This is a genomic window from Saccharothrix deserti, from assembly GCF_009769385.1.
Classification (GTDB): Bacteria; Actinomycetota; Actinomycetes; order Mycobacteriales; family Pseudonocardiaceae; genus Actinosynnema; species Actinosynnema deserti.
Map to the genome: position 1 here is coordinate 226,545 of NZ_VKAB01000002.1, position 56,801 is coordinate 283,345.

52 protein-coding genes (2 of these 52 cut by a window edge) are annotated in these 56,801 nt (G+C 71.2%); 22 read left to right on the forward strand and 30 right to left on the reverse strand.

Going from position 1 to position 56,801, the window contains the following annotated elements:
- From FM051_RS15710 to FM051_RS53680, 4 genes are all read right to left on the reverse strand, one after another.
- Nucleotides 1-56 carry the start of an ABC transporter substrate-binding protein gene (locus FM051_RS15710; RefSeq protein WP_158843694.1) on the reverse strand. The gene continues 1,165 nt to the left of window position 1, outside the view, so only the first 56 of its 1,221 coding nucleotides appear in the window; it begins with the start codon at nt 54-56; its stop codon lies beyond the left edge, outside the window.
- Nucleotides 57-303: 247 nt separating this feature from the next.
- A complete protein-coding gene (locus tag FM051_RS15715; protein ID WP_158843695.1) occupies nt 304-852 on the reverse strand; it encodes a LuxR C-terminal-related transcriptional regulator in 549 nt (182 codons plus the stop codon).
- A gap of 53 nt (nt 853-905) precedes the next feature.
- Complete coding sequence (locus FM051_RS53675; protein ID WP_338019474.1) at nt 906-1,229, reverse strand: GNAT family N-acetyltransferase; 324 nt, start codon at nt 1,227-1,229, stop codon at nt 906-908.
- Nucleotides 1,175-1,417, reverse strand: a complete 243-nt coding sequence (locus FM051_RS53680; RefSeq protein ID WP_338019475.1) for a hypothetical protein — start codon at nt 1,415-1,417, stop codon at nt 1,175-1,177. Before FM051_RS53680 ends, FM051_RS53675 begins: the two co-directional genes overlap by 55 nt.
- 76 nt (nt 1,418-1,493) lie before the next feature.
- Here FM051_RS53680 and FM051_RS15725 point away from each other — a divergent pair, with 76 nt between their 5' ends.
- The gene (locus FM051_RS15725) at nt 1,494-2,279 is read left to right on the forward strand and encodes an enoyl-CoA hydratase/isomerase family protein (RefSeq protein ID WP_238412411.1); all 786 of its coding nucleotides are present in this window, start codon (nt 1,494-1,496) and stop codon (nt 2,277-2,279) included.
- A gap of 59 nt (nt 2,280-2,338) precedes the next feature.
- Here FM051_RS15725 and FM051_RS15730 read toward each other — a convergent pair whose 3' ends face one another.
- From FM051_RS15730 to FM051_RS15740, 3 genes are all read right to left on the reverse strand, one after another.
- Nucleotides 2,339-3,847 (reverse strand): serine/threonine-protein kinase, encoded by a 1,509-nt coding sequence (locus FM051_RS15730; protein WP_158843697.1) that lies wholly within the window; start codon nt 3,845-3,847, stop codon nt 2,339-2,341.
- An 89-nt stretch (nt 3,848-3,936) separates the two neighbouring features.
- Nucleotides 3,937-5,976 carry a glycosyltransferase gene (locus tag FM051_RS15735; protein WP_158843698.1) on the reverse strand — a complete coding sequence of 680 codons (2,040 nt, stop codon included), beginning with the start codon at nt 5,974-5,976 and terminating at the stop codon, nt 3,937-3,939.
- Nucleotides 5,977-5,978: 2 nt separating this feature from the next.
- Nucleotides 5,979-6,761: a WecB/TagA/CpsF family glycosyltransferase gene (locus tag FM051_RS15740; RefSeq protein WP_158843699.1), complete on the reverse strand. Its 783-nt coding sequence runs from the start codon at nt 6,759-6,761 to the stop codon at nt 5,979-5,981.
- A gap of 86 nt (nt 6,762-6,847) precedes the next feature.
- Between FM051_RS15740 and FM051_RS15745 the strand changes: the two genes are divergently transcribed.
- Together FM051_RS15745 and FM051_RS15750 are read left to right on the forward strand one after the other, a co-directional pair.
- Entirely contained in the window at nt 6,848-8,074 is a 1,227-nt protein-coding gene (locus tag FM051_RS15745) for an MFS transporter (RefSeq protein ID WP_158844149.1), read from the forward strand.
- A gap of 225 nt (nt 8,075-8,299) precedes the next feature.
- The gene (locus FM051_RS15750) at nt 8,300-8,668 is read left to right on the forward strand and encodes a winged helix-turn-helix transcriptional regulator (protein ID WP_158843700.1); all 369 of its coding nucleotides are present in this window, start codon (nt 8,300-8,302) and stop codon (nt 8,666-8,668) included.
- Between the two features lie 64 nt (nt 8,669-8,732).
- Here FM051_RS15750 and FM051_RS15755 read toward each other — a convergent pair whose 3' ends face one another.
- Complete coding sequence (locus tag FM051_RS15755; protein WP_158843701.1) at nt 8,733-10,022, reverse strand: cytochrome D1 domain-containing protein; 1,290 nt, start codon at nt 10,020-10,022, stop codon at nt 8,733-8,735.
- A gap of 163 nt (nt 10,023-10,185) precedes the next feature.
- Here FM051_RS15755 and FM051_RS15760 point away from each other — a divergent pair, with 163 nt between their 5' ends.
- From FM051_RS15760 to FM051_RS15770, 3 genes are read left to right on the forward strand one after another with little or no spacing between them, the layout of a single operon-like run.
- Complete coding sequence (locus tag FM051_RS15760) at nt 10,186-10,467, forward strand: YbaB/EbfC family nucleoid-associated protein (RefSeq protein WP_158843702.1); 282 nt, start codon at nt 10,186-10,188, stop codon at nt 10,465-10,467.
- 21 nt (nt 10,468-10,488) lie between these two features.
- Nucleotides 10,489-11,613, forward strand: a complete 1,125-nt coding sequence (locus FM051_RS15765; RefSeq protein WP_158843703.1) for a WXG100-like domain-containing protein — start codon at nt 10,489-10,491, stop codon at nt 11,611-11,613.
- The gene (locus FM051_RS15770) at nt 11,610-11,948 is read left to right on the forward strand and encodes a hypothetical protein (RefSeq protein WP_158843704.1); all 339 of its coding nucleotides are present in this window, start codon (nt 11,610-11,612) and stop codon (nt 11,946-11,948) included. Before FM051_RS15765 ends, FM051_RS15770 begins: the two co-directional genes overlap by 4 nt.
- A 4-nt stretch (nt 11,949-11,952) precedes the next feature.
- On the opposite strand, the gene FM051_RS15775 is transcribed toward FM051_RS15770, so the two are convergent.
- Both FM051_RS15775 and FM051_RS15780 read right to left on the reverse strand, forming a co-directional pair.
- The gene (locus FM051_RS15775; RefSeq protein WP_238412413.1) at nt 11,953-13,164 is read right to left on the reverse strand and encodes a hypothetical protein; all 1,212 of its coding nucleotides are present in this window, start codon (nt 13,162-13,164) and stop codon (nt 11,953-11,955) included.
- A 73-nt stretch (nt 13,165-13,237) separates the two neighbouring features.
- A complete protein-coding gene (locus FM051_RS15780) occupies nt 13,238-14,101 on the reverse strand; it encodes a glycosyltransferase (RefSeq protein WP_158843706.1) in 864 nt (287 codons plus the stop codon).
- A gap of 81 nt (nt 14,102-14,182) precedes the next feature.
- Here FM051_RS15780 and FM051_RS15785 point away from each other — a divergent pair, with 81 nt between their 5' ends.
- The 3 genes from FM051_RS15785 to FM051_RS15795 are packed head-to-tail and all read left to right on the forward strand — an operon-like array spanning nt 14,183 to nt 17,933.
- Nucleotides 14,183-15,262 (forward strand): glycosyltransferase family 2 protein, encoded by a 1,080-nt coding sequence (locus tag FM051_RS15785; RefSeq protein ID WP_158843707.1) that lies wholly within the window; start codon nt 14,183-14,185, stop codon nt 15,260-15,262.
- Nucleotides 15,247-16,719, forward strand: a complete 1,473-nt coding sequence (locus FM051_RS15790) for a lipopolysaccharide biosynthesis protein (protein WP_238412414.1) — start codon at nt 15,247-15,249, stop codon at nt 16,717-16,719. Before FM051_RS15785 ends, FM051_RS15790 begins: the two co-directional genes overlap by 16 nt.
- Nucleotides 16,716-17,933 (forward strand): rhamnosyltransferase WsaF family glycosyltransferase, encoded by a 1,218-nt coding sequence (locus FM051_RS15795; protein WP_238412415.1) that lies wholly within the window; start codon nt 16,716-16,718, stop codon nt 17,931-17,933. The genes FM051_RS15790 and FM051_RS15795 overlap by 4 nt, the downstream gene beginning before the upstream one ends.
- Nucleotides 17,934-17,949: 16 nt before the next feature.
- Here FM051_RS15795 and FM051_RS15800 read toward each other — a convergent pair whose 3' ends face one another.
- A complete protein-coding gene (locus tag FM051_RS15800) occupies nt 17,950-18,909 on the reverse strand; it encodes a TolB family protein (RefSeq protein WP_158843708.1) in 960 nt (319 codons plus the stop codon).
- 93 nt (nt 18,910-19,002) lie between these two features.
- Between FM051_RS15800 and FM051_RS15805 the strand changes: the two genes are divergently transcribed.
- From FM051_RS15805 to FM051_RS15820, 4 genes are all read left to right on the forward strand, one after another.
- Nucleotides 19,003-19,962 (forward strand): hypothetical protein, encoded by a 960-nt coding sequence (locus FM051_RS15805; protein ID WP_158843709.1) that lies wholly within the window; start codon nt 19,003-19,005, stop codon nt 19,960-19,962.
- A 2-nt stretch (nt 19,963-19,964) separates the two neighbouring features.
- Nucleotides 19,965-21,341, forward strand: coding sequence for an O-antigen ligase family protein (locus FM051_RS15810; protein ID WP_158843710.1), 1,377 nt, complete (start codon nt 19,965-19,967; stop codon nt 21,339-21,341).
- Nucleotides 21,342-21,467: 126 nt separating this feature from the next.
- On the forward strand, nt 21,468-22,241 hold the full coding sequence (locus tag FM051_RS15815; protein ID WP_238412416.1) for a DddA-like double-stranded DNA deaminase toxin: 774 nt from the start codon (nt 21,468-21,470) through the stop codon (nt 22,239-22,241).
- Nucleotides 22,226-22,642, forward strand: a complete 417-nt coding sequence (locus FM051_RS15820) for an Imm1 family immunity protein (protein WP_158843712.1) — start codon at nt 22,226-22,228, stop codon at nt 22,640-22,642. The genes FM051_RS15815 and FM051_RS15820 overlap by 16 nt, the downstream gene beginning before the upstream one ends.
- Before the next feature lie 60 nt (nt 22,643-22,702).
- Here the strand turns inward: FM051_RS15820 and FM051_RS15825 are convergent, their stop codons facing one another.
- The 8 genes from FM051_RS15825 to FM051_RS15860 all read right to left on the reverse strand — a co-directional run bounded on the left by FM051_RS15825 (nt 22,703) and on the right by FM051_RS15860 (nt 34,907).
- Complete coding sequence (locus tag FM051_RS15825; RefSeq protein ID WP_158843713.1) at nt 22,703-23,269, reverse strand: acyltransferase; 567 nt, start codon at nt 23,267-23,269, stop codon at nt 22,703-22,705.
- Nucleotides 23,266-24,360 carry a DegT/DnrJ/EryC1/StrS family aminotransferase gene (locus tag FM051_RS15830; RefSeq protein WP_158843714.1) on the reverse strand — a complete coding sequence of 365 codons (1,095 nt, stop codon included), beginning with the start codon at nt 24,358-24,360 and terminating at the stop codon, nt 23,266-23,268. Before FM051_RS15830 ends, FM051_RS15825 begins: the two co-directional genes overlap by 4 nt.
- Nucleotides 24,357-25,013: a NeuD/PglB/VioB family sugar acetyltransferase gene (locus tag FM051_RS15835; protein WP_158843715.1), complete on the reverse strand. Its 657-nt coding sequence runs from the start codon at nt 25,011-25,013 to the stop codon at nt 24,357-24,359. Before FM051_RS15835 ends, FM051_RS15830 begins: the two co-directional genes overlap by 4 nt.
- Before the next feature lie 11 nt (nt 25,014-25,024).
- Complete coding sequence (locus tag FM051_RS15840; protein WP_158843716.1) at nt 25,025-29,869, reverse strand: DUF4082 domain-containing protein; 4,845 nt, start codon at nt 29,867-29,869, stop codon at nt 25,025-25,027.
- A gap of 297 nt (nt 29,870-30,166) precedes the next feature.
- Nucleotides 30,167-31,297: a DegT/DnrJ/EryC1/StrS family aminotransferase gene (locus tag FM051_RS15845; RefSeq protein WP_158843717.1), complete on the reverse strand. Its 1,131-nt coding sequence runs from the start codon at nt 31,295-31,297 to the stop codon at nt 30,167-30,169.
- An 8-nt stretch (nt 31,298-31,305) separates the two neighbouring features.
- Nucleotides 31,306-32,310 carry an SDR family NAD(P)-dependent oxidoreductase gene (locus FM051_RS15850; protein ID WP_158843718.1) on the reverse strand — a complete coding sequence of 335 codons (1,005 nt, stop codon included), beginning with the start codon at nt 32,308-32,310 and terminating at the stop codon, nt 31,306-31,308.
- 18 nt (nt 32,311-32,328) lie between these two features.
- Nucleotides 32,329-33,411, reverse strand: coding sequence for a Gfo/Idh/MocA family protein (locus FM051_RS15855; protein WP_202918853.1), 1,083 nt, complete (start codon nt 33,409-33,411; stop codon nt 32,329-32,331).
- Nucleotides 33,412-33,425: 14 nt separating this feature from the next.
- Entirely contained in the window at nt 33,426-34,907 is a 1,482-nt protein-coding gene (locus FM051_RS15860) for a sugar transferase (protein ID WP_158843720.1), read from the reverse strand.
- 569 nt (nt 34,908-35,476) lie between these two features.
- On the opposite strand from FM051_RS15860, the gene FM051_RS15865 reads away from it, so the two are divergent.
- On the forward strand, nt 35,477-36,004 hold the full coding sequence (locus FM051_RS15865) for a glycine zipper family protein (RefSeq protein ID WP_158843721.1): 528 nt from the start codon (nt 35,477-35,479) through the stop codon (nt 36,002-36,004).
- 22 nt (nt 36,005-36,026) lie between these two features.
- On the opposite strand, the gene FM051_RS15870 is transcribed toward FM051_RS15865, so the two are convergent.
- Complete coding sequence (locus FM051_RS15870; RefSeq protein WP_158843722.1) at nt 36,027-36,248, reverse strand: RNA-binding S4 domain-containing protein; 222 nt, start codon at nt 36,246-36,248, stop codon at nt 36,027-36,029.
- Nucleotides 36,249-36,368: 120 nt separating this feature from the next.
- Between FM051_RS15870 and FM051_RS15875 the strand changes: the two genes are divergently transcribed.
- The gene (locus FM051_RS15875) at nt 36,369-37,079 is read left to right on the forward strand and encodes a DUF742 domain-containing protein (RefSeq protein ID WP_158843723.1); all 711 of its coding nucleotides are present in this window, start codon (nt 36,369-36,371) and stop codon (nt 37,077-37,079) included.
- On the opposite strand, the gene mug is transcribed toward FM051_RS15875, so the two are convergent.
- Genes mug through FM051_RS15895 form a run of 4 tightly spaced genes read right to left on the reverse strand, consistent with a single transcriptional unit; the run spans nt 37,056 to nt 40,657 of the window.
- A complete protein-coding gene (gene mug, locus FM051_RS15880) occupies nt 37,056-37,574 on the reverse strand; it encodes a G/U mismatch-specific DNA glycosylase (RefSeq protein WP_238412417.1) in 519 nt (172 codons plus the stop codon). The genes FM051_RS15875 and mug overlap by 24 nt on opposite strands.
- The gene (locus FM051_RS15885) at nt 37,571-39,370 is read right to left on the reverse strand and encodes a bifunctional metallophosphatase/5'-nucleotidase (RefSeq protein WP_158843724.1); all 1,800 of its coding nucleotides are present in this window, start codon (nt 39,368-39,370) and stop codon (nt 37,571-37,573) included. The genes mug and FM051_RS15885 overlap by 4 nt, the downstream gene beginning before the upstream one ends.
- Before the next feature lie 28 nt (nt 39,371-39,398).
- Nucleotides 39,399-40,091, reverse strand: coding sequence for a copper resistance CopC family protein (locus FM051_RS15890; RefSeq protein WP_158843725.1), 693 nt, complete (start codon nt 40,089-40,091; stop codon nt 39,399-39,401).
- A gap of 11 nt (nt 40,092-40,102) precedes the next feature.
- Nucleotides 40,103-40,657, reverse strand: coding sequence for a DUF5666 domain-containing protein (locus FM051_RS15895; protein ID WP_158843726.1), 555 nt, complete (start codon nt 40,655-40,657; stop codon nt 40,103-40,105).
- 173 nt (nt 40,658-40,830) lie between these two features.
- Between FM051_RS15895 and FM051_RS15900 the strand changes: the two genes are divergently transcribed.
- The 5 genes from FM051_RS15900 to FM051_RS15920 all read left to right on the forward strand — a co-directional run bounded on the left by FM051_RS15900 (nt 40,831) and on the right by FM051_RS15920 (nt 48,026).
- Complete coding sequence (locus tag FM051_RS15900) at nt 40,831-41,571, forward strand: response regulator transcription factor (RefSeq protein WP_158843727.1); 741 nt, start codon at nt 40,831-40,833, stop codon at nt 41,569-41,571.
- Nucleotides 41,549-43,036 (forward strand): sensor histidine kinase, encoded by a 1,488-nt coding sequence (locus FM051_RS15905; protein ID WP_158843728.1) that lies wholly within the window; start codon nt 41,549-41,551, stop codon nt 43,034-43,036. The genes FM051_RS15900 and FM051_RS15905 overlap by 23 nt, the downstream gene beginning before the upstream one ends.
- 99 nt (nt 43,037-43,135) lie before the next feature.
- Nucleotides 43,136-44,932: an ArnT family glycosyltransferase gene (locus FM051_RS15910; RefSeq protein WP_158843729.1), complete on the forward strand. Its 1,797-nt coding sequence runs from the start codon at nt 43,136-43,138 to the stop codon at nt 44,930-44,932.
- A 38-nt stretch (nt 44,933-44,970) separates the two neighbouring features.
- Nucleotides 44,971-46,185, forward strand: coding sequence for a bifunctional glycosyltransferase family 2/GtrA family protein (locus FM051_RS15915; RefSeq protein ID WP_238412418.1), 1,215 nt, complete (start codon nt 44,971-44,973; stop codon nt 46,183-46,185).
- Nucleotides 46,186-46,217: 32 nt separating this feature from the next.
- Nucleotides 46,218-48,026, forward strand: coding sequence for a glycosyltransferase family 39 protein (locus FM051_RS15920; RefSeq protein ID WP_158843731.1), 1,809 nt, complete (start codon nt 46,218-46,220; stop codon nt 48,024-48,026).
- Between the two features lie 45 nt (nt 48,027-48,071).
- Here the strand turns inward: FM051_RS15920 and FM051_RS15925 are convergent, their stop codons facing one another.
- The 4 genes from FM051_RS15925 to aspS all read right to left on the reverse strand — a co-directional run bounded on the left by FM051_RS15925 (nt 48,072) and on the right by aspS (nt 52,980).
- Nucleotides 48,072-48,908, reverse strand: a complete 837-nt coding sequence (locus FM051_RS15925) for an SGNH/GDSL hydrolase family protein (protein ID WP_158843732.1) — start codon at nt 48,906-48,908, stop codon at nt 48,072-48,074.
- Between the two features lie 40 nt (nt 48,909-48,948).
- Complete coding sequence (locus FM051_RS15930; protein WP_158843733.1) at nt 48,949-50,148, reverse strand: hypothetical protein; 1,200 nt, start codon at nt 50,146-50,148, stop codon at nt 48,949-48,951.
- A gap of 111 nt (nt 50,149-50,259) precedes the next feature.
- Nucleotides 50,260-51,201: a DUF389 domain-containing protein gene (locus FM051_RS15935; protein ID WP_158843734.1), complete on the reverse strand. Its 942-nt coding sequence runs from the start codon at nt 51,199-51,201 to the stop codon at nt 50,260-50,262.
- A 3-nt stretch (nt 51,202-51,204) separates the two neighbouring features.
- Entirely contained in the window at nt 51,205-52,980 is a 1,776-nt protein-coding gene (gene aspS, locus FM051_RS15940) for an aspartate--tRNA ligase (RefSeq protein WP_158843735.1), read from the reverse strand.
- Between the two features lie 156 nt (nt 52,981-53,136).
- Here aspS and FM051_RS15945 point away from each other — a divergent pair, with 156 nt between their 5' ends.
- Nucleotides 53,137-53,832, forward strand: a complete 696-nt coding sequence (locus FM051_RS15945; protein WP_158843736.1) for a peptidylprolyl isomerase — start codon at nt 53,137-53,139, stop codon at nt 53,830-53,832.
- A gap of 57 nt (nt 53,833-53,889) precedes the next feature.
- Here the strand turns inward: FM051_RS15945 and FM051_RS15950 are convergent, their stop codons facing one another.
- Entirely contained in the window at nt 53,890-55,077 is a 1,188-nt protein-coding gene (locus tag FM051_RS15950) for a S8 family peptidase (protein ID WP_158843737.1), read from the reverse strand.
- A gap of 232 nt (nt 55,078-55,309) precedes the next feature.
- Here FM051_RS15950 and FM051_RS15955 point away from each other — a divergent pair, with 232 nt between their 5' ends.
- Nucleotides 55,310-55,765 (forward strand): GNAT family N-acetyltransferase, encoded by a 456-nt coding sequence (locus FM051_RS15955; RefSeq protein ID WP_158843738.1) that lies wholly within the window; start codon nt 55,310-55,312, stop codon nt 55,763-55,765.
- 1 nt (nt 55,766) lies between these two features.
- Here the strand turns inward: FM051_RS15955 and FM051_RS15960 are convergent, their stop codons facing one another.
- Nucleotides 55,767-56,801: the 3' portion of a S8 family peptidase gene (locus FM051_RS15960; RefSeq protein WP_158843739.1), read on the reverse strand. Its footprint extends 99 nt past the window's final position; 1,035 of the gene's 1,134 nt are visible here — the last part of the coding sequence; its start codon lies off the right edge, out of view; its stop codon occupies nt 55,767-55,769.

The following is a 56,801-nucleotide window of genomic DNA, read 5'->3' on the forward strand; positions in this document are numbered from 1 at the left end:
CCGCAACCGGCGGCGAGCAGACCGAGTACGGCGGACACGACGACGAGGTTGCGCACCACAGGACTCCCACCACTGACGTTACCGACGGGTAAGGAGTATTGACAGAAGTCACCCGAATCGCCTAATCGTGTGACATACCGCACGGTCGGTGAACTTTTGCCACGTCGATCCGTACCCCTTTACCGCCCCCTTAGTTGATCAACACGGACCGTTAGCAAAAATCAGCCTCACCACCCGAACAGCCGAAAGGCCGTGAAGATCGAAGGATCGATCCTCACGGCCTGTTCCCGACCCGGTACGCGCCTACAAGTAGGAGCGCTGCCCCCACGGCATCGCCGCGGCGAGCTGAGCCCGCCTGCCGATGTCGAGCTTGCGGTAGATGCGGGTGATGTGGAGTTCGACGGCCCGGGTCGACACCGAGAAGTGCTCGGCGATCTGCCGGTTCGTCATGCCCTCCAACATCATCAGGGCGATCCGGTGCTCGTGCGGCGTCAACTGCTCACGCGAACGCGCCTCGGCGCTCTGCCCGTCACGCGGCCGGACGATGCCCGGCACGCGCTCACCTTCCGGCACACCCAGCAGCACGTGCCACTGACGTATGCGCACCTCCGCGATCGATTGCGATCGCACGTACGGGTCACCGCGCACCAGGTCCCGGGCCGCGGCGTCGTCAGGTACTTGCACGATCAGCAGCACGCCGGAACCGTCGGCCCAAGGGCCGGTTCCGACGAGCACGCCCTGATCGGCGAGTGGACGCCAATATTCCCGGTGTGCGAGATGAATGGATCTGCGCACCTGGCGCGCATCACGAAATGTCAACTCAACGGCGAAAGCCACTGGACTGATCCCCATTTCATTCCGCGGCCAACTTTCGCCACATACTCAACTGGGACGGTTATTCACTGTCAAGTGAGAGACCTCACACCAGTCATTCGGGAACCGAATGACCCCGATAGCCGCTTTCCGAACCAGTGCTCCGCATAGCGGTCGTCGTTGAACGGGGGCACCTCACGGTAACCGTGCCGGGCGTACAGCGCGCGGGCTTCGACCAGGTCAGCGCGGGTGTCGAGGCGAATGGCCGAAGCGCCAAGTGAGACGGCGGCCTCCTCTGCCGCGGCGAGCAACGCCGCTCCCCCGCCCGTGCCGCGGGCCACGGGATCGACGAACATCCTCTTCAACTCGGCCGTTTCGGGATCAACCAGGCGGAACCCGACACATCCTCGCACCACACCGTTCCACCGGCCACGAAGAACCTCGCCAGGTCGTCGGTCGGGTCGTCGGCGATCGCCTGGTCCACCTCGTCGGACCTGGCCGGGCGGCCGTAGTACCGGCCGATGATGTCCGTCAAGTAGGTGCGGATCACCGCCACCGCGGTCGGGCTGTCAACCGGCTCCGGCTGAACGGTCCAGGAAGTCATGGGCGGATTTTCACCCGCACTGGTCCATTCGGACACGTGGTTTTCGGCATTCCGGACGCGTGTAAAGTCCACGGCCGTGGCAGCGCAAGAGGTCCGCCTCGAGCGGGACGCGGTCGGGCTGGCCGTGCTCACCGTCGACGCTCCTCCGTTGAACCTCTACACCGCCGAGTTGCAGGACCTGCTGGAGGCGGCGGTCGACGACTTGGAGGAACGGCCCGCGCGGGCGTTGCTGATCCGCTTCGAGGGCAAGGTCGTCAGCGGCGGTGTCGACGTGGGGCTGTTCGCCGCGCAGAAGACGTCCGCGCAGGCCAAGGCCCTGTTCGACCAGATGCTGGAGCTGCCGGAACGGGTGGCCGCACTGCCGTTCCCGACCGTGTTCGCCGCGCACGGGCTGTGCCTCACCTGGGCGTTCGAGGTCGCGGTGGCGTGCGACATCGTGCTGGCCGCCGAACGGGCGAAGTTCGGTCTGGTGGAGAAGGTCGTCGGGCTGACCCCGACCATGGGCGGCACGCAGCGGCTGGCCGCGCGGGCGGGCGTTGGCCGGGCCAAGGAGTTCGTGATGACCGGCGACCGGTACGACGCGGCCACGCTGGAACGGTGGGGCGTGGTCAACCGGGTGCTGCCGGACGAGGGGTTCGACGACGCGGCGCTGGAGTTCACGCTCGCGCTGGCGGTCGGGCCGACGTTGGCGCACGCGGCCACCAAGCAGGTGTTGGCGCACTTCGAGAGCGGCGGCGTGGCCGAGGCGAACGAGCACGTCACGGCGATCGCGGCCGAGCTGTTCGACACCGAGGACCTGCGCGGCGCGGTGCGGTCGTTCCTGGCCGAGGGACCGGGGAAGGCGACGTTCAGCGGTCGCTGATCCGCCGGAACTCCAGCCGGCGCGTGTTCAGCCGCTCCCCGATAGACAAACCCTATGGGTCAGCGGGGGTCGTAGGCGGCCGATCCGTACCAGGCCAGGGCGGAGCGCAACTCGACCACGTCGCGGTCACGGCGCTTGCGGTAGCGCTCGTGCGAGATCGGGTACACGCGCAGGCCGCCCTTGTGCTTGGTGAAGCTGCCGCGGCCCAGCGTCTCCGGGGTCTTGGCGGCGCTGACCAGCCACACCACGAGCCACGGGCGGGCGTGGTGGGCCTCGACCTTGACCCGGGCGATCGCGTACCACGGCAGGCGGCGCGACTCGGCCCCGTTGGACAGGGTGATGCCGTCCGGGCCGACGTCCAGGGTGAGCGGCGAGCGGGCCACGCCGATCAGGAGCCGGATCGCGGCCACCGCGAAGGCCAGGAACCCGATGAACGCGGCCAGCCGCACCGCGTCGGGCGCGCCCGCGGCCGGGTCGGCGATGGAGGCGGTGATGACGGCGGCCAGCGCGTTCGCAGCGGCCCAGGTCGAGCCCACCACGCGGGAGGTCTTGAACCGGACGCCGGTGGCGCGGACTTCCTTGGGTGCGGCCTCGACGCGGACGGGCGCCGGTACCGGGGTGGCGATCGTCGGCGGTTTGGGCGGCGGTTTGGGCGGCGGGTCCTCCACCATCACCCTGGTCGGCGGTTTGGCGGGCAGCTTGCTCAGCTCGGTGTGCCGCTGCTCGACCATGGTGTGGATGCGCGCGGGCAGCCAGGACGGTTCGGCGGACGGCGGGCCGATCAGCTCCAGCAGCCGGGCGGGCGTCGGGCGGTGCGCGGGGTCGCGGACCAGGCACGGCACGATCAGCGGGACCAGGCTCGGCGGCACCCGGGAGAGGTCGGGTTCCTGGTGGACCACGCGGTAGACCAGCGCGGACGTGGCGCCCTCGCCGAACGGGCCACCGCCGGTCGCGGCGTAGACCAGCACCGAACCGAGCGCGAACACGTCGCTCTGGGTGGTGATCGTCTCACCGACCACCTGTTCGGGTGACAGGTAGCCGGGGGTGCCGAAGACGATGCCCGCTTCGGTGAGTGCCGAGTGCTCCAGGGCGCGGGCGATGCCGAAATCGATGACGCGGGGGCCGTCGTTGGCGAGCAGGACGTTGGACGGCTTGAGGTCGCGGTGCACGAGGCCCGCGCCGTGGATCGCGACCAGCGCCTCGGCCAGGCCCGCGGCGAGGCGGCGCACGGCGCGTTCCGGCAGCGGGCCGTGGTCCTGGACGGCCTGCTGGAGGCTCAGGCCGGGGATGTACTCGGTGGCCATCCACGGCCGGTCGGCGTCCGGGTCGGCGTCGACGACGGTGGCGGTCCAGAAGCCGCCGACCGCGCGCGCCATCTCGACCTCGCGGCGGAAGCGCTCGCGGAACGCCGGGTTGTCGGCCAGCTCGGCCCGCGCGACCTTGACCGCGATCGGCCGCCCGCCGCGCGAGCGGGCGAGGTAGACCGACCCCATCGCGCCGCGGCCGAGCGCGGCGAGCAGCGTGTAGTCGCCGATCCTCGACGGGGCGTTCGGGGGCAGTGGCTGCACGACACCCAGACTAGATGTGTCGGCCACCTCGCTCGGTCAAGACGGCGAGGTTCGCGGTACAGGCCACAACGACGCAACCTCGGCGCGGGTCACGTGGCGAGGGTCAGCAGGTCCTGGGCGCGGGCGTGCCAGGAGTGGGCCTGGACCGACTCGCGGAGGGTGGAGGCGGGCAGCGGGGGGCCGGCGGTGAGGGTCCGGCGGATCGCCTCGACGAAGGCGGCGGGGTCGCCGGCGGCGCGGACGCGGTCGGTGTAGCCGGCGAGCTCGGCGAAGTCGGTGCTGACCACCGGCAGGCCGAGGGCCAGGTACTCCTTGAGCTTGATCGGGTTCGAGCGCTTGATCCAGTCGTTGTCCTGCCACGGCATGATCGCCACGTCGAACGCCGACCCGTAGGCCGGGATCAGGCTGTACGGCCGGAAGCCCAGCCAGTGCACGTTCGGGTACTTGTCGAACCGCTCCATCGGGTGGGTGGCGTCACCGATCAGCACCAACGAGGCCTCCGGCAGCTCGGCGGCGACGCGTTCCAGCAGGTCGAAGTCGACCACGAAATCGTCGAGCGCCCCGAAGAACCCGATCCGGGGACCGTCGATCGAGCGCACGTCGTCCGGCCACTCGAACTCCGACCGCGCGGTGAAGTGGTCGACGTCCACGCCGTGGTCGAGGAAGTGCGCCCGGGAGCCCGTCCGCGGCAGCTCCTCGTCCATCAACGCGTGGCTGACGTACACGACGTGGTCGGCGTGGGCCAGCAGCTGGTTCTCCAGCGCCTCGATGGAGGCGCGGTCGGCCTCGGGGAAGTCCGAGTGCCGGTCCGAGCGGTTGAACACCAGGCTGTGCCGGCGCATCGGGGCGACCACGTCCCACGCGGTGGGGATCGTGACCATGATCACCGGCGTGCGCAGCCCCAGCGCGAGCGCCACCAGCCGGACCTGGGTGCGGACCAGCACGGCGTTGACCTTGCGCAGGAACGGCGAGCCGTAGAACGGCAGCGGCAACGGCGACATCACGTAGAAGTCCGGCATCGGCCTGCGCACGAACTTGGCCACGCTGCGGAGCTTGCGCAGGATGCGGCGGGACACGTGCGTGCTGTTGCCGCGGGTGGGCATCCGCATGCCGATGCTGTTGACCACCAACACCCTGCGGTGCGCGGCCATCGACCGCATCAGCTGGAAGTCCGAGTGCGCCCGGTTGTGGTACCACCAGTCCTGCGCGGAGAAGCACACCCAGCCGGGCTCGGGGCCCTCGCCGGGACGGGCCGGCCAACGGCGCCAGCGCAGCAGGTCACCGAGCGCCTTGCGGTGCTTGACGCCGCGCGGCGCGCGCACCAACTCGTTGAGCAGCACCGCGCACCACATCACGAACGCGGCCAACCGACCGCTGCGCTCGCGGACCATCCGGACCCGGTTCGTAGTGGCCATCGACCACAGCACCGGCGACGTCGACTGCTCGCCGCCGAAGTGCACGGCCCGTGCCCGCGGCTCGTAGCGGATGGCGTACCCGCGCTTGCCCGCGCGCAACATGTACTCGGTCTCCTCCGAGTACAGGAAGTACCGCTCCTCCAGCACGCCGGTCGCCTCACGCGCCTCACGCGAGATCAGCCACGCCGCGCCGGTCGCCCAGTCCGACGTCCCCGCCGTCTCGTACCGGATGGGGTCGACCACGAGTTCGCCGAGCGCGTCGAACCGGCCGGCACGCGTGCCGCCGAGGAACGCCTCCCCCAGTGCGCGCAACGGGTTCGGCGCACGCCGCAACGACAGCTGCGGAGCGCCGTCCGCGCCGGACAGGCGCGGCACCGCGATGCCGGTGCCGGGCAGCGCCAACGCGGCGCGCAGCAGCATGATGGCGTCCGCGTCGAGCCGGACGTCCGGGTTGAGCACCAGCACGTCGCAGTCCGGCGCGGCGGCGAACCCGGCGTTGACGCCCGCACCGAACCCGTCGTTGGTCGTGCGCGCCACGACCTGCGCGTCCGGCGCGACCCTGGCGACGATGTCGAGCGTGTCGTCGGTGGAGGCGTTGTCGACCACCACGATCCGACCGTCCGGAATGGACTCCAACGCGACGGCCACCGATTTCAGGCAGTCTTCGACGACCTCGGCGCTGTGGTAGGTCACAACGACCACGGCAAGCGGCACTTCTACTCCCCCGGGCGGCGGAACCGGGTGCGCAGCGCGCCCCCGAGCAGGCGGAACGCGAACGGCAGGTCGTCGCGCAGGTAGCGCTCGGCCAGGCGGCGCGGTTCGAGCGCGAGGCGGTGCAGCCACTCCGCGCCCACCTTCTGCACCACGCCCGAGGCGCGCCGGAACTCGCCCGCGGCCATCGGGATGCCCGCGCCGCAGCCGAGGAACCAGGACCGCGGCAGCTCCGCGCGCAGCAACCCGATCAGGCGTTCCTGCTTGGGGAAACCGAGGCCGACCAGGACCAGGTCCGGTTTGGCCTCCACCACCTTGGCCACGGCTTCGGCGGTGGCGTCGGCGGAGGTGTCGAACCCGAACGGCGGCGAGTCCGTGCCCGCGATCCGCAGGCCGGGGTACTTGTCGCGCAGCACGTCGGCGGCCTTCTCCGGCACGCCGGGGTCGCCGCCGAGCAGGTAGACCGAGCGGCCTTCGCGTGCGGCGGCCTCGGCGAGGGTGAACACCAGTGACGCGCCGGTGACCCGTTCGGGCACCGGGACGCCCGCGAGCCTGCCCGCCCACACCACCGGCATGCCGTCGGCGACGACCACTTCGGACGCGGCGATCAGCTCGGCCAGTTCGGGGCGGCGGGTCGCGGCGCGCACGATGTCCACGTTGGCCGTGACGATCGCGCCGCCCTCGGCCCGTCGCCAGGCTTCGGTGACGTGGTCGGCGACGCCGGATTCGCTGACGGCCCACACGTCGACGGCGCCCACGCGGACGCGGGCCTGCGAGATGTCCGGCATACCCGCGTCATCGGGTTCGGACGGGTCCCCGTTACGAGGGGCCCCTGAACGGGTAACGGTTACCGCACGTGACCGATATCGGGGGCATGTACGTTGCGTCCGTTCGGGCCGGCAAGCGGGTCAAGGGCAGGGTTCCCGGCACGGTGGTGGCACTGGGCGCGGTGAGCCTGCTGACCGATGTCTCGGCCGAGATGGTCACCGCGTTCATGCCGGTCTACCTGCTGTTCACGCTCAACATGGGCTACGCGCAGTTCGGGGTGCTGGACGGTCTGTACACGGGTGCGACGGCGGTGCTGCGGCTCGTCGGCGGACACGTCTCCGACCGCACGCACCGGCACAAGGCGGTGGCCGCGGTCGGTTACGGGCTGTCGGCGGTGACCAAGCTCATCTTCCCGTTGGTGGGCGCGTCGGCGTTCGGCATCGGCGCGACGATGGCGGCGGACCGTGCGGGCAAGGGCCTGCGCACCGCGCCGCGTGACGCGTTGATCTCGCTGGCCACCCCGCCGGACCGGTTGGGCGCGGCGTTCGGCCTGCACCGGAGCATGGACACGGTCGGCGCGCTGCTCGGGCCGTTGGTGACGTTCCTGCTGTTGTACTCGATCGGCACGGTGGCGGGTCCGGTGTTCGTGGTCAGCGCGTGCTTCGCGGTGGTGGGGCTGATCGTGCTGGTGGCGTTCGTGCGGGAGAACCCTAGGCCCGCACCGACCGGGCCGCCGCCGTCCCTCAAGGCCGGGTTGGCGTTGCTGCGGCAGGCCGGGTACCGGAGGGTGACGATCGCGGCGGCGCTGCTGGGGCTGGCGACGTTGTCCGACGCGTTCGTGTTCATCCTGGTGCAGAAGGCGACCGACGCGCCGCTGCACCTGCTGCCGCTGTTCCCGTTGGGCACGGCGTTGGTGTTCCTGCTCGCCGCGGCGCCCTTGGGGCGGTTGGCGGACCGGATCGGCCGGTGGCCGGTGTTCCTCGGTGGACACGTGCTGTTGTTGGGCGTGTACGTGCTGTTGCTCGGGACGGGTACCGGGTACGTCGGGGTCGGTGCGGCGCTGTTGCTGCACGGCCTCTTCTACGCCGCGACGGACGGCGTGCTGTCCGCCCGGGTGAGTGCCCTGGTGCCGGAGTCGTTGCGCGCGTCCGGTTTGTCGGTGGTGCAGACGGGTCAGGCGTTGGCCCGGCTCGTGTCGTCCGTGGCGTTCGGCTTCCTGCTCCAGTTCGCCGCCTTCGGCACGGCCGTGTACGCGGCGATCGGTTCCTTGGTGATGGCCGTGCTGGTGGCCTGGCGGCTCAACGCCCTCGCGGACACCGCTGCCGCCGAGTGACCCACAGACCGAGGGTCGACACGTGTGACGCGGACCACATATCCTCGTTAGTTACGTTGAGGTAATTGGTTACCGGTGGTGAGTATCGGGTTCCACCAGCGAGAACTCCACGAAGGAGATGTTCACCGTGGACTCCACCACCACGCTCGCCGTTGCCCGCGAGTACGTCGACGCGGTGTCCGCAAAGGACGCCTTCCGGGGCACCGACTGAGGAGGATGTGGTCCATGTCCCTGCACCCGATGTTCAACGTGCTCACCGCGACCTGCCCGTCCCGCACGTCACTGGCCCGCATCGCCAACAAGTGGACGGCGATGGTGGTGATCGCGCTCAGCGACGGCCGGATGCGCTTCGGCGACCTGCGCACCGCGGTCGACGGGATCAGCGGGAAGGTCCTCACCGAGACGCTGCGGGACCTGGAACGCGACGGACTCGTCACGCGGCACGTGTACGGCGAAATGCCGCCCAGGGTCGAATACGAGCTGACCGCCCTGGGACGCACGCTGCACACGCCCCTGCTGGCGCTGGGCCGCTGGGCCGAGGAACACATCGAAGAGGTGCTCGCGGCGCGCGAGACCTACGACGCCCGCAGTTGATCGCAACGAGCCCGCGGCCCGTGCACCCCTAGAGGTGCACGGGCCGCGGGCTGTCGAGGCGGGGTCAGAGCAGGACGATCGGGCCGTGTGCGGCGGACGGGCCGTGGGTCGTGTCGCCCGCGTGGCTCGCCGTGTAACCCATGAGCAGGGTTGCCAGGCCCACCAGCAGCGGGACGTTCGCGTTGCACTGCGCCACGCCCGCGGAGTTCGTGGTGGCGGTGCACAGCGGGTGGCCCTTGACGGTGCGGAACGAGACCAGCTTGCCCGCCACCGGTTTGCCGGTGTGCGATTCGGTGAGCGTGGCGTCCAGGCCCCGCAGGGTGAAGCCGAGTCCGAGCAGGCGCACCTGGAGTTGCGCATCACCGGCGACCAGCCCGGTGGGCGCGGGCGGGACGTGGTGGACCGCGATGCCCACCGGGTTCACGCCCACGGGCACCGAGCCGACCACCGACAGCGTCGAAGTGTCTACAACAGACAGTGTTCCGCTGTTGAAGTTCGTCACGTACGCCTTCGAGCCGTCCGGGGTCAGCGCCACGTTGATCGGCCTGCTGCCGACCGGGATCTGCGTCACGTGGGTGAGCGCGCCGATGTCCACCACGGACAGGGTGTGGTTCTCGCTGTTGGTGACGTACGCCCGCGCGCCGTCCGGCGAGATCGCCACACCGTGCGGGATGAAGCTCACCGGGATCGTGCCGATCACGGCGTTCGACGCCGTGTCGACCACGGCCACGTTGTTGGAGAACTTGTTGACCACGACCAGCTTCGCGCCGTTGGGCGTCACCGCCACCGCGGTCGGGGTGTTGCCGGTCGGGATGTCGGCGACCTTCGCGTTCGTCGTGGTGTCCACCACGGACACCGTGCCCGGTCCGACCACGTCGTGGGCCACGTAGAGCCGCTTGCCGTTGGGCGCCATGGCGACGCCGTCCGCGTTGGCGCCGACCGGGATCGTCTCGGTCGTGGTCAACGTCGCCGCGTCGACCACGGACACCGTGCCGGCCACGTAGTTCGACACGTACACGTGCCCGCCGGAAGGCGAGACCACGACACCGGCAGGCCCGTCGCCGACCGGAACCGCCGCGTCCACGGTGTTCGTCGGCGTGTCGACGACCGTGAGCGTGTCGTCGCGGACGTTCGTCACGTAACCGCGCGCGCCGTCGAACGCGACGTCGACCCCGTAGGGCGAGCCGCCGTTCGAATCGATGAGCGTGTTCGTGACCGCGTTCGTGGCGGTGTCGAAAACCGACACCCCGCCACCGTTGTTGGCGACGTAGCCGAGGACGCGGACGGACTGGGCGACCGCCGCCCCGGACGGCACGAGCAGCAGCGCCGCTCCCAACGCCACAGCGCCGAACATCGCCGGCACCTTGCGAATCCGTCTGAGCAGCACGATCGGCCTCCGGTGGGTTCAAAGTCCCGCACTGGCCCAATCGCCGGCCGCCACCGCACCGTTAGCGCCGCGGTGGCCTGAACAGGCCAACCGACGACCGCGGGCGGCCGGCGCGCCCGACACTGGCGGCATGGACACGGCTGACGACCGGCTGGTCGAGGACCTGCGCGCGGTGCACCGGGAGATCACTGACGTCCGGGCGGGCGGCGTCTCCCCGGACGGCTTGGTCACCGCGACGGTGAACGGGAGCGGCGACCTGCTCGCCCTGGAGCTGAACCCGCGCGTCTACCGCGAGCACGACACCCGGGCACTCGCCGACCGCATCCTGTCGGCGGTCGCCGATGCCAACGCCGAGGCCCGCAGGCGGGTGAACGTCGCGGTCGAGCGGCTGGTGCCGAACGGCTCGCGCTGACCCACGAGAGGAGGTGGACCGGTGCCGATCCCGGAACCCGAGGGTGTGCTGTGGTGGCTGGTCAAGCCGCTCAGCGGCTGGCCGCAGACCGACGAGGAGTTCGTGGGCGGGCTCGCCGACGGCTGGCGAGCGGGCGGAGTCGCGATGCACACCGCGGGTCGGTTCGACCCCGGGCCGCTGGCCGCCGCGTGGCCGGACGACGCCGGGCAGAAGTACGGCACCCGCCTCGGCGAGCACCTGCGGTGGGTCAACCAGACCTCGGCCGACATGGCCGGGCTCTCCCGGCAGGCCACCCGGTTGGCCGAGGCGGTCACGCAGGCCAAGACGTCGATCCGCACGCTCATGTCGGCGGGCGAACAGCTGATGTTCGGCAGCGTGATCACGCCGCTGGAGCCCGCCCTCCAAACGCAGATCGTGCTGCACATCGCCGGCCGGGTGAACGACATCCTGGCCCGGACCGCGTCCACCGTGGGCGCGCCACCCAACATGCCCGGGGCGCCGAAACCGCCCGAACCCGACGCCGGCGCGGGCGAATTCGGCTCCGACCCGAACGCGCTCGACCAGCAGCTGTACGAGCTGGGCTACAACCTGGGCACCAAGGGCACGCATCCGTTCCTGCCGGACGGGGCCGATCACCTCGCGCACTACTTCGACGGCACCGGGACGCCGATGGACATCAACCCCGACACCCTGTTCGACGCCGTGCCGGGGTTGCGGGACAGGGTCGACGCGCAGCTCGGCAACGCGGCTCTGCCGCACATCGACCAGGCCATCAACAACCGCGACTACGGCAGGCCCATACCGTTCGAGTCGGGGTGGAAGGAGTTCAACGTCGGCCCCTTCGACAACCCGAACTGGCACTTGGGCGTCGGCAAGGGCGACCACGCGGTCACCGGCGTGGTGACCGTGCACCCACCGGACACACCCGGCGGCGCGCACCGGGTCGAGGTGACCTACCAGTCGCACGTCTTCGACCACTACAACTGGACGGCGGGCGACTACGACAAGGGCGTGAAGCTCGGTCCGCTCAAGGTTCCCGGCACCAGCGACGGCTTCATCAGCGAGTTCCACCGCGCGGGCGTGGCGCAGGAGTACCAGACCAGGGGCAGCTCCGAGGTCCGCACCGAGACCTGGGAGGTGCGATGACCGCCGGCGGGTTCGCCGAGATGGACACCGAGGCGACCGAAGGGGTGTTCAAGGAGCTCGAAACGACCGGCGCCACGTTGGAGACCGACTGGCAGCGGGCGCGGCAGACGATCTCGGTCGGCGAGACCGGGATCGGCGACGACGAGATCGCCCGCGCGTTCCGCACCCACTACGACCCGGCGCGCGAGGCCGCCTTCCGCTCGGCCGACAACGCGCCCCGGATGTTCACCACCCTGGTCACCAACGGCCGGGCGATCGCCGCGGACTACATCGCCGCCGACGCCCGCGGCGCGGCCGCATTCCGCGGCCTGCCACCGATCCAGGGTCCGCGGTGAGCGCTCAGAACCGGTAGACGTGCACCCCGTAGGGGGCGAAGTCGTCCACGATCCTGCCGTCCGCGATCGGCACGGTCCGGTTCTCGTCGACCACGGTCGCCGTGCCCGACTCCACCGGCACGCTCACCGTGACCTTCGCCGCGAGGCTGCGCGGGTTCTGCTTGGTGCCGTCGGTCTGCGCCAGCACCCACCGCGCGTCACCGATCTTCTTGTGGAGCACGGACACCGGGATGCCGTTGTCGCTCACCGCCGTCACACCCGGCTGGTTGGGCGCGTTGAGCACCGGCGCGAGGCTCTTCAGCCGCGCGTTGACGGTGGTGACGCGAGCCATGATCTCGGGCCTGGTCAGCACGCTGGAGTACTCGCCCCTGCCCTCGGTGTAGAAGCTGTGCGCGAAGTAGTTGATGCCGGTCGCGCCGTGCAGGATCGTGTTCCACACCGCCGATTCCAACTGGTCGGCGTTGATGATCTCGCCGTGCGTGTGCGGGTGCCCGGTCTCGACGAACCCGTACAGCGGCTTGTCCGGCCCGCACCACTTGCGCATGGTGTCGATGACCTGGCCGTAGCTGTACGCGCCGACCGTGTCACCGCGGTCCGGGTGCGTCCAGGCGTAGTAGTCGGCCGACGCGAGGTCGGCGGCCGAGCAGTACGTGCGCATGTCCTCTTCGTACGACTTCTCGATGTAGCCGTAGCCGATCTCACCGGTCGGCGTGCCCATCCACGGGCTGAAGTTGAGGTACGTCGGCCGGGACGGGTCCTTGGCCCGCACCGCGTCGGACGCCTTCAGGATCGCCGACGGCTGCATGTCCGGGTTGAACACGTCGCCGTAGACCTTGTTCATGTCCGGCTCGTCGGCGATCAGGTAGCCGACGTAATTGCGGGCGTGCGCGGTGTCCGCCAGGACCGTGTCGACGCGCGTCCCGTCCACGTAGACCCGCCAATCGGTCTCGTGGAGGCCTTCCTGGCGGAGGTACCACCACTCGTCCTCCCACAGCCCGATCCCGAAGTCGATGCCGATCTTCGGGAAGGCCCGGCCGAGCTTCTCGCCGTTCTCCACACCGGACGGGTCCTGCATCCAGACGTTGATCGGGAAGACGTTCGGGTCGCCGGTGGGGTTGGGGCCGTTCGGCCACTTCTTGTAGTAGTCGACCGACGGTCCGGCGAGCGCCGGCGCCACCTCCCGCCCCGGATCCGGCCCGGGATCCGGATGGGACACGGCCTCGGTCGTGCAAGCCGTCAGGACGAGTCCGAGTACTGCCAAAAGTGCACGAACCATGGTCGTGCTCCTGTCACCTCGGCGGGGTGCGGACGCGCCCACGCGCGGCCAGCACCTGTTTTGCTTTTTCGAAGCCGCCGGGTCCGAGCAGCCGCAGCGCCGTCGTCTTGGCCAAGTATCTGGCCCCGTCCCGGGCCACCCGCAAGGGATGTCCCACGAACCGGTCACGGGCCAGCACCCCGCGTGCCGGCTCCGGCACGTCGTCCAGCGCCGGGCCGAACAGCGGCCGGTACGGCGCGGGAGCGACCAGTCTGCCGCGCGTGCGGTTGCTCACGTTCCCGCCGTGCACGACCTGCAACCAGCCGGGCGCGCCGCCCAGCGACACCACCTCGGCGTGCCGGTGCAGCCGGTTGTGCCAGTCCGCCCAGCACGTCACCGGGGCGTCCCAGCTCTCCCGCACGGACGCGAACGCGTTGTCCCGGTCGTGGTGGGCGAACAGCCCTCCCGGGCTCTTGACCAGCCCGTTCGCCAGGTACAGCGCGGTGCGGCGGCCGGTGGAGCGGTCCGCTTGGAGCCGGGCGACGAAGTCCGCCGCCAGGCCGTCGTCGTTGTCGAGGTTGGTGGTGATCAGCTCGTCGCCCTTGATCGGGAACAGCTTGGAGATGTCCTCGACCAGCTCTTCGCGGCTGACCTGGGTGCGGAACACCGGTGTGTACGCGTCGCCGTGCTCCTCGATCCGGTCCTTGAGCCACTGCGGGCTCTCCGGGTCGAAGTAGATGAGCCAGCGGAAGTTCGACGAGGTCTGTGCCGCCACCGACGGCAGGCAGTACCGCTCGAACAGCCCGACGCGTTCGGTCAACCACCCGTCACGAGCCCGCACGACGCTTTCCGCGCCGACGGACGGCAGGTTGAAGCGCGTCAGCACGACGTGGTCCATGGAGCCCCTTCCCGTATGTCCCGTACATCGGGATCGGGGCCCGGCCGTTAACGATCCGCGGTCGAGCACGATGTGTAGAGCGTGACTGAGCCTCCGGCACGACCAACGGTCGACGTCGTCATCCCCTGTTACAACTACGCCAGGTTCCTGCGCGCGTGCGTGCGGAGCGTGCTCGATCAGCCGGGCGTCGACGTGCGGGTGCTGATCATCGACGACACGTCGAGTGACGAGACGCCCGAGGTCATGGCCGAGCTGGTCGAGGACCCGCGGGTCGAGGGCCGCAGGCACGAGGTCAACCAGGGCCACATCGCCACCTACAACGAGGGCCTGCTGGAGTGGGCCAAGGCCGACTACACCGTGCTGCTGTCCGCCGACGACCTGCTGGCGCCGGGCGCTCTCGCCCGTGCCGCCGAGGTGTTCGAGGCGAACCCGAACGTCGGCATGGTGTACGGACGTGTTGTTTATTACACCGCCGACGGAGTCGGCAATCAGACAACAGGTCACGACGACCCGAGGGCTCCACGCTTCGCTCCCCCGGCCGGCCGCACGGTGTGGTCCGGTGTGGACTGGATCGAGGCGCGCTGCCGCACCGGGCAGAACGTGCTGTCGTCGCCCGAGGCCGTGGTGCGCACGTCCGTGCAGCAGCAGGTCGGCGGCTACCGGCCGGACCTGCCGCACGCGGGCGACCTGGAGATGTGGATGCGCATCGCCGCCGTGTCCGACATCGGGTACGTGCGCGGCAAGCCCGCCGCCTACTACCGGGTGCACCAGCAGAGCATGATGCGCACGCAGTTCTCGTCGCTGTTCGCCGATCTCGAACAGCGGCAGGCCGTGTTCGAGCGGTTCTTCGCCGAGCACACCGACCTGCCGCCGCGGCTGCGGGCGCTGGCCAACCGGTCGATCGCCAAGGACGCGCTGTGGCGGGCGGTGCGCGCCTACGACCGCGACCAGCTGGCCGAGATCCCGGTGGACGAGCTGGTGGCGTTCGCCCGGCGCGTCTACCCCGACACCGAGCGACTGGCCGAGTACCGGGCGTTGCGGCGGCGGCAGGCGTTGGGGCCGAAGGTGTGCAGCCGCACGCAGCTGTTCGTCGGCAGCCACCTGGTCAAGCGCGGCGCCGGTCTGGTGGGCAAGCAGGTCTGGAAGTGGCGCGGCCAGTGACCGCCGGTCTGGAGCAGCCCAAACCCGAGCACGCCGGCCTGGAGCGCAAGGTCACCTCGGCGATCCGGTGGAGCGCGGTCAACAGCCTGGTGCAGCGGCTGAGCCAGGTGGGTGTGGGCGTCCTGCTCGCCCGGCTCATCGCGCCCGAGCAGTTCGGCGTCTTCGCGGTCGCGCTGGTGGTGCTCAACATCGTGATGAGCGTCAGCGAGATGGGCGTGAGCGTGGCGCTGGTGCGCACCGACAAGCCGGTCGCCGAACTCGCGCCGACGGTGACGACGCTGTCCATCGCATCCGGCTGCCTGCTCTCGGGGCTGTGCGTGGTCGGCGCGCCGTGGTTCGCGTCGGCGATGGACACGCCGCAGGCCACGGGCGTGATCCAGCTGATGTCGCTGTCGCTGGTGATCGCGGGCGCGTCGGCGGTGCCGGGTGCGTTGTTGCAGCGCGAGTTCCGGCAGGACCACAAGTTCGTCGCGGACACGTCGGCGTTCGTCGTCGGCACGGCCGTCGTGGTGGTGCTGGCGGTGCTGGGGTTCGGCGCCTGGAGCCTGGCGTGGTCGCGGATCGCGACCAACCTGGTGGCCGCGGTGGTGATGTTCGCCTACACCGAGCAGCGCTACCGGCCCGGGTTCGACGCGGCGCAGGCACGGGGGTTGCTGGCGTTCGGGCTGCCCTTGGCGGGCGCGAGCCTGCTGGTGTTCGGGGTGCTGAACGTCGACTACATCATCGTCGGCAGCGTGCTGGGCACCGTGCCGCTCGGGTTCTACCTGCTCGCGTTCAACCTGGCGAACTGGCCGGTCGGCGCGTTCTCGCAGCCGGTGCGCAGTGTGTCACTGGCGGCGTTCTCTCAGGTCAGGGACGATCCGGATCTCTTCGCGCGGACGTTCGCCCGTGCGTTGCGGCTGCTCGCGCTGGTGACCGTGCCGGCGTGCGTGCTGCTGGCGGCGTTCGCCGATCCGCTGGTGCGCACGGTCTACGGCGAGCGGTGGGCGCCGGCCGCGCAGGCGTTGGCGTTGCTGGTGCTGCTGGGCGCGCTGCGGGTGGCGTTGGAGCTGGGGTACGACTACCTGGCCAGCGCGGGGCGGTCGCGGGCCATCCTGGTCATCCACCTGGTGTGGCTGGCCGCTCTCGTGCCGCTGCTGGCGTTGGGCGCGCACGTGGACGGGATCCGGGGCGTGGCGCTGGCGCAGAGCGTGGTGGTGCTCGTCTTCATCGTGCCCGCGTACCTGATCGCGTTCCGCCCTTACGGGCTGCGGGCACGTGCGCTGGGTGCGGCGGTCGCACGGCCGGTGTTCGGCGGTCTGGTGATGGTCGTGGTGGCGTGGGGCGTGCAGTCGTTGATCGAGGGCGCCCTGTGGCGGCTGCTGGTGGGTGGCGCGTTGGCGTCCCTGGCCTACGCGGCCGTCGTGTTCCCCCTGCGCCACGAGGTGCTGGGTCTGCTGCGAAGGAGTAGCGCGTGAGGGTCGTCCAGCGGTTGCAGCGGCGCGCGCACCAGGTCTCGCGCATCGTGCGCGCACACGGTGTGCGTCAGCTCGGAGCCCGTGCGCTGGGCAGTGCGGCACGGCGGCTCGGTGCGGACGCCGAGGTGTTCCCGGTGCGCCTGGAGGACGTGCGCGCGGCCGACATCGGTGTCCGGCGACCGGTCGTCGTGCCGCCTCTTCCGGCCGACGGGCGGCTGACCGTCAACTGGGTCAGCACGCCGCCGTCACCCGGCTCCGGCGGGCACACCACGATGTTCCGGCTCATCGAGCACCTGGAGTCGCTCGGCCACACGTGCCGGCTCTACCTGTACGACGTGTACGGCAGCCGTGCGGCGGACCACGAGCCGGTGATCCGGTCGGCGTTCCCCGGCTTCCGCGGGCCCGTGCACGACGTGGTCGACGGCATGGCCGACGCGCACGCCGTGTTCGCCACGGCGTGGATGACGGCGTACCCGGCGTTCAACGACCCGTGCGCGGGCAAGCGGTTCTACCTCGTGCAGGACTACGAGCCGTGGTTCTTCCCGGTCGGCGGGCTGTCCGCGCTGGCGGAGAACACCTACCGGATGGGGTTCCACGGCTTCACCGCCGGCCGCTACCTGGCCGAGAAGGTGCGTGCCGAGGCGGGCATGGCGGCCGACTTCTTCGACTTCGGCTGCGACGCCGACCGCTACCACCTGCGCGAGGGCGTGGTACGGGACGGCGTGGTGTTCTACGCGCGACGGCTCGCGCCGCGCCGGGCGATCGAGATCGGGTTGCTGGCGCTGGAGATCTTCGCCGAACGGCACCCGGACATCGCGATCCACACGTACGGCGAGAAGATCGGCAGCCTGGGTCCCCGGCACGTCGACCACGGCCTGGTCTCCCCCGACCGGCTCAACGACATCTACAACCGGTGCTACGCGGGCCTCACGCTGTCCATGACGAACGTCTCCCTGGTGCCGCACGAGATGCTGGCCGCGGGCTGCCTGCCGGTCGTCAACGACGCCGTGCACAACCGGGTCGTGCTGGACAACGACCACGTCCGCTACGCCCCCGCGACCCCGCACGACCTGGCCCGCGCGCTGTCCGATGTGGTCACGTTGCCGGACTTCGCCGCGGTCGCCCAGGCCGCGTCCTCCTCCGTGTCCAGCCGCTCCTGGGACGCGGCCGGGCACGAGCTGGAGAAGGTGCTCAGGCGGGAGCTGCGGGTGTGAGCCCGGGATCGCGGGCTCACACCGGGGACGGCGAGGCGGCGTCGGGGACGAGGATCGTGGCGGGGGCCGAGCCGTCGACGGGCACGACGTGGATCGAGGCGAGCTTGGCGTCCCTGGGCACGGCGGCGAACGCGAGCCGCTCGTCGTCCAGCCAGGTGGCCTGGTCGTCCACGCCCGCCGTGCCGGGCAGTCGGCGTTCATCGCCGGTCTTCAGGTCCAGCACGGCCAGCTCCCACGGGCCGAGGCGCCCGATGCGCTTCTTGTAGGCGACCTTCGTGCCGTCCGGGGACAGGGAGGGGCACTCGGCGTCACGGCGCAGCGACTCCAGACGGCGCTCCACCAGATCGCCCTTCACCAGCCAGGTGTAACCACCCGAGGCCAGGGTCGCGTAGAACGTGCGGTCGTCGGCGGCCACGGTCAGGCCCCAGTAGTTCACGTCCTGCGCAGTGTGGACCCGACCCTCGACCAGCGCGGTGAAGCCCTCCAGGGACTCCACGGCCTCACCGGTCCGCACGTCGAAGAACCCGGTGCGGGTGGAGAACCCGCCGGGCACCAGGTAGGAGTCGCCGGTCACGAACGACGTCCAGCCGACCACCTGCCCCGAGGCCGACACCTTCGCCCGGCTGGGCACGCCCGGCAGCGGCACGGACCGCAGCACGGCGCCGTCGCGGGACACCTCGGCGGCGTAGGTCGGGCCCGGCCCGGCCAACCGCAGGCACACCGTCGTCCCACCGGCCCGGTACACGCGCTGGCACGTCATCGGGGTGGCGCTGCGGGCGGCGGGATCGGCCAGGCGCACCTGCTCGACCCGGCCGCGGCCGTCGGCCAGGGCCACGAACATGAGGTCGCCGTCGACCGAAGCGACCGGCACCGGTGAGGCCTCGCGCACGACGGACGTCACGTACACCACCCCGGCCGCCACGACCAGTACGATGGCCGCGACGGCGAGCACCACGCGCCGGGAGCCCAAGTCCATCACCACCTGTAACGCCTAGGCGCGAGTCGGCCGATTTCAGAGTAACAACACCCTGCGCGCATGCACGCAGGGTAAACGCGGATCGGGGAGCGGATGGACTTCTGGGGCGCCGTGCGTACGCTGCGCAGGCGGTGGTACATCGCCCTGCCGTCGGCACTCGTGGCTGTCGCCGTGGCCGCCGGGGTTTTCCTGTCGATCCCGACGCGCTACCAGTCCTCGGGGGTCATGGTGCTGACCTCCCCCGCCGCCGGTGGCACGTTCTCGGAGAAGGTCTCGCCGGACGAGGCGGTGCGGGTCAACCCGTTGCTGGCGTTCGACGGCAGCCTGTCGACCACCTCGCAGATCCTGGCCCAGATCCTGGCCGACCCCAAGACCCGCAGGGAGTCCCTGGGCATCGCGAAGGACTCGCCGGACAACTTCACCGCGGCGGGCGGCGGCCAGGCCGGCCCGTTCCTGTTCGTGACGGCCGACAGCAACACGCCGGAAGCGGCGGAGCGGTTGGTCACCACGGTGATGGAGTTCGCCACCAAGGAGCTGGACAAGCAGCAGACGTCGTTGAAGGCGCCGGCGTCGACGTTCATCACCTCGCAGGTGATCGTGAACCCGACCGCGGCCGAGGCGCAGATCGGCGGCAAGGTCCGGTACGCGGGCGCGGCGTTCGTGCTGATGATGTTGTTGACGACGGCGGCCACGTTCGGCGGCGACAGCGTCCTGAACCACCTGCGCCGCCGCCGTGAGGCCCGTGAAGCCCGTGAGGGCAAGAGCGCGGACGACGTCGCCGCCGCCGCCCAGCCCGCCGACGCCACCGTGACGCCGCCACAGGCCGCTGTGGGCACTCCCCCGGGCGGTGTGCCGGTCGCGCAGCCGAAGCCGCCGCACCCGCCGCAGCACAACGGCCTGTCGCGCCGTCCGCCCGGCCCGCCGACGCGCCGCCCGCAGCCGACGGCCAGCGAGCAGACGGTGAAGATCCCCGCGCCCGGCGTGGCCGGTCCGCGGGGCGCCGCCGGCAAGCCCGCCAACCCGGCGTGGCCCACCAGCGACGACAAACCCTGACCGTGTCCGAGCAGTCGGCGCAGTCGGCGCAGTCAGAGCAGTCCGCACGGTCCCTGCGGGACCAGGACAACCCCGTGCGCCAGCGCGCGGACGGCGCGACCCTCGTGTGCCTGTTCCTGCTGGCGCTGCTGATCATCCCGGCCCGGCTGGTGCTGTCGTTCGTGCCGATGACGCTGCCGCCCGCGCTGGTGGTGGCGTTGCTGCTGGGCGTGCTGTGGCTGTCGGGTCAGATGGTGGACACCGTCGGCATGAGCAAGGGCCGCAGCCTCGTGCGCACGGCGGTGGCGCTGTACCTGGCGGCGCACCTGGCGACCTACGGCGTGGCGACCCGGCGCTGGCTGCCCACCGACGAGCTGACCGTGGCGGACAGCAGCATCGTCCGGATCACCGCGATGATCGCGCTCGCGGTGTTCGTGTGCGACGCGATCCGCACCAAGGAGCGGCTGGACCGGGTGCTCAAGCTGTTGCTGGGCTGTGCGGCGGTGATCGCGTTCATCGGCCTGGTGCAGTTCGGTCTCGGCGTCGACCTGGCGAGTTACGTGTCGCTGCCGGGGCTGCGCACCCAGGACAACGGGTACTCGGCGATGGAGTCCCGGTCGATCTTCCGCCGGCCGACCGGCACCACGAACCACCCCATCGAGTACGGCCTGGTGTGCGCGATGGCCGTGCCGCTGGGCGCGCACTACGTGTTCAAGGCGAGGGACGACGGCACGCCGTACATGCGCTGGCTGGTGTGCCTGGCCCTGGTCGGCCTGGGCGCGTTGACCGCGTTGTCGCGGACCGCGCTCGTCGGCGTGGCGGTGGCGGGGGTGATCATGGTCGCCACGTTGCCGAAGCGGCGCAAGATCACCACCCTGGTGGTGGGCGGCGGGTTCTTCCTGGGCGCGAGCCTGGTCGTGCCGGGGCTGTTCGGCACGATCCGCGGCATGTTCTCGAACATCGAGGACGACCCGAGCGTCAAGGCGCGCACGGCGGACTACGAGGCGGCGGCGGAGCAGATCGACCTCCACCCGTTGCTGGGCCGTGGTTTCGGCACGTACCTGCCGACGAAGTACACGATCCTGGACAACCAGTTCCTGCTCACGCTGATCGAGAACGGCTACCTCGGGCTGTTCGCGCTGATCGGCATGTTCCTGGCGGCGGCGTTCGCCGCGATCCGGGTGCGGATGATCAGCCGGGACGAGCACCTGAAGAGCCTGGCGAGCGCCCTGCTGGCGGGCGTGCTGGCGGGCGGGATCGGGTCGATCACGTTCGACCTGCTGGGCTTCAGCGTGGCCACCGGGCTGGTGTTCACCATGATCGGCCTGACCGGGGCCTTGCTGCGCGCCGCCCAAGAGGAGAGGAAGACCGCGCCCGAACCAGAGGTTCAAGGCGCCTGAACCCGCAGGTCGCGTGTTCTGAGCGCGGCAAGCGGGCATCCGTACCACCCATGCGGGTCATTACGGCACACGCCCGCACCGTGGCACTGTGGCCGCGGAGGGGGACTGGTGTCGTCATTGGGGGACGTGGCCGCTCAGGTGTCGCGGGCGTGTGACAAGGCGTCGGAGTGCAAAGACCGACTGGCCGCCGCGCAGGACTTGGCTGAGGAAGCTCACGACGTGCTCGCCCGGACGCTCAGAGGCGCGGTTGGCGAGGAATCGGCCGTGGAACAGATGTTGGCCGGCTTCACCGAAGTGATTGACGGTGTGCGGACGGTGTGGGGGCACCTGAACCGCGCCAAGGAAGGCGAGGAAGGTGTACTCGGCACACTCCTGGGCGGGAACGCCCCACCGCCGTCCCCGGACGCCTCACGGCCCGCTCAGCCCCCGAACCGGCAGGCCGAGCGATCCGGGCACTGGTCCGCGATCCCGCCCGATCGGGTTGAGGCGCTACGTCGGGAACTGCCTCCGGACGTACCTTCTCCAGATCAACGTCCACCAGGCACACCGCGCCCCAAGACACATGGGCAGTGGATCGGTCCGGACGGACAGGCACGGCCCATTGCCAGCGGGGAAGACGAGATGTACCGGGAATCGGAAACAGCGTTGGGGGATCTCGGGTTCCACAGGAGGTTGACCCGCGCGTCGGACGTGGAAATGAAGCTGGCCGCGTACATGCGCAACCACGGTGTCCGATCGGCCACCCTCTTGATCAACAACACGCCGTGTCCCGGTCCGCTCGGCTGTGACGAGCTTGTGCCGGTGCTGCTGCCCGAGGGGTACACACTGACCGTGCACGGCGCGAATGGCTTTGCGAAGACCTACCGAGGAGGGGCTACACCACCGTGGCGCAAGCGCTGAACGTCTACTACGACGCCGGACACGCTGACGATCCCGTCACCGTCACCACACCGGACGAGGTCAGGGAAGTGTTCGCGGCCGTGCGCGGTAAGTACCCCGCCGGAAGTGCCGTGCTGCTCACGATCGTCCCCGCCGCCGACCCGTGGGCGTCAGAGCTGAACGCGGGGATCGACGGTGACGTAGGCGTCCTGCGCTACTCCGGCGAAGACCATCCCAAGGGCGTCTACAGCAAGAACCCCACGCCTTCCAACGCCGAACCGGTGATCTACTACTACGTGACCGCGGACACGGAGTTCCCGCCCAACGCGGAAGTACCCATGGCCGACGTAGAAGCCGCCGTCATCGACTACCTGACCACGGGCCAACGCCCGGAGGTCGTGGAGTGGCAGTCCACCCGTTGACGCCTCGGGCGTCCCGTCCGCGCGGGGCGGACGGGACGCCGGGTGGGGTGGTGGAGAGGATCAGGGGGCGGGTGAGAGGCCCTTGTCGCCTTCGACGTAACGGTTGCGGCAGTCGCGGCACACGAGGCCCGCGTCCAGGCGCTGGCCGCAGTCGCACACCCAGCCCTTGTGGGTCGCCGGGTTCCCGGCCACGAACGCGTGCGCGGGGACGTCCTTCGTCACCACCGAACCGGCGGCGGCGAACGCGTGCTCGCCGATCTCCACCCCGCAGACCACGACCACACCGGCGCCCAGGGTCGCGCCCCGGCGGACCACAGTGGACAGCAGGTCGTCACCGGTCTTCCGGATCGCCGCACGCGGCCGGAGGTCGTTGGTGAACAGCACGTTCGGGCCGAGGAACACCTCGTCCTCGCACACCACGCCGTCGAACACGAGGGTGCCGTTCTTCACCGTCACCCGGTCGCCCAGCACGGCCCGGCTCTCCACGAACGCGCCGTCGCAGATGTTGCAGTCCCGCCCGATCCGGGCGCCCGGCAACACGTGCGCGAACGCCCACACGCGCGTGCCCTCGCCCACGTCCGAGCTCTCGCACAGGCCCTTCGGATGCACGAACACCCCGCTGCTCATCGCACCGCCTCCGCCAACGCCGCCACGACGCGCTCCTGCTGCGCCACCGTGATCTCAGGGAACAACGGCAGGGACAGGATCTCCCCCGCCACCGCCTCGCTCACCGGGAAGTCGCCCCGCGCGTACCCCAGGTGCTCGTACGCGCCCGTCAGGTGCACGGGGGTCGGGTAGTGGATGCCCGCGCCGATCCCGGCCTCGTGCAGCGACGCCAGCACTCGGTCGCGCGACGCCACGCGCACGACGTACAGGTGCCACACCGGCACGTTGCCCTCCAGCACCACCGGCAGCGTCACGCCCGGCACGTCGGCGAGCATCGCGGAATAGCGGTCGGCGGCGGCACGGCGCAGTTCGTTCCACGCCTCCAGCCGGCGCAGCTTCGCGGACAGCACCACGGCCTGGAGCGTGTCGAGTCGGCTGTTGAAGCCCACCACCGAGTGCTCGTACTTGCGCGGCGACCCGTGCTCGCGCAGCAGGCGCACGGCGTCGGCCAAAGAAGACGACGTGGTCAGCACGCCGCCGCCGTCGCCGTACGCGCCGAGGTTCTTGCCGGGGTAAAAACTGGTCGCGGCGATGTCGCCGAGCCCGCCCACGGGCACGCCGTGCCGCCGCGCGCCCTGCGCCTGCGCCGCGTCCTCGACGATCGGCACGCCGAACGACCGCAGCTCCTCCACCGGCGCGGCCTGCCCGTACAGGTGCACGGGCAGCAGCGCCTTGGTGCGCGGCGTGATGACGTCGGCCACCCGCGACACGTCGATCAGACCGGTGTCGGCCACGCAGTCCACCAGCACCGGCGTGGCGCCGGTCCGGGCCACCGCCCCGGCCGTGGCGATGAAGGTGTTGGCCGGCAGCACGCACTCGTCGCCCGGCCCGACCTCCAGCGCGCGCAACGCCAACTCGATGGCGTCGGTGCCGTTGCCCACGGCCACGCAGTGCGGGACCTCTTGGTACAAGGCGAACTCCGCCTCGAACTCGGCGACCTGGCGCCCGCCGACGAAGGCGGTGTTCTTGAGCACTTCCGCCCAACCGTCGGCTACCTCGTCGGCCACCTGCTCGTGCTGGGCACGCAGGTCCACCAGCGGGATCTCGATCACGAACCGTTCCCCTCTCGCAGTCGTCGGGCGGGGCTCCCCACCCAGACCTCACCCGCGGGGACGTCGTTGAGCACCACCGAACCCATGCCCACCACCGCCCCAGCGCCGATCGACACGCCTTCCCGGACCGCACTGCCCTGTCCGAGGTAGGCGCTCTCCCCGACCCGAACCGACCCGCCCAGCGACGCGCGCCCGGCGAACGTGACGCCGTCGCCGATCTCGTCGTCGTGCGTGATCAGCACGTGCGGCATGGCGACGACGTGCGCCCCCAAGCGCAACGGCGTCGTCACCACCGCTCCGGCGAGCAGGACCGTGCCCGGCCCCACCACCGCTCCGACGGCCACCGAGGCCGCCGGGTGCACCACGGTCGCCCACCGCTCCTCCGGCAGGCCGAGTCGGGCGACCACGCCCAGCCTGCCGCGCGGCCGGTGCGCGTTGGCCACGCACACCACCACCGCCGCGTCGGTCATCTCGTGCACCAGGTCCGTCCCGCCCAGCACGGGCAGGCCGTCGAGGTCCGTGCCGTGGCGCGCCGGGTCGTCGTCCAGCGCGCCCACCGGTCGCCACCGGCCGGGGGTGAGGCGGACGGCCGCGAGGACTTCGCGGGCCAGTCCGCCACCACCCACCAGCAGCAGTGGCCTGGGCGTCTTCATCGGGGGTGCGCTCATCCGGTCGTGAACACGACGTCGACCCAGTAGTTGCTGCCCGCGTAGGACGACTCCGGGAACCCTGGACCGGACCGGTAGACGCCGTTCGAGGAGCCTTCACCGGTGGCCGGCGCGCTCAGCGGCGGGCTGGTCACCGCGTTGCCCATGAAGTACCCGGTGTCCACCGAGTACCGGCCGTTGGGCGCGGTGTAGGACGCCACGTAGCTCGTCCCGGCGGAGACCGACACCGGTGCGGCGAAGGTCAGCGTCTGCCAGCCGGTGGCCGTCTCGTTCGAGAACGTGCCGGTGGCCAGTTGCTGCCCGGACGCCGACCACAGCGTGCCGGTGTGCGTGCCGGTGTTGCCGGTGCCCTTGTAGAACTTCACGCCGGTGATGGAGCCGTTCACCGAAGGCACGAACCGGACGCCGAGCTCGTACGAGCCGGTGTCGTCGGCCGACTGCACCGTGGGCACGGTGGCCGAGCTGAACAGCGAGCACGGGCAGTCCCCGGCCGTGGTCGTGGTGAACGACCAGGTCGTCGGCGCGGTCATCAGGTTGCCGTAGACGTCGGCGATGCGCAGGCTCGCGGTGTAGGTCATACCGCCGCCCAACGCCGCCGCCGGCGTCCACGTCACCTGCTGCTGGTTGGCCGACAGCGACAGCGTGCCCGCGATCTTCGCGCCGCCGGAGTCGGCGAGCGTGAACTGGGCCGTGCTCAGGTCGACCGGCTCGTCGAACGCCGCGGTCAGCGGCGAGGTGCGGGACACCTCGCTGGCGCCGTCGAGCGGGGTGCGCCCGTTGACCACCGGCGGGGTGTTGTCGTCGTTGGGCAGGTAGACGACGTCGACCCAGTAGTTGCCGCCCGAGTAGGAGTTCGTCGGGTAGCCCGTGCCCGCGCGGTAGACGCCGTTGCCGCCGTCACCGGCCGCGGGTGCGGCGAGCGGTCCGCCGGCCACCGCGTAGCCGCTGAAGTACCCGGCGTCCACGGAGTACCGGCCGTTGGGCGCGGTGTACGACGCGGTGTAGGTGACGCCCGCCGACACGAAGACCGGGTTGGCGAAGGTCAACGTCTGCCAGCCGTTCGCGGTCTCACCCGTGAACGTGCCGGTGGCCAACTGCTGGCCGCTCGCCGACCACAGCGAGCCGGTGTGCGTGCCGGTGTTGCCCGCGCCCTTGTAGAACTTCACGCCGGTGATCCGGCCGCCCGCGGTCGGGGTGAACCGGACGCCCAGTTCGTAGGCGCCGCCGTCGTCCGCGGAGGTCACCGTGGGCACGGTCGCCGCGCTGAACAGCGTGCACGGGCAGATCACGTCCGTGCTGGTGGTGAACGACCACGTCACCGGGTCCGGCATCGGGTTGCCGTTGACGTCGGCGATCAGCACGCTCGCGGTGTAGCGCGTGTTCGGCATGAGCTTGCCGCTCGGCGTCCAGGTGACCGTCTTCTGGTCGCCGGACAGCGACACCGAGCCGGTCAGCTGCGTGCCGCGCGGGTCGGACAGCCAGATCTGCGCGCTGGCCGGGTCGACCGGCTCGCTGAACGTCGCGGTCACCGGCGTGGTGGCGACGACGTTCGTGGCGTCCACGGCCGGGGTGCGGTTCGTCAGCGACGGCGGCGTGGTGTCGCCGTTGAGGCCGTTGCGGTAGACGACGTCGACCCAGTAGTTCGTCGCGTTGTACGACGAGGTGGGGAACCCGCCGCCGCTGCCGTAGCGGTACACGCCGTTGGCGCCGTCCACGCCGTCGGCCAGCGCCCGGATGCCCGCGTAGCTCGGGCTCTGGCCGGCGAAGTAGCCGCCGGTGACCGGGTAACGCCCGTTGGGCGCGTAGTAGGACACGATGTAGGTGGTGTTCGCCTGCACGACCACCGGTGAGGCGAACGTCAGCTTCTGCCAGCCGCTGGACGTCTCGTCGGTGAACGTGCCGGTGGCCAGGAGCAGGCCGGTGGACGACCACAGCGAGCCGGTGTGCGTGCCGGTGTTGCCGGTGCCCTTGAAGAACCGGACGCCCAGCACCTCGCCCTTGCCGTTGAAGCGCACCTTGGTGCCGACCTCGATGGGCGTGGTGTCGTTCGCCGCGTACACCGCGGGCCGGGCGAAGTCGTCCCAGACCGTGCACGGGCAGGTCGCGGGCCGGGTCGCGCCGGTGGTGAACGACCAGGTCGACTGCGGCGTCTGGTTGCCCGCCGCGTCCGACACGCGCAGCGCCACCGTGTACGCGGTGTTCGACGTGAGCGCCTGGCTCGGGGTGAAGGTGACCGTCTTGTTCTCGTCGGACAGCGCCGACGAGCCGGACACCGCGCCGTTCGGGCCGGTCAGGGTGAACTGGGCGGAGCCGGGTGCGACGGCCTCGTCGTAGGTCGCGGAGATGACGGGGTTGAGCGCGACGGTGCCCTCGCCGTCGACCGGCGTGGTGGAGACCATCAGCGGCGCGCGCTGGTCGGGGCCGGGGTCCGGTGCCCACACCACGTCGACCCAGTAGTTGCTGCCCCAGTGGGACTGGGTCGGGAAGCCCGTGCTGCCGAACCGGAACAGGCCGTTGGAGCCGTCCGTGCCGTTCTTCAGGCCGGTGAGCGGTTCGAGGTAGCGCGGCTCCTGGAGGAAGTACTCCAGGTCGTACGAGTAGTGCCCGTTGGGCGCGAAGTACGACACGACGTAGGTCGTGCCCGCCGTCACCTGCACGGGCAGCGGGAAGGTCAGCGTCTGCCAGCCGTTCGCGGTCTCGTTGGTGAACGTGCCGGTGGCCAGCTGCTGGCCGGTGGACGACCACAGCGAGCCGGTGTGGGTGCCGGTGTTGCCCGGTCCCTTGTAGAACTTCACGCCGCGCACGTAGCCGTCGCCGTTCGCGCGCCACTTCACGCCCAGCTCCAGCGCCGACGCGTCACCGCTGTCCGGCACGTCCGGGGTGTTCGAGTTGGTCCACAGGCCGCACGGGCAGGTGCGCGGGTTCACGCCGGGCGTGGCCACGACGGGGTTGGACAGGTTCGCCGAGTCGTCCACGGCGCGCACGCGCAGGCTCGCCGGGCCGGACTGGCTCGGGGTGTAGGTGTAGCTCCACGCGGTCTGGCCGGCCTGCCACACCGCCGGGTGCCAGCGGGTGCCGCCGTCGGTGGACACCTCGACGCCGCCGACCTGGCCGCCGCCGTCGGTCACGGTGCCGGAGAACGTGTACGGGGTGCCGACGCTGGACAGCGGCGGCACGGTGGTGAACGCGACGGTGGGCGCCTGGCTGTCGGTGCTCGCGGTCGCCTGCGTCAGACCGGACTGCAACGTCGTCGCGCTCACGCCCATGTCGGCCAGGAAGTTGACCGTGGCCTGCTGCATCCGGACGTCGGAGGTCGGCGTGTTGCTGAGGAACGCGTGCTCGTCGTCCACGCCCCACGCCCACTGGACGGTGCCCGCGCCGAACACCAGCGACCCGCTCGGGTGCCGGTAGTAGGTGATGGCGTGGGTCTTGGTGTCCGGGGTGTAGAGGTCGCCGTGGTTCTGCAGCACGTACGCGCCCTCGGGGATGGTCACCGTCGTGCGGGACAGCTGCGCGACGCCCGGCGGCTGGAAGCCGTTGTCCTCCACCGTGTTCCACTCGTATCCCAGCGTGCCGGGCTGGAAGGTGTAGGTGGAACCGGAGGCCATGCTCTGCAGCGACGTGTGCCGCCACAGCCGCATCTTGCCGTACGCGGAAGGCACCTGCAGGGAGTCGTCCCGGCGGCCGTTGACCGTGAAGATGTTGCCCAGCAGGGCGTTCTCCGGCCGGCCACCGTCCTGCGGCGGGCTGTAGCGCGGATCACGCCACGTGCCCGTCCAGTCGTTGAGGCCGTCGTTCTGGGTGCCCTTGGTCTCCTTGTAGCAGGCGATCGTGCGCCAGTCGGTCTGGGAGGAGTCGATGCTCTTCTCCCAGCGGTGCTTCCAGAACACCTCGTTGCCGGTGAGGAACGCCAGGTGCACGCCCGCCTCGCGGGCGGCCTCCACGTTGGCGCGCTGCTCGTTCGACCAGTACTCGTCGTGGCCGACGGCCATGAACACCTTGTGGTTCTTGATCAGGTGGCCGCGCCGGGCCGAGTCGGCGTCCGTGGTGTAGCTCGTGTCGTACCCGTTGCGCTCCAGGAACCGCAGCATCGGGTACTCGGCGTTGAAGATGAAGTTGTCGTCGCCGTCACCGCCGGTGTACGGGCGGTTGTAGCTGACCTTGTACGCCTGGCCGCCCTGACCGGGGCCGTCACCGAAGTAGAGGCTGTTGTCGCCGTACCGGTTGTAGGCCACCCAGGTCGAGTCGGAGGTCTGGAACAGGATCTTCGAGGTGCTGGTGTCGTCGCGGACGACGAACACGATCTCGTTCTCCGCGCCGTTGTCGTTGCGGTGCGTGCGGGCGTAGTAGATGCCGGAGACCGCCGTGGCCGGCACGTTCCAGCCCAGCGACACCGCCCAGTTGCCGCAGTCGATGAGCGCGCTGCCGTCCGTGCCCCGCAGGCACGGCGGCTGGTTCTGCGCGCCACTGCGGGTGATCCGCTCCTGGAACCGCGCGCCGACGCCGCCGTACCAGCCGAGCCGGTAGATGTCGATGTAGTAGGACGACGCGCTGGTGAGCATCTTGAAGTCGACCCGGCCGCCGGGGTTGACGCTGATGTCCGTGGTGAATCCCAGGATGGCGTCGTCCCGGTAGGACACCTGCCAGTCGGGCGTGCCCGGTTTGGTGTTCTCGCAGGCGACCTTGTTGACCACGGGCGCGTCGCACGGCGCGGCGGCGGCCTCCGGGGCGCGCAGCAGTCCGACGACCACGATGGTCGACGCCACGAGGGCGAGCACCACCAGCAGGCGCAGCAGTGGTACCGCGAGAGCGGGTCTGGCCCGCTTCGGACCGGCGGTCATGGGGGTTCACCTTTCGAACAAAAAGCGGCCGTGACTGCGGGTGATCGCGCGCGCACTGCGTCGACTAGCGGAGTCCTGTTGCTCCGATCGTCGCCTTGAGCGCACCTTGCGTTACACCACAACGGAAGGAGGTGTACCGCCGATCGCCGTGCGGTTCCGACGGCCGATTACGCAGTAGTCGGGACGCGGCAAACCCCACCGGCGGGCGGCGGGCCCGCCGACGGGGATGTCGGTGTCCGGTTGGTATTCGGTCGGTATTCGGTTGTGCCGGCGCGCCGCGGTGTCGGCGCGCCGGTGCTAGTGCGAGGCGAGCGGCACGCGGAGCGCCGCCTTCAACTCCTCGACCACGGTGTCCTGCTCCGCGGTCGTGAGGTCGTGGTAGAGCGGGAGGATCAGCGACCGCCTGGTGAACGCCTCCGTCACCGGAAGGTCGACGTGCGGGTGATCCGCGTACGCGGGTTCCAGGTGCGCGGCCATGATCCCCCGGCGCGCCGACACCCCTCGCGCGGCGAGCCTGGCCAGCACGTCGTTGCGCTCCGACGACATGTCGTCGGGCAACATGACCCAATAGGACTGGTAGTTCGTCGTGCCGTGCTCCGGGTCGCGCACCGCGCGCAGACCGGGTACGTCGGCCAAGAGCTCGTGGTAGCGGGCCGCCAGCTCACGCCGACGCCGCACGATCGCATCCAATTTGGACAGCTGCACCAGGCCGACGGCGGCCTGGATGTCGGTCATCCGGTAGTTGAACGCGGTCTCCAGGTAGCTCTCGACGACCGCGCCGCCGCCGCTGTGCCGCTCGGCCGCGCTGACGCTCATGCCGTGCTCGCGCAGCCGCCTGCCGCGAATCGCCCACTCCTCGCGGTTCGTGGTGAGCATCCCGCCCTCACCGGTGGTGATCAGCTTGCGCGGGTGGAACGACCAGGCGGCCAGCTCGGCGTCCGCGCCGACCGGCACGCCCCGGTAGGTCGACCCGGCGGCGCACGCGGCGTCCTCCACCACCGTGACGCCGCGCGGCTCGCACAGCGTGCGCAGCGCGTCGACGTCGGCGGGCACACCGGCCTGGTGCACCAGGATGACCGCGCGGGTGCGCTCGGTCAGCACCGGTTCGACGGTGGCCGCGGACAGGTTGCCGGTCTCCGCCTCCACGTCGGCGAACACCGGCGTGGCGCCGCAGTACCGGACCGCGTTGGCGGTGGCGATGAACGACAGCGACGGCACCACGACCTCGTCACCCGGCCGCACGTCGAGCAGGTGCAGCGCGACGTGCAACGCGGTCGTGCACGACGACACCGCGACCGCGTGCAGCGCGGCGACGCGGCGGGCGAAGGCGTCCTCGAACGCGGCGACCTTCGGCCCCTGGGCGACCCAGCCGGACAGCACGGCGGCGGAGGCGGCCTCGGCCTCTTCCGCGCCCAGCCACGGCTTCATGACCGGGATCATCGGATCGCCTCGGCACCCGAGGCCGCCACCGCCGCCTGCCACCACGACACCAGGCCGCGCAGCCCGTCCACCAGACCGATCTCGGGCTTCCAGCCGAGGTCGCGGGCGGCGTTGGAGATGTCGGCGAGCCGGCGGGTGACGCCGTTGACCGCGCGCTCCGGGCCGTGCTCCAGCGGCAGGTCGGAGTCCATCGCGGACAGCAGCGCGTGCGCCAGGTCCTTGAGGCTGGTCTCGTGGGCGCTGGCGATGTTGTAGACCTCGTCGGTGACGGGCGCCTTCACGGCCAGGACGTTGGCGCGGGCGATGTCGTGCACGTGCACGAAGTCCATCGTCTGCGCGCCGTCGCCGAAGATCAGCGGCGGCTTGCCGTCGGCGATGCGCTCCATCCAGCGGATCAGCACCTCGGTGTACTTGCCGTGCGCGTCCATCCGCGGTCCGTAGACGTTGAAGTAGCGCAGCGCCACGTAGTCCAGCCCGTACATGGCGTGGAAGCTGCGCAGCATGCCCTCGTTGAACGCCTTGGCCGCGCCGTAGAACGTGTCGTTGTTGTACGGGTGGTGCCGCTCGGTGGTCGGGAACACCTCGGCCAGGCCGTAGACCGAGGCCGACGACGAGGCGACGACCTTCTTCACGCCCGCCGCCGCGGCGGCCTCGACCACCGTGAACGTGCCGTCGACCAGGCACTCCAGCGCGAGCCGCGGTTCCTCGGCGCACTGGGTGATCCGGATGGCCGCGAGGTGGAACACCAGGTCGGTGCCCTGGCTGAGTTCCGCGAGCAGCGCCCGGTCGTTGATGTCGCCCTCGACCACGGTGAGCCGGTCGCCCGCCGACGCGGTGGCGTCGGCCAGGTTCTCCCGGCGGCCGCGGACGAAGTTGTCCAGCACGACCACCTCGGCGGCTCCGGCGGCGAGCAACTGGTCCACCACCGCGGAGCCGATGGTGCCCGCCCCTCCGGTGACGAGGGCCCGTTGGCCGGTGATCGGCTGAGCCGCTTCCGACATGGTGCTTGTTCCTTCCGGTTACGCGGTGGCGAGCTCGACGGCGTCGAGCTCGTCGAGCGGGTCGGGCTGGTCGAGTCCGGCCACGGCGACGAACTCGCCGCCCGCGGCGAGGCTGGCGGAGGCGGCTTCCAGGGTGGCCAGCACGCGCAGGCCGGCCCAGCCGTCGGTGAGCGGGGCGCGCTTCTCGGTGATCGAGGCGGCGAACTCCACCATCATCCCGCGCAGCGCCTCCTTCTCCGGCAGCGCCGGTGCCACGGTGTCGCCGCGCCGGTAGGAGATGATCGCCTGGCGGCGGTCCTCGTCGTCCTCGATGCGGTCCGCGCCCCGGTCGTGCACGGACAGGCGCTGCACGGCGTTCAGGTCGTCCCACACCACCGTGCGGCGGGAGCCGCCGACGATCATGGTGCGGATCTTGGTCGGCGACAGCCAGTTCACGTGCACGTGGGCCATCACGCCGTCGGACAGCTCCAGCGTCAGGTGGCCGACGCACGCGCGGCCCGCGCCGATCGGGTCCGAGCCGTGCGCGGCGACCCGCGTGACGCGCACGCCGTCGGGCAGGATCGCGTCGAAGATCGACAGGTCGTGCGGCGCGAGGTCCCAGAACACGTCCACGTCCGGCTGCACCAGGCCGAGGTTGACCCGCACCGAGTCGAGGTACTGCACGGCGCCGATCTCGCCGCTGCGCACCAGGTGCCGCAGGTGCTGCACGGTCGGCGTGTAGACGAAGGTGTGGTCGAGCATCAGCGTGAGGCCGCGGCTCTCGGCCTCCCGGACCAGCGCGAGGCCGTCCGCGTAGTTCGCCGCCAGCGGCTTCTCCACCAGCACGTGCTTGCCCGCGCGCAACGCGGCCAGGGCGACCGGCAGGTGGGTGGCGGCCGGGGTGGCGATGGCGACCGCGTCGACCGCCGGGTCGGCGAGCACGTCGTCCAGCGAGCCGGACACCCGGACGGTCGAGTAGTCGCCCAGCACGCGCCGGGCCCGTTCCACGTCCAGGTCGCACAGGTAGCGCAGCTTCAGCCCGGGGGTCGCCTGCGCGTTGCGCACCAGGTTCGGCCCCCAGTAGCCGGCGCCGATGACGGCGATGCCGATCGGCTGGTCCATCTCGCTCCTTCTCATCAGTAGGCCCCCTGCCCGCCGAAAACAGCCCGGAAGGTCTTCCACAAGATCAACGCGTCGAGCGCGAGCGACCACTCCTCCACGTACCGGAGGTCGAGCCGCACGGACTCCTCCCACGACAGGTCGCTGCGCCCGGAGACCTGCCACAACCCGGTCAGGCCCGGCTTCACCAGCAACCGGCGGCGCATGTCCGGCCCGTACTTCGCGCTCTCCTCCGGCAGCGGCGGCCGGGGGCCGACCAGCGACATGGCGCCGGTGAGGACGTTGAACAGCTGCGGCAGCTCGTCCATCGAGTAGCGCCGCAGGAACCGGCCGACGGCGGTGACGCGGGGGTCGCGGCGCATCTTGAACAGCACGCCCGCGCCCTCGTTCACCGACTGGAGCTTGGCGCGCAGCGCGTCGGCGTTGGTGACCATGGTGCGGAACTTCAGGATGGTGAACGGCACGCCGCCCTTGCCGACGCGGCGCTGCTTGTAGAGCACCGGGCCCTTGCTGTCGACCATGATCGCCACCGCGACGGCCAGCAGCACCGGGCTCAGCAGCGCGACCAGCACGGCCGCGCCGACCTTGTCCACGGTCGCCTTGACCACGCGGCGGAAGCCGGTGAACGCCGGCTCGGTGACGCGCAGCAGCGGCATGCCCAGCACGCCGGTCACGTGCAGCCGGGGTCCGGCGAAGTCCATCAGGGCGGGCGCGACGACCATCTCGGTGCCGGTGCCCTCCAGGTCCCAGGCGAGTCGCTGGAGCCGGCGCGGCGTCCAGTAGGCGTCGGCGGTGACCGCGACGATCCGGTAGCCGCCGCGGCGGACCTGCTCGCCCAGTTCGCCGAACCGGCCGACGACCGGGACGCCTTCCAGTTCGACGCCGATCTCGGCGCGGCCGTCCACGGTGCACACGGCGTCCACGCGCCAGCCCAGGTGGGGCGCGCGGCGGGTGCGGCTGATCAGGTCGGTGACGGTGTCGACGTTGCCCGCCGCGAGCACCGGCAGCAGGCAGCGGCCCTCGCCGCGGGCGCGGTGCAGCGGGCGGCGGAGCAGGTAGCGGACCGGGAAGGCGACCAGCGCGACGGCCGGTCCGACCACGAACACCCACAGGCGGGCGCCGGGCAGTCCGGCCGCGAGCGCGCCCAGACCCAGCGCGACGACGGAGCCGAACACGCCGCGGCCCAGGCGGCGGAACTCCTCCGCGCCCTGGCCCAGCACCGCGGGGTTCCACACCCGGTTGAGGAACAGCGATCCGAGGACCACCACGACGGTGACCGCTTCCAGGGCGAACAGGGGCAGCGGTGTGAAGGAGGCGACTCGGGAGGACAGGACGATCCCGGCGAGCAGGACGACCACGACGGTGCACAGCACGTCGGCGGCGATCACGCCGTAGCGGTACGCGGGTTCCCAGCTGCCGACCGTCGGACTGGTCGTGCGGTTCGGAGCGGCGACCCCCGCGACCTGTCTGTGTCGCGTTGGTCGGACCTGGTTGCTCATCGTGGTACTCCCCGGGTTGGGCCGGTCCGGACGTGCACGTTCGCAGGGCATCCCCCGACGGGCCCGCGTGGTGTACGGCAAATGTGCTGCGGCGATTTTTTCCCTCGCCAAACATCATTCGTCCCGTCGACGGCACGCGTTACACGGACAGTGAACGTGCTGCGGACCGCCATTCCTCAGTGCGACACCTGGCCTGCACCCAGATGGATCGACAGGTGACCTCAGGTCACCACCACCGGGCCGGAAAAGGCTTACCACCCCCAGGATGGGGCGGTCCACAGTGGCCAGTGCGAGGTCGCGCGCGAGAGAGAGCACATGCATCGAATCTGGGACGGTTTCCGTTACAGCCAGTTTTCGACGCGACTCGAAACAGGTCCGGAATGCGTCCGAAAAGGGTCTAAAGACCCTAGGGCGAGTCCGCATCGTGGCGGCCTGCGATCACACATCCACAGACGGGAGCAGCTATTCGGCGCAACGACCCGGCCACTTCATGTGACCGGTCGGAGCATTTCCCACCCGACCGGACGATCAAGAGTGACCATGGCCACTTTTGGGGCCACAATGGACCGGTGGTGGTCGTGCTGATCATCGGCGGGCTGCTGGGCGCTTTCCACGGCGCGTGGGCGTGGCGCACCCGGCTGTACCCGCGCGGCCGGCGGGGGTTGGCGCTCGCCCTGCTGGACGCCACGTGGAGCCTGCCGAACACGGTCGCGGGCGCGGTGTTGCTGGCGTACGCGCTGGCGCGGGGCAACCGGGTGGACGCGGCGTTCAGCAGGCACCGGGGCACGCTCGGGCTGCGCGACGGCGTGATCAAGGGCTTCGCCACCACGGTCGGGCCGGTGCAGGCCGGGATCGCGATGGGCGTGGACGACCACGAGGCCGTGCACGTGTTCCAGGCGCGGCTCTTCGGCCCGCTGTACCTGCCGTTGGTGGTGGTGAACTGGGTCGTCGCGACCGTGCTGCCGTACTGGCTGCTCTACCACGACCGGGTGGCGGCGCCGATCGACGGCGTGACGGCCTACTTCCGGCGAGGCGTCTACCCGCACTGCTGGCACGAGGAGTGGGCGTACCGCCGCCAGGGCTCGCCGCCGCTGTGAGCGCTGACGGCGGCCTGGAGCGCTAACGGCCGGCCACCAGGCGGGCCTTCTCGTCGCCGACGGCGACCACGTCGCCGTCGTGCAACTGGGCGCCGCGCCGCGTCTCCAGCCGGCCGTTCACCGTCACCTCGTCGGATTCGACCAGCTCACGGGCGTGCGCGCCGTTGTCCGCCAGACCAGCCAGCTTCAGGAACTGACCCAACCTGATCATGTCGTCGGAGATCTCGACCTCGCGGATGCGCATCGCAACATCATCCCTCAGAGCCGCACACGCGTCCTCACGTGCAGCCGTTAACGAGGATTGCACGGACTTGAAACATGCTTGACATCAGCCGAACGTGGTTCGGTCTACCGTTCCCGGAATGTGAGCACAGCCAGCTCGGACCCGGAGTCCACCGGCGGCGGAGATCGCAAGCGCCGTCGCTCCCTGCGTGGTGAGGTCGGTACCACCGGTGCCCGGTTCGGCTCGCCGGCGCTGCGCCGCAGCCTCGGGGACGAGCCGGCCGAGGAGCCGAAGCCGGTCAGACGGCGGCGCTCGCTGCGCGGGGAGATCGGTGCCACGGGCGCCCGGTTCGGCTCGGCCGCGCTGCGCCGCAGCCTGGAGGAGCAGCAGCAGGACGAGGCCCCGCTGGAGGAGACGGCACCGTTCGAGGGGCCCTACGACTACGTAGAGCCGCCGCCCGTGCCGTTCAACCGCCGGCCGGAACCCGAACCCGAGCCGGCCGTCGAGGAGTTCTCCGGCCCCTTGGTCCGCCCCTACGCGTGGACCGGTGGCCGCACGTCCGCCAGCTACGACCTGCGGTTGGAGACGCTGGTCTCGCTGGAGGAGAACGGCATCGCGATCGCCATGCGCGACACGACCGCCGAGCAGCGGTCGATCGTGGAGATGTGCGCCAACCCCCGGTCGGTCGCCGAGGTCTCCGCGCTGCTCTCGGTGCCGCTGGGCGTGGTCCGGGTGCTGCTCAGCGACCTCATCACGATGGGCATCGTCGTGGTGCACCACAACGCCGCCGCGCCAGGCGGCCCGGACCTCACGCTGCTGGAACGAGTGTTAGCCGGCCTGCGCAACCTCTGACCGCAGCCGCCCGAACACCTCGACCAGGTCGGGCAGCTGGTAGTGCGCGTTGAGGCCGCTCGGGTTCGGCAGCACCCACAGCCGCGACGACGCGATCAGCTCGTCCTGCGGGCCGATCCGCGCCGCCTTGCGCTCGAACGCGGTCCGGTACGCCGTCACGCCCACGACCGCCACCACCTTGGGCCGGTGCCGCCGGGCGAGCTCGGTCAGCCTCTCCCCGCCGGCCCGCAGCTCCTCGCGCGACAGCTCCTCGGCCCGCGCGGTCGGCCGGGCGACCAGGTTCGTGATGCCCAGCCCGTATTCGAGCAGCTCCTCCTGCTCGGCGGGCGTCAGCAGTCGCGGCGTGAAACCGGAGAGGTGCAGTGCGGGCCAGAAACGGTTGCCCGGCCTCGCGAAGTGCTGTCCCTTGGCGGCGGACAGCAGGCCGGGGTTGATGCCGCAGAACAGCACGTCCAACCCCGGCCCGACGATGTCCGGCAGCACCGGCGACGTCACCCCACGACCACCGGGACGCCGTCGACGACCAGCCGCCAGTCGGTGCGGTGGAACGCGGCCGGGTCGATCTCGCCGCGCGCCTGCACCCACTCGATGATCAGCTGCCGGATCTCCAGCTGCCGGTTGTGCAGCACCGGCGCGGCGGCGATGTGCGGGAAGTTGCCGCCGCCGGACTGCCGGTAGTTGTTGACCGCCACCGCGAACGCCTGGTCCGCCGTCACCGCCACGCCGTCGTAGGCGAGCCCGGTGATCCGCTGCCCGACCGGCCGGGCCAGGTCGATGTCGTAGGTCAGCGGCGCGTCCAGACCGGCCGCCACGTCGTACAGGTAGTCCGGCGTGCCGCCCGCGTTGGTCAGCGCGTCCGGCTGGTGCGGTCCGGGCGTGGTCACCGCCTTGAAGTAGCTCGCGGACCGCTCCAGGTAGTCCTTGAGCTGCGCGCCGGTGAGCCGCACGCCGAACAGGGTGTTGTCGAAGATGTAGAGCCCGGCCACGTCGCGCACCGACACGTCGCCCGCCGGGATCGCGGCGGCCTTGTTGAACGGCGAGGCGAGCGACAGCACCGGCAGCGCCTCGGTCAGGTTCGCCCTCAGCGTCTCGCCCTGCACCTGGTTGACGAAGTCCAGCGCGGCGGTGTCCTCGTAGCGGGCGGTCGCGGCGGACATCGCGGACTTCGACGTGCCGATCCTGGAGTTGACGTAGGCCACCACCTTGTCGTGGTCGGCGCGCAGCCTCCGGACGATCGCCGGGTCCTCGGGCACGGTGTTGGTGTTGAGCACCTGCGAGCGGGACGCCTCGGCGCGCCAGCCCTGCCCCGGCGTCCACGCCAGGTCGAACTCCATCAGGCTCAGCCGCTTGCCCCAGAACAGCGGCTCGGTCAGCAGCACCTGCTTCCCGGTGGCCTTGTTGGTGACGAACCGCTGCGCGATCTCGGTGTGCGCGTGGCCGACCAGGATCGCGTCGATGCCCGGCACCTCCTCGGCCACCAGCGCCGAGCAGTTCTCCGGGAACGGCACCAGGTCGCCCAGCGACGACGACAGGTCCGCGCCGGAGTGCGCGGCGATCACCACGAGGTCCGCGCCCGCCCGCCTGACCTTCGGCACCCACTCGCGGGCCTGCTCCAGCACGCCGGGGAACGACATCCGGCCGTCCACGTGCGCCTTGTCCCAGATCGCGATGCCCGGGTTGGTCAGGCCGAGGATGCCGACCCGCAGCGGGGCCGCGCCGGTGCGCCACACCGTCTTGATCACGTACGGCCGGAACGCCGGTTCACCGGTGGCCGCGTCCACCGCGTTCGCGGCCAGCAGCGGGAAGTCCAGCTGCTTCTCGAACGCGCGCAGCAGGGGGATGCCGTAGTTGAACTCGTGGTTGCCGAGCGCGGCGGCGTCGTAGCCGAGTTCGTTCATCGCGGCGGCCATCGGGTGCACCTGGCGGCGGCCGATGGGCTCGATCTTGGCGTAGTAGTAGGCCAGCGGTGTGCCCTGGATGGTGTCGCCCGCGTCGACGAGCAGGGTGCGGTGCGCGCCGCGTTCCTGGCGGACGGCCTTGACCAGGGTGGACAGCTTCGCCAGGCCGACGTCGTTGTGCGCGGAGTCGTCGAACTCCCGGTCGGCGAAGTAGTCCCAGTTGAAGACGTTGCCGTGCAGGTCCGTGGTGCCGAGGACGGTGAGCGTGAACCGCCGTCCCCCGGTCCGGTCGTCCGGGGCGGCGTGGGCCGCCGTGCGGAAGCCGGCAGCGGCGAGCACACCCGCGGCGCCGCCCGCGAGCAGGGCGCGGCGGTGCAGAGGAGATCCGGTCATGGGCGGGACCGTAACCGTTGACCGTTGACTACTCGGCCGGCTTCTCGGCACCCCCGGTGCCCTCGGTGTCCGCGCTGTCGCCGGAGTCCGACCCGCTCGCGCGCCTGCCCAGGCCGACGATGACCGTGACGGCGGCCAGCGACAGCACCGCCGCGATGAGGATCCACACCCACAGCGGCAGGCCGCCGTCGTCGTCCACGCTCCCCGTGGCGGCCGGGGTGGACGGCGCGGTGATCTCGAGGGTGATCGTGGCCACGGAGGCGGTGCTCGAACCAGTGGTGGGGGCCGCGTCCGCGGACGTCACGGCCGGCGCGGTGGGCGTCGGCGTGGCGGCCGGTGGCTGCTGTGCCACGGGCGGCGCGGTCAGCGTGAAGGCGAACGTGCCGTTGACGAAGTCGCCGTCCAGGGCCTCGACCGTCCAGGCCACCGTGTACCGACCGGCCGGCGACCCGCTCTCCCGCATCGGGACGGTCAACGTCGCCCCTTGGGCGGCCACCTCGCCCAACGGCCAGGCGCTGCCGTCGGGGCCGGTGACGGTGACCGCGGCGCTCTCGGCGGGCACCGGTTCGGTGAACGTCAGCGTGAGCTGCGTGGGCCGTTGCGGCACCGAGGCCCCGTTCGCCGGGTCGCTCGAGATCAACTCGGTGTGGGCGAGCGCCTGGGGCGCCGCCCCGAACAGGGCCAGGGTCGCCAGCAGTGCCGAGAGCGCCAGTCGGGTCATACCGGATAGTTCTACCGGGTCGGCGGCGTGCCCTGCCCATTACCCGGAGGCTGGCCGTTGCCCATCTGCGGCCCGCCGCGCTGCATGTTGCCTTCCATGATGGTGTCCACGGTGGATTCGCCGCCGTCTTCGGCCGCAGAGGCGATGATCGTCACGGTGTCGCCGGTCGCGATGTCGTCCAGGGCGCCCTGACCGCCGTTGACCTGCGTGTCGTCGTCGATCTTGTAGGTCTTGCCGTAGCCGTCGGCGCTCTTGACCGTGATGGAGGAGTCGCTGACCTCGGTGACCTCGCCGTTCTGGAACTCGCCGTGCTGGGTGTCCCCGAACGGGCTCCTGATCGTCATGCCCGGTCCGCCCATCATGCCGTAACCCCGCGGGCCGCCCATGCCCGACTGGGCGGCTTCGGAGTTGCTCGCGGCGTAGATGACACCGCCGCCCGCGCCGGCGATGCCCACGGCGATCGCGATCGCGACGAGGGTCTTGCGGCCGTTCCAGCCGGATCCGGGAGCGGTGGCCTGCGGCGGCTCTTCACCCCAGGTCGGGTGCTGCTCGGTTTCGGTAGTCATGGCGACCACGGTCTCGGGGAAGTCTGTGAACGGGCTGTGCGGTCGTTGGGCGGTGCCTGTGCGTGTGGCGTGTGCGTGTGGCCGGTCGTGCGCCCGGACCCGGCGGTCCGCTTCACAGGTGGTACACAGGATCGGCACAGGAGGTGCTCATGCACCGGATCGACGATGGGAGCATGCGCCAAGTGTCTGCTTCGGGGGCCTCCCCTGAACTCCGCCGCCCGGATGGCAGTCCGGTGCGGGTCCTAGTGGTGGACGACGAGTCCACGTTGGCCGAACTGATGTCCATGGCGTTGCGGATGGAACGCTGGGAGGTCCGCACCGCGCTGGACGGCACGTCCGCCGTGCGGACCGCGCGCGAGTTCCGGCCGGACGTGGTGGTGCTCGACGTGATGCTGCCCGATTTCGACGGGCTGGAGGTGCTGCGCCGGATGCGCGCGGACCTGCCCGGCCTGCCGGTGCTGTTCCTCACCGCCAAGGACGCGGTGGAGGACCGGATCGCCGGGCTCACCGCGGGCGGCGACGACTACGTGACCAAGCCGTTCAGCCTGGAAGAGGTCGTGCTGCGGTTGCGCGCCCTGCTGCGCCGCACCGGCGTCACCGAGGCCACCGCGGGCACCGAGCTCGTCGTGGGCGACCTGGTGCTGGACGAGGAGACGCGCGAGGTGCGCCGCGGCGGCACCGCGATCGACCTCACCGCGACCGAGTTCGAGCTGCTGCGGTTCCTGATGCGCAACCCCAGGCGGGTGCTGTCGAAGGCGCAGATCCTGGACCGGGTGTGGAGCTACGACTTCGGCGGCCAGGCGAACATCGTCGAGCTGTACATCTCCTACCTGCGCAAGAAGATCGATGCCGGCCGGGCGCCGATGATCCACACGATGCGGGGCGCCGGTTATGTCCTCAAGCCCTCGTCCTGAGCGCCCCTCCCCGCCGATCAAGCACTGGCCGCCGATCAGGCACTGGCCCCTGCGGACCCGGCTGGTCGCCGCGCAGGTGGTCCTGCTCGCGGTGGTGTGCGCCATCATCGGCGTGGCGACCGGGTTCGCGCTGCGGGACTTCCTGATCGGGCAGTTGGACAACGAGCTCAGGGACACGACGTTCAAGGCCAGCCGGGACCTCTTCCGGCCGATGCCCGGCGGCATGCCGCCGCCCCGTCCGCTGGACGGCCCCGGTTTCCGGCAGGGCACGCTGGTGCTGATCAGGCTCGACGACGGCGCGACGGACGGCCAGCGGCTGACGCCGGGCTTCGGCGACACCGAGGGGCTGTCGACCAACGTGACCGCGCAGATCGACACCGTGCCCGCCGACGGGACCGCGCGCACGGTGTCGTTGGACGGCAACCTGGGCGACTACCGGCTTCTCTCCATCACCACGCCGACCAGGGCGGTGGTGACCGTGGGGCTGCCGATGGCCGACATCGACAGCACCGTGGGCCGGATGGGGTGGATCCTCGGCGGGGTGGCGTTGGCCGGGCTCATCTCGGTGTCGCTGGCCGGCGCGCTGATCGTCCGCCGCACGCTGCGCCCGCTGGAACGGGTGGCCGCGACCGCGGGCCGGGTGGCCGAACTGCCGTTGCACGAGGGCGAGGTGGCGCTGGCCGAACGCGTGTCCGAACAGGACGCCAACCCCGACACCGAGGTGGGACAGGTCGGTCTGGCGTTGAACCGGATGCTCGGGCACATCGGCAGCGCGTTGCAGGCCCGGCACGACAGCGAGACGAGGGTCCGGCAGTTCGTCGCCGACGCGAGCCACGAGCTGCGCACTCCCCTGGCCGCCATCCGCGGCTACGCGGAGCTGACCCGGCGCACGTCCGACGACGTGCCGCCGCAGATCGCGCACGCCATGCGGCGGGTGGAGTCCGAGGCGGTGCGCATGACGTCGCTGGTGGAAGACCTGTTGCTGTTGGCGCGGCTGGACGCGGGCCGTCCGCTGGGACGTGAGCCCGTCGACCTGTCCCGGCTGGTGGTCGACACGGTCAGCGACGCCCGGATCGCCGGGCCGGACCACGAGTGGCGGCTGGAGCTGCCGCCCGAGGCGGTCCAGGTGACCGGTGACACGCACAAGCTGCACCAGGTGTTGGCGAACCTGTTGTCCAACGCGCGCACGCACACGCCGCCGGGGACCACGGTCACCACAAGACTGTCCATTGTGGACGGCGCGGTGGAGGTGGCGGTGACCGACGACGGTCCCGGTGTCCCGCCCGAGTTGCAGGACGAGGTGTTCGAGCGGTTCAGCCGGGGCGACACGTCGCGGTCCCGTGCGGCCGGGAGCACCGGGCTCGGCCTGTCGATCGTGGCCGCCGTCGTCGCCTCGCACGAGGGTTCGGTGCGGCTCGACAGCAGGCCGGGCCGGACCACGTTCACCGTGCGCCTGCCCCGCTGAGAACGCGCTGACGGCGTGTCGATCCCGCGCTGACCGCGCACAGCCGGCTCACAGGCGGGGCACAAGGGCCGCCCAGGGTTCGCGGACAGGCTCGACCTCATGCGAGCGCGACTACCCCTGTTGCTGTTGTTGGCCGGGACGGCGGTGCTGTACCTCTGGCGGTTGGGCGACTCCGGTTGGGCCAACGCCTACTACTCCGCCGCCGCCCAGGCCGGTGCCGAGAGCTGGCACGCGTGGTTCTTCGGCGCGACCGACCCGGCGGGCGCCATCACCGTCGACAAGACACCCGCGGCGACCTGGGTCATGGGGTTGTCCGCCCGACTGTTCGGGGTCAACGCCTGGAGCATCCTGGTGCCGCAGGCGCTCATGGGCGTGGCCAGTGTGTGGCTGCTGTACGCCACGGTGCGGCGGACCGCCGGTGAGGCCGCCGGTCTGATCGCGGGCGCCGTGCTGGCGTTGACGCCGGTCGCGGTGCTGATGTTCCGGTTCAACAACCCGGACGCGCTGATGGTGCTGCTCCTCGTGGCGGGCGCCTACTGCACGGTCCGGGCCACCGAGAAGGCCTCGGTGCGGTGGCTGGTGCTCGCGGGTGTGGCGGTCGGCTTCGCGTTCCTGGCCAAGATGCTCCAGGCGTTCCTGGTGCTGCCCGCGTTCGGGCTGGTGTACCTGGTGTTCGCGCGGACGACCGTGCTGCGCAAGGTGTGGCACCTGGGCGCGGCGCTGGGCGCGATGATCGTCGCCGGTGGCTGGTGGGTGCCGGCGGTGGAACTGGTGCCCGCCGGCTCACGGCCCTACATCGGCGGATCGCAGTCCAACAGCGTGCTGGAGCTGGCCCTCGGCTACAACGGGCTGGGCCGGCTGACCGGCGAGGAGATCGGCAGCGTCGGCGGCGGACGCGGGTGGGGCAGCACCGGGTGGAGCAGGCTGCTCGGCGACGAGATGGGCAGTCAGATCGCGTGGCTGCTGCCGACCGCGCTGGTGCTGCTGGCCGCCGGGTGGTGGGCCGGGCGGAAGGGCGAACGGGTCGGGCTCGCGCTGTGGGGCGGCTGGCTCGTGGTCACCGCCCTGGTGTTCAGCTTCATGAACGGCATCATCCACGCCTACTACACGGTGGCGTTGGCCCCGGCGATCGGCGGGCTGATCGGGATCGGCGCGGTCGCGTTGTGGCGGAGACGGCGGGAACCCGCCGCGGCGGCGGCACTGTCCGGCGCGTTGGCCGTGACCGCGCTCCAGTGCTACCTGCTGCTGTTGGACTGGTCCGCCGCGCTGGCCGCCGTCGTGCTGGTCCTCGGCCTGCTGGCCGCGGTCGGGCTGTTCCTCGCCACGGTCGCGCCCGCGGTCGTGGTCGTGCCGGTCGCTCTCGTCGCCGCGCTGCTCGGGCCGGGCGCGTACTCCGTGGCCACCGCCGCGACACCGCATTCCGGCGCGATCCCGGCCGCCGGACCCGCGCAGGCGGGCCGCGGCGGCGGCGGGCTGGTCCTCATGGGACCCGGCGGCGTGGTGAACAACGTCGGCGGCACGGGCGGGATCGGCGGTCTGCTGAGCGCGCCGACACCCGGTGACGAGCTGGTGGCGCTGTTGCGCGACAACGACGGGTTCACCTGGGCGGCGGCGGCCGTGGGGTCGAACAACGCGGCCGGGTACCAGCTCGGCAGCGGTGAGCCGGTGATGGCCGTCGGCGGGTTCAACGGCACCGATCCCGCGCCCACGCTGGAGGAGTTCCAGGAGCTGGTCCGGAATGGACGGATCCACTACTTCCTCGGCGGCGCGGGGATGCCCGCGGAGACGGGCAGCGACGCGTCCCAGCGGATCGCCGAGTGGGTCGAGGAGACGTTCACCGCGAAGACCGTGGACGGCGTGGCCGTCTACGACCTCACAGCGGACGCACAGCCATGACACACGAGCCGCCCAGCGAAGCGCCCGAGGGTGACGTCATGACCTTCGCGACGCTCACGACGACCACCGTGCTCGACGTGGTGGTGCCGGTGTACAACGAGGAGCGCGACCTCGCGCCCTGCGTGCGCAAGCTGCACGCCGACCTGACCCAGACGTTCCCCTACACGTTCCGGATCACCATCGCGAACAACGCGAGCACCGACGGGACGCGTGCCGTCGCCGACGAGTTGGCCCACGAACTGCCCGGCGTGGCCGCGGTGCACCTGGAGGAGAAGGGGCGCGGCCGGGCGCTGAAGGCGGTGTGGGCCGCGTCGGACGCCGCTGTGCTGGCGTACATGGACGTCGATCTGTCCACCGACCTGGCCGCCCTCGCGCCGCTCGTGGCGTCGCTGATCTCCGGGCACTCGGACCTGGCCATCGGCAGCCGCCTGGCGCGCGGTGCGCGGGTGGTGCGCGGGCCGAAGCGCGAGTTCATCTCCCGCTGCTACAACCTGATCCTGCGCGGCACGCTGGCGACCCGGTTCACCGACGCGCAGTGCGGCTTCAAGGCGATCCGGGCCGACATTGCCCGGCGGCTGCTGCCGCACGTCGAGGACACCGGGTGGTTCTTCGACACGGAACTGCTGGTGCTCGCCGAACGCGCCGGCGCGCGCATCCACGAGGTGCCGGTGGACTGGGTGGACGACCCGGACAGCCGGGTCGACATCGTGTCCACCGCCGTGGCGGACCTGAAAGGCGTCGCGCGGGTGGGTCGCGGTCTGGTGACCGGGCGCATCCCCGTCGGCGAACTCCGTGCCCAGCTGGGGAGAGAACCGTTGGAACCGGAGACGCCGGGTGTGCCCGCCGGGTTGTTCAAGCAGCTGGTCCGCTTCGCCGCGGTCGGCGTGGTCAGCACGTTGGCCTACCTCCTGCTGTTCGTGCTGTTGCGCGGCGGTCTGGGTGCACAGGGCGCGAACCTGGTGGCCCTGCTGGTGACCGCGATCGCGAACACCGCCGCCAACCGCCGGTTCACGTTCGGCGTGCGCGGTCGCAGCGGTGCCGGGCGGCACCAGTTCGAGGGCCTGATCGTCTTCGGTCTCGGGCTGGCGCTGACCAGCGGCTCGCTCGCGCTGTTGCACATGTTCTCCGCACCGGGCGGCCCGGCCGAACTGGCCGCGGTCGTCGGCGCGAACCTCCTGGCCACCGTGCTGCGCTTCCTGTTGCTGCGCAACTGGGTCTTCCGGCCCCGACGCGCCGCGGAGGCCACCGGATGACCACCACCGACTCGACTCTGGGGACCACTTCGATGACCACCGCCACCCTGACGGCACCCGAGACCACACCGGCCGCGCACCGTCGGCCCCGGAACTGGACCACGCCCGCGTTGGTGGTGTTGCTGGTCGGCACCGCGGTGCTCTACCTGTGGAACCTCACCGATTCCGGCTGGGGCAACAGTTATTACGCCGCCGCCACGCAGGCCGGTTCGCAGAGCTGGACCGCCTGGCTGTTCGGCGGCCTGGACGCCGGCGGCGTCATCACGGTGGACAAACCGCCGGTCTTCCTGTGGATCAGCGGGTTGTTCGCCCGGATCTTCGGGTTCTCCAGCTGGACCGTGCTGGCACCGCAGGCCATCGAGGGCGTGCTGGCCGTGTGGCTGTTGTACGCCACGGTGAAGCGCACGTCCGGCGCGGTGGCCGGGTTGATCGCCGGTGCGGCGCTCGCGGTGACGCCGGTCGCGGTGTTGATGTTCCGGTTCAACCTGCCCGACGCGTTGCTGGTGCTGCTGATGGTGGCGGGCGCGTACTGCACCGTGCGGGCACTGGAGAAGGCGTCCGGCTGGTGGCTGGCGTTGGCGGGCGTGGCGATCGGGTTCGCGTTCCTGACCAAGATGGGCCAGGCGTTCCTGGTGCTGCCCGCGTTCACCGCCGCCTACCTGCTCGCCGCGCCCACCACCCTGCCCAAGCGGTTCCTGCACCTGCTCGGCGCGGGACTCGCCGTCGCCGTCTCCGCCGGGTGGTTCATCGCGCTGGTGGCGCTGTGGCCGGCCGACTCGCGCCCGTACATCGGCGGCTCGTCGAACGACTCCCTGTGGGAGCTGGCCATCGGCTACAACGGCCTCGGCCGGATCTTCGGCGGCAGCGGCGGCGGCATGGTGGTCGGCGGCAACGGCAACGCCAACATCGGCTTCGGCGGCAGCACCGGCATCGACCGGCTGTTCGGGGCGAGCATGGGCGGCGAGATCTCGTGGCTGCTGCCCGCCGCGCTCATCGGCCTGGTCGCCGGGCTGTGGTTCACCCGCCGGATGCCGCGCACCGACAAGACCCGTGCGGCCCTGGTGCTGTGGGGCCTGTGGGTGCTGGGCAACGGGATCGTGTTCAGCTTCATGAGCGGCATCACCCACCCGTACTACACGGTCGCCGTCGCACCGGGCGTCGCCGCGCTCGTCGCCATCGCCGGCAGGGAGATGTGGCGCGGCCGCAAGCACTTCCCGGTGCGGGTGGCGCTCGCCCTGATGGTCGCCGCCGCCGGCTTCTGGGGGTTCGCGCTGCTCCAGCGGTACGCGGACTGGATGCCGTGGATCCGGTGGACCGTCGCCGCGCTGACCGTGCTGGTGGCCACCGCGATCGTGATGGGCGCCCGCCGGACCGCCGCGCTGGCCCTGATCACCTCGCTGTTCTCCTCCGCCGCGTTCGGCGTGGCCACGGCCGCCACCGCGCACGGCGGTTCCATCCCGATGTCCGGCCCCGCCTCCTACAGCAGCGGGATGGGCGGCGGCATGGGCGGCGGGATGGACCAGGTCTCCGACGAACTGGCGGACCTGCTCCGGAACACCACCGGCACCTGGGCGGCGGCGACCACGAGCGCGCAGAGCGCGGCGAGCCTGTCGCTGGCCTCGGGCAAGGCCGTGATCGGCATCGGCGGCTGGAGCGGCGGCGACCCGGCGCCGACGCTGGAGGAGTTCGAGCAGTACGTGGCGGACGGCCGGATCGGCTACTTCGTCTCGGGCGGCGGCATGGGCGGCGGACGCGGCGGCGGCAACGAGATCAGCGAGTGGGTCGCCGCGAACTACGAGGCCATGACGATCGGGGGGTCGACGGTCTACCAGCTCGGCTAGTCCGTCCGGACGAGGCGGTGGTCGCGCGGGAGCACGGCCACCGCCTCATGCTCCACGCTGTTCGAACAAGGGATCGAGATCGTCACTCGGACGTATGACATACCGGGGTGGTTCCGGAAGCCCCGCCCAAGAGCGGTACATGATCGTCGCGGCGTAGGGGATCAGATCACGGCCCCGACGCCAGAGCCAGGGAATCCCCTTCACCACCAACCAGCCCACGTGGTGCAGGGGCGTCACCTCCAGCCCGCCCGTGCACACCAGCGACACCCGGCCCGGCACCTCGCACCCGGCCTCCGCCAACCGCGCCGCGAACGCCGCCGCCAGCCGCCGGTGCCCCAACTCCGACGGGTGCAGCCGGTCCACCGCCCACGTCTCCATCGAGTACGCGCCGTCCATCAGGTCGAGGTCCACGCACCCGATCCCGTGCCGCCGCACCACCGCGTCGAGGATCTCGTTCAACTCCCGGATCCGCGACCGCAGCGCCCGCCGCAGCGCACCCGGCAGCCGGAACACCCGGCTGTGGTCGTGGAACCGCACCGTGACCACGGCCGAACCCGCCGCCACCAACGCGCCCACGATCGCGTCCAGGTCGACGTGCAGCTGCCGGGCGTCGAAGTCCGACCGCAGCGTGTCGTTCATCCCCACCAGCAGCACGGCCGCGTCCGGCCGCGCGGGCAGCACCTTCGGCAGCTGCTCGTGCCGCACCGACGCCACCCGCGCCCCGGTGAACGAGACGTTCAGGTACCGCGCGTCCGCGAAGGCCGCCGCGAGCAGCGGGCCGACACCCCGCCACCCACCGGGCACGGGATCGCCCACGCCCACCGTCGTCGAGTCACCGAGGACCACCAGGCTGCGCACCGTCTTGGCCACGAAGAAGACCATCGCGCAGCCACGTGACGCGCCGAGAACGAACAGCGGAACGCTACCGGAATGCCGGGTACAGCGGCAGTTCCGCGGCCTTCGCCCCGTACCGCGACACCAGCGCCGTGATGACGTCCTCGGCGTGCGCCGCGATGTGCTTCGCGCCCGACGCCAGCGCGTCGTTCCGCAGCCGCACCCACCGCGAGGTCAGCACCAGGACCCGCGGCGGCGAGTCCAGCGGCCGGTGCCCGGACGGCAGCGCCGAGTCCAACCCCGGCAGCCCGCGCCACGTGCCGAGCCACACCCACAGCAGCTGCGCCTCCAGCAGCCGGGGCAGGAACACCGCGTCGTCGTCCAGGTCGGGCCACACCGACGACACCTCGGCCCGCCACGCCGCGACCATCGCCTCCGACATGCCGGCGGGCAGCCCGTAGGCGCACCAGCACGACGGGAACGGCACCCGCAGGCACGCCGCGTCGAACACGATGTCCCGCACGCACCCGCCCTCGAAGTCGAGGAACCGGACGCCCTTGCTGGTCACGAGGTGGTTGTCCGGGCACGACGTGGACGGGCTGAACGCACGCCGGCGGGACGTGACGAACCCCCGCACGGCCTGCTCGGCGAACGACCGCACCGCGTCGGGCGTGTCGACCCCCAGCGATTCGAACAGCAGCGCCGGCATCCCGGCCAAGGCCGTGTGCACGTCGACCACGATCGGATCGGCGCAGCACTGGCTGCCCTGGCGGCGCATCAACGCGTCGAAGTCGGCGTCACGCCCGGCGGTCGTCGCGTGCAGCCGCCCCATGGCGTGCGCCCACGACAGCAGCCCGCGTTCGGCGGCGCGCGCGTCGGAGCCCAGCAGCTTCTCCGCCAGCCGAGGGGCCTTGCCCAGGTCTTCGAGCACCACGAGCCGCTTCGTGTTGTCCTGCGCGACCAGCTCGGGTGTCAAGCGTTCCTCCGACGGCAGCGCGGTGAGCAGCTTGTGGCTCACCACCTCGTGCGCGAACGGGTCCCGGTCGGCCACCCGCGACGGGTAGCGCTTGACCACCAGCGTGCGGGGCAGCGAGAACGGGGTGTGCGCCACCCGGACGCGCGCGACCACGGACCGACCCGCTCCCCCGAGGTCCTCGGGGTCGGCCAGCCGAACCGGTGCGCCGAACCTGCTGCTCAACACGGACTCGGCCGCCGCCACCGCCGCGTCCAGCTCGGAAGGGGCAGCGTCGTCGATGTCCTGCGGGCCGGCGGTGATCTCCACGCTCATCTCCTCCGACCCTACTCCCGGTGGCCACCGACCTGACAGAACCCGTCCGGGCACCGTGACGGTAGTGCTCACCGCACGCCGGGTTCCACCTTTTGCCGAAATCGCACCCGGTCAGCCGTCCGCGAGGGGTCGTCCCAGGTCACGGACCCGGCCCCGGCGGGTGCGCAACGCCAGCACCAGCGCCGCCGCCGCCACGATGCCCACGAGGTTCACCGCCAACTGCGCAACGGACTGGACGCATATGTCCCACTCACCGAGAACGGCGGCGACCGCGGCGAAGCCCGCGGCGGGCACGGTGGTGACCGAAATGAACACCCCGACGAGCGCCGCCGACTTGGCGGACGTCATCGACAGCATCCCGGCCGCGCCCGCGAGCAGGGCCACGATCAACGAGAACGGCCCGACCTGGAACACGAAGTCGACCTCGTGCGCGGCCAGCACCATGTCCCGGTCGAACAGGCCCGCGTACGAGCCGGCGATCGCGGCCACCGCGGTGATCGCCATGGCCAGCGGGAACCCGACCGTGAGCGCCGTGACGGCTCTGCGCACCAGGTCCCAGCGCCGCAGCACCATGCCGGCGGCGATCGCGGCCAGCGGGCCGAACTCCGGTCCGACGACCATCGCGCCGACGATCGTGACCGGCGAGTTCGTCACCACGCCGACCGCCGCGAGCAGGCACGCGACGGTCAGGAACGACAGTAACGTGACGTTGAGCCGGGACTCCTCGCCGGTGCGCGACAGCAGCTCCTCCCACACCACGGCGTCCGCGCCCTCACCGGGCGCGTCCTGTTCGGCGCGGTCGGCCGCGTCGGACAGGGCGGTGTCGATCTGCTCCAGCGTCACACCGCCGTTGCGGTCGACGCCCAGCTCGCACAGGGAGGCCACCACCACGTCGGTGGCCTCCCTGGCGACGTCGGCTTCCACCACGTCACCCGCGGGCTCGATCGCCGCGCCGCGCAACAGCACGATGTGCGTGACGCCGGGGTGCTGTTTCAGCGCCGCCAGCACCTCGTCGGTGTGGTCGACGGGGCAGATGGCCCGCAGGTGCAGCACCGGCTACTGCTTCTCGGGAGCCGGCTTGAAGTCGACGCCCGCCTCCTTGCGCTGCTGCGGGGTGATCGGCGCGGGCGCCGCGGTCAGCGGGTCGTAGCCGCCGCCGCTCTTCGGGAACGCGATGACCTCGCGGATCGAGTCGAACCCGCCGAGCAGCATGGCGATCCGGTCCCAGCCGAACGCGATGCCGCCGTGCGGCGGCGCGCCGTACTTGAACGCGTCGAGCAGGAAGCCGAACTTCTCCTGGGCCTCCTCGGGACCGATGCCCATGACCTGGAACGCCCGCTGCTGCACGTCGGCGCGGTGGATACGGATGGACCCGCCGCCGATCTCGTTGCCGTTGCAGACGATGTCGTAGGCGTAGGCCAGGGCGTTGCCCGGGTCCTCCTCGAAGCGGTCGATCCACTCCGGGGTCGGCGAGGTGAACGCGTGGTGCAGAGCGGTCCACGCGCCGCTGCCCACCGCGACGTCACCACCGATCTTGTCGACCGCCTCGAACATCGGGAAGTCCACGACCCAGACGAACGACCAGGCGTTCTCGTCGATCAGGCCGACCCGGTGCGCGATCTCCACGCGCGCCGCGCCGAGCAGGGCACGCGCGCCGTCCGGGTCGCCCGCGCCGAAGAACACGCAGTCGCCGGGGTTGGCGCCGACGGCCTTGGCCAGGCCCTCGCGCTCGGCGTCGGACAGGTTCTTGGCGACCGGGCCGCCGAGCGTGCCGTCCTCGTTGACCAGCACGTACGCCAACCCGCGAGCGCCGCGCTGCTTGGCCCACTCCTGCCACGCGTCGAGCGTGCGGCGGGGCTGCGACGCGCCGCCGGGCATGACCACCGCGCCCACGTACTGGGCCTGGAACACCCGGAACGGGGTCTCCCTGAAGTACTCGGTCAGCTCGGTGAGCTCCAGGTCGAAGCGCAGGTCCGGCTTGTCGGTGCCGTACTTGGCCATCGCCTCGGCGTAGGAGATGCGGCGGAACGGCGTGGCGATCTCGTGGTCGGCCAGCCCCTTCCACAGCGCGGTGACGACCTTCTCACCGAGCGCGATCACGTCGTCCTGCTCGACGAAGCTCATCTCGATGTCGAGCTGGGTGAACTCGGGCTGCCGGTCGGCGCGGAAGTCCTCGTCCCGGTAGCAGCGGGCGATCTGGTAGTACCGCTCCAGGCCGCCGACCATGAGCAGCTGCTTGAACAGCTGCGGCGACTGCGGCAGCGCGTACCAGGAGCCGGGGCGCAGCCGGGCGGGCACCAGGAAGTCGCGCGCGCCTTCCGGCGTCGAGCGGGTGAGGGTCGGGGTCTCGACCTCGACGAAGTTCTCCGCGTGCAGCACTTCGCGGGCGATCCGGTTGGCCTCGCTGCGCAGCCGCATGGCCTTGGCCGGGCCGCTGCGGCGCAGGTCGAGGTAGCGGTGGCGCAGGCGCGCCTCCTCGCCGACCTCGAGGTGCTCGTCCAGCTGGAACGGCAGCGGGGCGGCCTCGTTGAGCACTTCCAGCTCGGTGGCGTAGACCTCGATGGCGCCGGTGGGCAGGTCGGGGTTCTCGCTGCCCTCGGGGCGGCGGGTGACGTCACCGACGACCTTGATCACGTACTCCGAGCGCAGCTTGTGCGCGCGTTCGGCCATCTCGCCCTCGCGGAAGACGACCTGCGCCACCCCGGAGGCGTCCCGGAAGTCGATGAAGATCACTCCGCCGTGATCGCGCCTGCGGGCCACCCACCCGGTCAGGGTGACGGACTGCCCGGCGTGCTCGGCGCGGAGCGTCCCGGCCTCGTGCGTGCGCATCACGGGTACTGCTCTCCTCGGGTTGCTCAACTTGGGGGCTAGCTCAACTGACTACTGGTCGTCAAGGCTAGCCAACGGCCCGGTGGTCGGCGCCACCAGGTTTCCTTCGTTCCGCGCGAAGCGCCCTGGAGCCCACCCACCGCACCTTACGATCCCGTGATGGCCAGACGCCTGCTCGTGAGCGCCTTGATCCTGTTGACGACCGCGTGCACCACGGCCGTCCCCGGCCGCCCGGTGGCGGGCTCCGCGCCGACCGCGGGGACGACGCCGACCGCGCCGATCCCGACCGTCGACTGCGAGTACCCGCGGGCCGAAGACGAACCGCCGCGCGAGATGGGCCCGCCCGACGCGGGTGCGGTCCCCGCCGAGGGCACCGTGACGATCCGCTTCGACACCGGCCAGGGCCGCATCGACGTGGAACTCGACGCGGCGAGCGCGCCGTGCGCGGTGCACAGCTTCCGCCATTTGGTGAAGAAGCAGTTCTACCCCTCCACGGCGTGCCACCGGCTCACCGTGGAGGGGCTCTGGGTGCTCCAGTGCGGCGACCCGACGGGCACCGGCACCGGCGGACCGGGATACGCCTACGACGACCCGACGGCCAAGGCCGGCGACTACAAGCGCGGTGTGGTCGCGATGGCCAACGCGGGCCCCGGCACCAACGGCAGCCAGTTCTTCATCGTCTACCAGGACAGTCCCGTGATCGGCCCCGACTTCCCGGTGCTCGGTCGGGTCACCCTGGGCATGGAGGTGGTGGACAAGGTCGTCGCGGGCGGCGTCGTGCCCGGCACCGAACTCGCCGGGGGCGACGGCAAACCGGCCACGCCGCTGGTGTTCCTGGTGGTGGAGCCCGCCTGACGCGACCGGGGCCGCCCCCTCGCGAGAAGGGGCGGCCCCGGGTGTCCTGCGTGTCGGTCAGGCGGTGGGCGCCAGGTAGAGCAGGCGGTTCGGGGAACCGGTACCCGGGCTGGTCACCTTGCTGGCCGTCGACTGGCCGACCAGGTAGCTCGACACCTGGGCCGGGGTCGCCGAGCGGTTGCCCGCGAGGTAACGGGCGGCGGCGCCGGCGACGTGCGGGGTCGCCATCGAGGTGCCGCTGATGGTGTTGGTGGCCGAGTCGCTGGTGTGCCACGCCGAGGTGATCGACGAACCCGGCGCGAAGATGTCCAGGACCGAACCGTAGTTCGAGTAGCTGGCACGGGCGTCGGTGCTGGTGGTCGCACCCACCGTGATCGCCTCGGTCACGCGCGCCGGCGAGTAGCTGGACGCGTTGGCGTTGCTGTTGCCCGCCGCGATGGCGTAGGTGACGCCCGCCGCGACCGAACGGCGCACGGCCGCGTCGATCGTGGTGGACGCGCCGCCGCCGAGGCTCATGTTCGCCACGGCCGGCTTGACGTGGTTGTTGGTCACCCAGTCGATGCCCTCGATCACGTCGGCCGTGGTGCCGCTGCCGGCGTCGTTCAGCACGCGCACGCCGTACACCGTCGCGCCCTTGGCGACGCCGTACTGGCTGCCCGCGATGGTGCCCGCGACGTGCGTGCCGTGGCCGTTGCCGTCCTGCGCGACGCTGTCGTTCTGGACCGCGTCGTAGCCGTTGCGAGCCCGGCCGCCGAACGTGCTGTGGCTGATCCGCACACCGGTGTCGATGACGTAGACGTTCACGCCCGAGCCGGTCGAGGTGTAGCTGTAGGCCGAGTCCAGCGGCAGGTTGCGCTGGTCGATCCGGTTGAGGCCCCACGACGGCGGGTTGGTCTGCGTCGCCTGGATGGTGAAGACCTGGTCCTGCTCGACGTACTCGACGGCCGGGTTGGCCGCGAGCCGCTTGGCCGCCGCCTCCGGCAGCGACACGGTGAAGCCGTTGAGCGCGCTGCGGAACACGGTGTCGACCTGGCCGCCGTACTGGCCCGCCAGGCTCTGCGCGGACGCGGTCGAGCCGTCCTTGAGCTTGACGATGAAGTGGTTCTGGACCTTCTGCGAGGCGTCGGCGGCGAGGATCTCGCCCTCGGCGGCCTGCGCGGGAGCGGCCAACAGGGAGGTCGCGGTGACGGCGAGCGCCGTCGCCCCGACCCCGGCCAGGAACCGGACCTGTCGTGACTGTCGCATGCGGATTCCGTTCTTCGACGGTGATCCCAACGCACCCCGAGGAGCTGTGCAGGGCTCGGGGGTGACATTGGGCCACCTTGCCCTCGCTGACAGTCACAAACGTAGGCAACCGATGCGTTCCCTCGGAAGGGTGAACAATTGCCAGTTAAACCTCTAGCGTCAACAAACCCCGTGACCTGCGGTTTCCCAAAATCCGGGAGCGGTGGCGTGACGACGGCGCTACCGTCCGGACATGCGTTTGGAACCCGTGACCGAGGACAACTACCGGGCCGTGATCGGCCTGGAGGTCCACGAAGAGCAGCGGTCGTTCGTCGCGACGAACCTCAAGTCGATCGCGGACGCCTGGATCCACCGGCCGAGGATGCAGCCGCTTGCGCTGTTCAGCGGAGAGGAGTTGGTGGGCTTCACCCTCCTCGAACGGGACAGACCGGAAGCGCTGCACATCGTCCGGTTCATGATCGACCGGCGCGCCCAGGGCCGCGGGCTCGGTCGCAAGGGCCTGGCCGCGATCGCCGACGTGGCGCGCTCCGAGGGCCGCACCGAGCTGGTGCTGAGCGTCGTGCCGGGCAACGCGGTGGCCCGCGGCCTGTACGTGGCGTTCGGTTTCACCGACACCGGCGAGGTGGACGGGGGCGAGCTGGTGATGCGCCACGAGCTCGCCCCGTCGGCTCACCTCGCCGACCAGTAGCTCACCGGGTCGGCGACCAGTACAGCAGTCGGCCCCACGACAGCGGCGTGGCCTCGGAGACCACCGCCGAGTGCACCTGCGCGGGCGTCGCCGCCGGGTTGGCCTGGAGGAACCTCAGGGTCACGCCGGTGACGTAGCCGGTGGACAGCGACGTGCCGCTCAACGTGTTGGTGGCGGTGTCGCTGGTGCCCCACGCGACCGTGATGCTCACGCCGTAGGCGTAGACGTCGACCACCGGGCCGTAGTTGGAGAACGTGGCGCGGGTGTCGGTCCTGGTGGCCGCGCCCGACGTGATCGCCTCCGCGACGCGGGCGGGCGAGTAGTTCGCCGCGTTGGCGTTGCTGCCGCCCGCCGTCACGGACGCGGTCACGCCCGCCGCGATCAGCCGGCGCACCGCGGCGTCGATCGCGGTCGACGCGCCGCCGCCCAGGCTGAGGTTGGCGGACGCGGGCTTGACGTGGTTGCGCGCCACCCAGTCGATACCCGCGATGACGGTGGTGGTCGTGCCGCTGCCCGAGCCGCCGAGCACCCGGACGCCGCACACCAGGGCTTCCTTCGCGACGCCGTTCACGCGGCCCGCGATGAGGGACGCGACGGCCGTGCCGTGGCCGTTGTCGTCCTGGGGGACGCTGTCGTTGTCGACCGCGTCGTAGCCGGGGCACGTCCGGCCCGCGAACTCGGTGTGCGTGGACCGCAGGCCCGTGTCGATCACGTACGCCCTGGTGCCCCGACCGGTCGAGGTGTAGTTGTACGTGCCGTCCGCGGACGAGCGCTGGTCGAGCCGGTCGAGGCCGTACGGCGCGTTGTACTGGGTGGTGCGGGCCTGCACGACCTGGTCCTGCTCGACGTACTCCACCGCCGGGTCGGCGGCGAGCCGACGGGCCTGCTTCGCGGTCAGGGACGCCGCGAAGCCGCCGAACGCGGGGAACGTCCGGGTGACCTGCGTGCCCAACCGTGCTTCGACGGCGGCGGCGCCGTTCTTGAGTTCGGGAAGGTCCTTGAGCTTGACGATGTAGCTGCCGGGCACGGCGGTGGC

Bases quoted from the DNA above. Each gene is read 5' to 3' on its own strand.
- FM051_RS15715 (WP_158843695.1), bottom strand. From the start codon at position 852: ATGGGGATCAGTCCAGTGGCTTTCGCCGTTGAGTTGACATTTCGTGAT.
- FM051_RS53680 (WP_338019475.1), bottom strand. From the start codon at position 1,417: ATGACTTCCTGGACCGTTCAGCCGGAGCCGGTTGACAGCCCGACCGCG.
- FM051_RS15740 (WP_158843699.1), bottom strand. From the start codon at position 6,761: ATGCCGGACATCTCGCAGGCCCGCGTCCGCGTGGGCGCCGTCGACGTG.
- FM051_RS15745 (WP_158844149.1), top strand. From the start codon at position 6,848: ATGTACGTTGCGTCCGTTCGGGCCGGCAAGCGGGTCAAGGGCAGGGTT.
- FM051_RS15750 (WP_158843700.1), top strand. From the start codon at position 8,300: ATGTCCCTGCACCCGATGTTCAACGTGCTCACCGCGACCTGCCCGTCC.
- FM051_RS15755 (WP_158843701.1), bottom strand. From the start codon at position 10,022: ATGTTCGGCGCTGTGGCGTTGGGAGCGGCGCTGCTGCTCGTGCCGTCC.
- FM051_RS15760 (WP_158843702.1), top strand. From the start codon at position 10,186: ATGGACACGGCTGACGACCGGCTGGTCGAGGACCTGCGCGCGGTGCAC.
- FM051_RS15770 (WP_158843704.1), top strand. From the start codon at position 11,610: ATGACCGCCGGCGGGTTCGCCGAGATGGACACCGAGGCGACCGAAGGG.
- FM051_RS15780 (WP_158843706.1), bottom strand. From the start codon at position 14,101: ATGGACCACGTCGTGCTGACGCGCTTCAACCTGCCGTCCGTCGGCGCG.
- FM051_RS15800 (WP_158843708.1), bottom strand. From the start codon at position 18,909: ATGGACTTGGGCTCCCGGCGCGTGGTGCTCGCCGTCGCGGCCATCGTA.
- FM051_RS15805 (WP_158843709.1), top strand. From the start codon at position 19,003: ATGGACTTCTGGGGCGCCGTGCGTACGCTGCGCAGGCGGTGGTACATC.
- FM051_RS15825 (WP_158843713.1), bottom strand. From the start codon at position 23,269: ATGAGCAGCGGGGTGTTCGTGCATCCGAAGGGCCTGTGCGAGAGCTCG.
- FM051_RS15835 (WP_158843715.1), bottom strand. From the start codon at position 25,013: ATGAAGACGCCCAGGCCACTGCTGCTGGTGGGTGGTGGCGGACTGGCC.
- FM051_RS15840 (WP_158843716.1), bottom strand. From the start codon at position 29,869: ATGACCGCCGGTCCGAAGCGGGCCAGACCCGCTCTCGCGGTACCACTG.
- FM051_RS15845 (WP_158843717.1), bottom strand. From the start codon at position 31,297: ATGAAGCCGTGGCTGGGCGCGGAAGAGGCCGAGGCCGCCTCCGCCGCC.
- FM051_RS15850 (WP_158843718.1), bottom strand. From the start codon at position 32,310: ATGTCGGAAGCGGCTCAGCCGATCACCGGCCAACGGGCCCTCGTCACC.
- FM051_RS15855 (WP_202918853.1), bottom strand. From the start codon at position 33,411: ATGGACCAGCCGATCGGCATCGCCGTCATCGGCGCCGGCTACTGGGGG.
- FM051_RS15860 (WP_158843720.1), bottom strand. From the start codon at position 34,907: ATGAGCAACCAGGTCCGACCAACGCGACACAGACAGGTCGCGGGGGTC.
- FM051_RS15870 (WP_158843722.1), bottom strand. From the start codon at position 36,248: ATGCGCATCCGCGAGGTCGAGATCTCCGACGACATGATCAGGTTGGGT.
- FM051_RS15885 (WP_158843724.1), bottom strand. From the start codon at position 39,370: ATGACCGGATCTCCTCTGCACCGCCGCGCCCTGCTCGCGGGCGGCGCC.
- FM051_RS15890 (WP_158843725.1), bottom strand. From the start codon at position 40,091: ATGACCCGACTGGCGCTCTCGGCACTGCTGGCGACCCTGGCCCTGTTC.
- FM051_RS15895 (WP_158843726.1), bottom strand. From the start codon at position 40,657: ATGACTACCGAAACCGAGCAGCACCCGACCTGGGGTGAAGAGCCGCCG.
- FM051_RS15900 (WP_158843727.1), top strand. From the start codon at position 40,831: ATGCGCCAAGTGTCTGCTTCGGGGGCCTCCCCTGAACTCCGCCGCCCG.
- FM051_RS15905 (WP_158843728.1), top strand. From the start codon at position 41,549: ATGTCCTCAAGCCCTCGTCCTGAGCGCCCCTCCCCGCCGATCAAGCAC.
- FM051_RS15910 (WP_158843729.1), top strand. From the start codon at position 43,136: ATGCGAGCGCGACTACCCCTGTTGCTGTTGTTGGCCGGGACGGCGGTG.
- FM051_RS15915 (WP_238412418.1), top strand. From the start codon at position 44,971: ATGACCTTCGCGACGCTCACGACGACCACCGTGCTCGACGTGGTGGTG.
- FM051_RS15920 (WP_158843731.1), top strand. From the start codon at position 46,218: ATGACCACCGCCACCCTGACGGCACCCGAGACCACACCGGCCGCGCAC.
- FM051_RS15925 (WP_158843732.1), bottom strand. From the start codon at position 48,908: ATGGTCTTCTTCGTGGCCAAGACGGTGCGCAGCCTGGTGGTCCTCGGT.
- FM051_RS15930 (WP_158843733.1), bottom strand. From the start codon at position 50,148: ATGAGCGTGGAGATCACCGCCGGCCCGCAGGACATCGACGACGCTGCC.
- FM051_RS15945 (WP_158843736.1), top strand. From the start codon at position 53,137: ATGGCCAGACGCCTGCTCGTGAGCGCCTTGATCCTGTTGACGACCGCG.
- FM051_RS15950 (WP_158843737.1), bottom strand. From the start codon at position 55,077: ATGCGACAGTCACGACAGGTCCGGTTCCTGGCCGGGGTCGGGGCGACG.
- FM051_RS15955 (WP_158843738.1), top strand. From the start codon at position 55,310: ATGCGTTTGGAACCCGTGACCGAGGACAACTACCGGGCCGTGATCGGC.